This is a genomic window from Streptomyces sp. NPDC006552, from assembly GCF_040611655.1.
GTDB lineage: Bacteria > Actinomycetota > Actinomycetes > Streptomycetales > Streptomycetaceae > Streptomyces.
In genome coordinates this window covers 1-43,769 of sequence record NZ_JBEXOS010000070.1, presented here as the reverse complement: position 1 = coordinate 43,769, position 43,769 = coordinate 1, and the positions used below count along the sequence as shown (strand labels likewise).

Below are 43,769 nucleotides of genomic sequence, written 5' to 3'. Positions count from 1 at the left end.
CGACCCGTACACGGCGGCCGTGGCGGGCCACTGGCCCTCGGGCAGCAGCTCGACGAACGGCTCGTCGGCGAACGCCTTCTCGTAGTGGCACGGCGGCGGTCAGAAACCGCGGCGGTGACCGCCGTCGACGGGGAGCATGACGCCGGTCAGGTACGAGGCGGCGGGCGACAGGAAGAACGCCGCGGTCCGGCCGAACTCGGCCGGCGCCCCGTACCGCCGCAGGGCGATCCGCGACTCGTTGGCCGCCCGGGTCGCCTGCGGGTCGGCCGACAGCGCATCCAGCTCGCGGACCCGGTCCGTGTCGATGCGCGCGGGCAGCAGGCCGATGACGCGGATGCCGCGCGGCCCCAGCTCGTCGGCGAGGGACTTGGCGAACCCGGCGAGGCCCGGCCGCAGCCCGTTCGAGATGGTCAGGCCGGGGATCGGCTCGTGCACCGAACCGGAGAGCACGAACCCGATGACGCCGCCCTCGCCCAGCTCGGCCGCCGCGGCCCGCGCGAGCCGCACCGCGCCGAGGAACACCGACTCGAACGCGGCCTGCCACTGCTCGTCCGTGTTGTCCGCGACGAAGCCGGGCGTGGGCCCGCCCACGCTGATGAGCACGCCGTCGAATCGGCCGAAGTGCTCCCGCGCCGACGCGATCACCCGCTCCGCGACCTGCGGATCCGCGTTGTCGACGGCGACCCCCACCGCGTTCGGGCCCAGCTCGGCCGCCGCGTCCGTGGCGCGCTGCTCGTCGCGGCCGGTGATCACCACCTTCGCGCCGTCGGCGACCAGCTCACGCGCGGCGGCGTTGCCGAGGCCGCGGGTCGCGCCGGTGACTACGTAGACACGGTCCTTCAGTCCAAGATCCATGGCCCTATCCTGCCTCTCCCGCGTCGCCGGTGCCGAACAGGGTCAGCGCCGTGGTCACGAGGCCGATGTGGCTGAAGGCCTGCGGGAAGTTGCCGAGCAGGTGGCCGGCGTTCGGGTCGTACTCCTCCGCGAGCAGCCCGACATCGTTGCGGAGCGCCACGAGCCGCTCGAACAGTTCCCGGGCCTCCTTCGTGCGGCCCGTCATGTGCAGGGCGTCCGCCAGCCAGAACGAGCAGACGAGGAAGGCCCCCTCGTCGCCCGGAAGTCCGTCCACGGTGAGGTCCGTGCTGTAGCGGCGGACGAAACCGTCCTGGGCCAGCTCCGCGCGGACCGCGTCGACGGTGCCGACCACCCGCGGATCGTCCGGCGGCAGGAAGCCCACGCGCGGGATGAGCAGCGTCGCCGCGTCGAGTTCCGTGGAGCCGTAGTGCTGCGTGAAGGTGCCCCGCTCGGAGTCGAAGCCCCGCTCGCAGACGTCCTGGTGGATGGTGTCGCGCAGCTTGCGCAGCCGGTCGAGGTCGCCGGGCAGGGTCGGGTCCGCCTCCATCGCGCGCACCGTGCGGTCGGCGGCGACCCAGGTCATCACCTTGGAGTGGACGAAGTGGCGGCGCGGGCCGCGCACCTCCCACAACCCCTCGTCGGGCTCGCGCCACGCGTCGTGGAGGAAGTCGAGGAGGGCCAGCTGCAACTGCCAGACGTGCGGCTTGTCGTGCAGCCCCGCCCGCCGGGCCAGCGCCAGCGAGTCGACGACCTCGCCGTACACATCGAGCTGCAACTGCTGCACGGCGTCGTTCCCGCTGCGTGCGGGCGCCGAGTCGCGGAAACCGCGCAACCAGTCCAGCTCCTGCTCGGGCAGCCGCCGCTCGCCGGAGAGGCCGTACATGATCTGCAGCTTGGCGGGGTCCCCGGCCGCCGCGCGCACCAGCCAGTCGCGCCAGGCCTCGGCCTCGTCCAGATATCCGGCCGAGACCAGCGCGTTCAGGGTGAGGGTGGAGTCACGCAGCCAGCAGTAGCGGTAGTCCCAGTTCCGTACGCCGCCGATCTCCTCCGGCAGCGAGGTGGTGGGGGCCGCGACCATGCCGCCGGTCGGCGCGAACGTGAGCGCCTTCAAGGTCAGCAGGGAGCGCAGGACGGCCTCCCGGTGCGGGCCCTCGTAACGGCACCGGTCCGCCCAGGCCTGCCAGTCCGCGAGGCTGTGCCGCAGCGCCTCGTGCGGGTCGATGAGCGCGGGGCGCGGCTCGTGCGAGGGGTGCCAGGTCAGCACGAAGGCGACCGTCTCGCCCTCCTCGACGGTGAACTCGGAGTGGGTGCCGAAGGACTCGCCCCAGGTGTGCACCTCGGGCACGCTGCGCAGCCAGGCCGCGTCCGGACCCGCGACGGCGACCCGGTGCCCGTCGCTGCGCCGCACCCACGGCACGACGTTGCCGTAGTCGAAGCGCAGCCGCAGGGTGCCGCGCACGGTGACGCGGCCGCTGATCCCCTCGACGATACGGATGAGATCGGGTGCCTGGTCGCGCTGCGGCATGAAGTCGGTGACCCGCACGTGTCCCTCGTCGGTCTCCCACTCGGTGTCCAGGACCAGGGAGCCGGGGCGGTAGGCGCGGCGCGTACAGGCACCGGCGCCCTTGGGGGCCAGGCGCCAGTGGCCGTTCTCCTCGGAGCCGAGCAGCGCGGCGAAACAGGCGGGTGAGTCGAAGCGGGGCAGACAGAGCCAGTCGACGGAACCGTCCTTGGCGACCAGGGCCGCGGTCTGTTCGTCGCCGATGAGGGCGTAGTCCTCGATGTATGGGTGCACGCGGTGCGAGTTCCCGGCGCCCCGCCACGGCAATCCAGGACGGGACCGGCCGAGTGAGACCTGCTAGACCGCGGCCGGGGCAGTGTTCTCGACGCTCTGCTCGGACTCGCCCTTCCTGCGGCGGTCGCGCAGCTCGCGGCGGACCAGGATCACCCACCCGACCGGCACCGCCGCGGCGAACAGCCACCACTGGTACGCGTACGCGAAGTTCAGCGCGGAGTCCTCCTTGCCCGGCTTGCCGAGCAGTTCGGGGACGTCGCCCTTCGGCTCGGGGTCGGTCTGCGCCACGTAGCCGCCGAGCACCTGGGCGCCGAGCCGCTTCGCCTGCTGCGCGCTGTTGACCAGCATCACCTGCCGGTCGGGGAGTCCCTTGAGGTTCTTGATACCGCTCGCCGCGGTCGTCTCGTCCGGCATCAGGCGGCCGGTGACGGTGACCTCGCCGCGCGGCGGCGCGGGGACCTTCGGGAAGGCGGACTGGCTCGGCCCGTCGGCGGGGATCCAGCCGCGGTTGACGAGCAGCACCTTGCCGTCGGCCAGGACGAGCGGGGTCAGGACGTGGTAGCCCACCTCGTCGTCGGCGTTGGTGCGGCGGCGCACGACGACCTCGCGGCCGGTGTCGAAGCGGCCGGTCGCCCGCACGGAGTGGTACCGCTCACGGCTGGTGACGGTGTGCCCCGGCGTGGTCAGCTCCTCCACCGGTACAGGCTTCGCCGACAGCGCGTCCGTGACCAGCTGGTTCCGGGCGGCGCGCTCGTCGTAGCGGTGCATCTGCCAGATGCCGAGCCGGATCATCGTGGGGATGAGGACGAGGGCGACCAGGGTGAGGATCACCCACTGCCGGGTCAACAGGAAGCGGTACACCCCATGACCGTACCGCTCGGCCATGGGGTGTTTTCAGCGGGGTGCGCCCGATTGGGGCGGGCGGCCCGGGGGAGCGGTCAGACGTTGTCGACGATGCCCACCATCCCCTCCGCGCGGGAGCAGTGCGCCCCGCAGAACCAGTGCCCTTCGACCTCGACGCCCTGGCCGATGATGCGGCACCGGCAGTGCTCGCAGATCGGGGCCATGCGGTGGATCGCGCAGGAGAAGCAGTCGAAGACGTGCACCGCCCCCTGGGCGTGCACCTCGAAGGACATGCCGTAGTCGTTTCCGCAGACTTCACAACGTGCCATGCGCCACAGGGTGGGCGCCGGGGCGGCGCCGGGCGAGCGGGCGCCGGGCGAGTCGCCCCGCAATCACCCGTCTGTCGCGTCCGCCACGTCCTGCAACAGCTGTCCGAACGCCGCCTCGTCCATGACCGGCGTACCGAACTGCTTCGCCTTCACGACCTTCGAGGTGTACGAGTCCGGGTCATTGGTCACCAGGAGGCTGGTCAGCCGGGACAGGCTCGTCGCCACATGCAGGCCCGCCTCCACCGCCCGGTCCTCCAGCAGCTCCCGCTCGACCGAGGTGTCCCCGGAGAACGCGACCCGCATGCCTTGCTTGAGCGGTTTGCCCGGTTCGTACCGGCCCGGGTTGGGGTACGGGCACGCCGGGCGCTTGCGCGAGGGGCGCCAACTGCCCGCGCCCCCGCCCCGGTAGGCGGCGCCCGGCTGGCGCGGCACCGACGGCTCCGAGAACTCGGTGAGCGGGCGGCACTCCAGGAGCGGCAGCCGCACGTTCTTCGCGGCGGCCGCCCGCAGGCTCGGCAGGAACGCCTCCGCGAGCACGCGCGCGTCGTCGAGCGCGTGGTGCGCGCGCTCCTGGACCACCCCGAAGTGCGCGGCGAGCGACTCCAGCTTGTGGTTGGGCAACGGCAGGCCCAGCTCCTTGGAGAGCGCGATGGTGCACAGCCGCTGGCGGACCGGCGCGGTCAGCCGGGCGCGCGCGTACTCGCGGGCGATCATCGACCAGTCGAAGACCGCGTTGTGCGCGACCAGTACGCGGTCGTCGAGGCGCGCCGCGAACTCCGCGGCGATCTCCGGGAAGAGCGGCGCGCCCGCCAGCACGTCCGTCGTCAGACCGTGGATCCACACCGGGCCCGGATCGCGCTCGGGGTTGACCAGCGTGTACCAGTGGTCCTCGACCACGCCCTGCGCGTCGAGCCGGTAGACGGCGGCCGAGATTATCCGGTCGTCCCGGGAGAGACCGGTGGTCTCCACGTCGACGACCGCGTATCCCTTGGGGTACGCGGTCGGCCAGGGGGCTACGGACGACACGGTCGGGCGGTCTTCGAGCATGGTCCCTGAGGATACGGGCCGTCACTGACACTTCTGCCGCCGCCCGCCCCGCTGGCCGGAGCGGGCGTCAAGTCGCGGGGCCGGGCAGGGAGTTCACCAGCGCCCGTACGGAGGTGGTGACCAGCCGCTCCGGAGTCGCCCTCGGCGGCCTGCTCCCGCTCGCCCCACAGCTCCTCCTCGCCGGGGTGCCGCGCCGGGGCCCGCTCCCGGTTCGTCCTGCCCGCGCAACAGGCCCTGGTGCACGAGGTGCACGCGGCATGACCGGCGCGCGGGCCCGCGACCGCCGCTCGCCGGGTCCGTGGCCAGCACCCCGAACGGCACTGCGGCGCCGCCCTGCTGACATCCCGGTGGCCGATAGCCACCGCATGCCGGGCCCGGCCGCCGGCGAGACGCGAACCGGTCTCGTACCCGCGGTAATACTTGTCGGTAACAACCCCTAGCCGACGCCCGCCACCTGCCCTTACGGTGCACGCATGTCGACGCCGAACCTGCCCGATGTCGTGCTCTGGTCGATACCCGCCTTCGTGCTGCTCACGATCGTGGAGATCGTGAGCGTGCGCATCCACCCCGATGAGGACGCCGCCGGGTACGAGACCAAGGACGCGGCGACCAGCATCACCATGGGGCTGGGAAGCCTCGTCTTCGACTTCCTGTGGAAGATCCCCATCGTCGCCCTGTACACGGCGGTCTACGAACTGACCCCGCTGCGCGTGCCCGTCCTGTGGTGGACGGTCCCGCTGATGCTGCTCGGGCAGGACTTCTGCTACTACTGGTCGCACCGCGGGCACCACGTCATCCGCATCCTGTGGGCCTGCCACGTGGTGCACCACTCCAGCCGCAAGTTCAACCTCTCGACCGCGCTGCGCCAGCCCTGGACCAGCCTCACCGTGTGGCCGTTCTACCTGCCGCTCATCGCGTGCGGGGTGCACCCGGCCGCGCTCGCGTTCTGCTCGTCGGCCAACCTCGTCTACCAGTTCTGGATCCACACCGAACGCATCGACAAGATGTGGCGCCCCTTCGAGTACGTCTTCAACACCCCCTCCCACCACCGCGTCCACCACGCCTCCCAAGGCGGCTACCTGGACCGGAACTTCGGCGGCATCCTCATCGTCTGGGACCGCCTCTTCGGCTCGTGGGTCGCCGAGGGCGACCGCCCGGTCTTCGGGCTCACCAAGAACATCAGCACGTACAACCCGCTGCGCGTCGCCACCCACGAGTACGCGGCGATCGCCCGGGACCTGAAAGCGGCGGACAGCTGGCGCGAACGGGCCGGACGGGTCTTCTGCGGCCCTGGCTGGCAGCCCCGCCCCGCCGCCGCGACCCCCGCCGCCCCGCGGAAGGTCCCCGAGGGCGCCGCGTGACCCTGTCCCGGGCGCTGCGCACCGGCTTCCTCGCCCTGTGCGCCGTCGACCTGGTCGCGCTCCTCGCCGGATCGGACGCGACGCACACCGTCGCCAAACCGCTCCTCATGCCCCTGCTCGCGGCCTACGCCGCCGCGAGCGGCGGACCCCGGCTGCTCTGCGCCGCCCTGCTGTTCGGGTGGGGCGGCGACGTCCTGCTCCTCGTCGACCAGGACGCCGCGTTCCTCGCCGGCATGGGCTGCTTCGCCGCCGGACACGGCTGCTACCTGGTCCTCTTCCGGCGGCACGGGACGCCCCGCGCGCGGGGCGTCCTGCTGGGCGCCGCCTACGGCGCCGCCCTCGTCGCGACGGTCGCCGTCCTGTGGCCGGGACTGCCGGGAGAGATGCGCGGGCCCGTCGCCGGCTACAGCGTGCTGCTCACCGCCATGGCGTACGGCGCCTGCCGGCTCGGGCCCGTGGCCGGGACCGGCGGCGCGCTCTTCCTGCTCTCCGACACGCTCATCGCCACCGGCATCGCCGACCGGCCGCAGCCGCCGCGCCCCGACTTCTGGATCATGGCCACCTACGCGGCGGCGCAGTACCTGCTGGCCCGCGGGGTCCTCGACGCGCGTGCCGCACCGGGTGCGGCGTACCGTGAACAGAGCGCCGCGATCCGGCGCACACCTCTTTGACCTGCACAAAGGAACCACCTCATGCGCGCCACCACCATCCACGCCCCGTACGACATGCGGGTGGAGGACGTCCCCGACCCCGTCGTCGTCCTGCCCACCGACGCCGTCGTCCGCGTCCTGCGGGCCTGCATCTGCGGCAGCGACCTGTGGGCCTACCGGGGCGAGGCGGCGCGCGAGCCGGGCCAGCGCATCGGACACGAGTTCCTCGGCATCGTCGAGGAGACCGGCTCCGAGGTGTCCGGCGTGCGCCGCGGCGACCTCGTGGTCGCGCCCTTCATGTGGTCGGACGGCGTCTGCGCCTACTGCCGCGAAGGGCTGACCACCTCGTGCGAACACGGCGGCTTCTGGGGCGCGGTCGGCTACGACGGCGGCCAGGGCGAGGCCGTACGCGTCCCGTACGCCGACGGCACCCTGGTCACGCTGCCCGCCGACGCCGCCTCCGACGACCACCTCCTCGCCGCCCTGCTCACGCTCTCCGACGTGATGGGCACCGGCCACCACGCCGCCCTCGGCGCGGGCGTGCGCGAGGGCGCCACGGTCGCCGTCGTCGGGGACGGCGCGGTCGGCCTGTGCGGGGTCCTCGCGGCGAAGCGGCTCGGCGCCGGGCGGATCATCGCGCTCGGGCGGCACGAGGCGCGTACCGACATCGCGCGCCGCTTCGGCGCCACCGACGTCGTCGCCGAACGCGGTGACGCGGCCGTCGCGGCGATCCGCGAACTGACCGGCGGCCAGGGCGCGCACTGCGTCATCGAGGCCGTCGGCACCGAGCAGTCCATGCGGACGGCCGTGAACATCACCCGCGACGGCGGCGCCGTCGGCTACGTCGGCGTCCCGCACGGCAGCGGCACCGGCCTCGACCTCGGCGTCATGTTCAACCGGAACATCGCGCTGCGCGGCGGCGTCGCCCCCGTGCGCGCCTACATCCCCGAGCTGCTGCCCGACGTCCTGAACGGCACGATCGACCCGTCGCCCGTCTTCGACCTGACGGTCGGCGTCGAGGCCGTGCCCGACGGCTACAAGGCGATGGACGAGCGCACCGCCCTGAAGGTCATGGTCACGAACTAGGACGGACGCGGAAGCGGGGCGGTGCACGGACCACGCCCCGCCCCGCCTCTCAGCCGCGCGGCAGCCACACCGGCGCGTCCGCGCCCCACCGGCCCGGCGGCCGCGCCCAGTCCGCGGGCCCGCCGGCGAAGGACACCGGAGACAGCGCGTGGCGGAGCCGGCCCAGCGCGCTGTCCGTCTCCGCCAGCCAGTCAGCGGGCTCCAGCGGAGCGCCGGACGGCTGCGGCGCGGGGCGGGCGAGGCCGTTCACCAGCCACCCCGCCGTCTGCGCGAGCGCGTACCGCAGGACGTACGAACCGCCGTACGCGGCCTGGTCGGTGAGGGCCCGCAGCACACCGGCCGCGATCAGGTACCCGGTGCCGTGGTCGAGCGCCTGCGCGGGCAGGGCGCCCGGCTCGGCCGCCGCACCCTCGATCGCGGCGATGCCGGTCGCCACCTGGACGAGGCTGTCGAAGCCGCGCCGTCCGGCCCACGGCCCGTACGCGCCCCACGCCGACAAGGACGCCACGACGAGCCCGGGACGCCGCTCGGTGAGCGCCTGCGGGGCGAGCCCGAACCGGTCGAGCGCGCCGGGCCGGTACCCCGTGACCACCACGTCGGCCTCGGCCAGCAGCGCGTCGAAGGTCCGCCGGTCCGCGCCGTCGCGCAGGTCGAGGCGGGCCGAGCGCTTCCCGAAGCCGGTGTCGGCGTGCGTGTCCGCGTCCTCCGGCAGCTGCGGCGCGTCCACCCGCAGCACGTCCGCGCCGAGCAGCGCGAGGGTCCGGGTGGCGACCGGGCCCGCGAGGACCCGGGTGAGGTCCAGGACGCGCGGCCCGCCGCCCCGGGCGGCGCGCGGCGCGGCGCCGTCCACCCGCTCCCGCGTCAGCACCGGGCGGGCGGCCACCGCGGCGCCCTGCGGATGTGCCGCCCACTCCCCGGGCGTCCGCAGCGCGACGGCCAGGCCCCCGGCCGCGTACACCGTCTCCTCGACCTCGTGGGCGGGCCGTGCGGCGAGCAGCTCCGCCACCTCCTCCACCGTCGCGTCCGCGCCGACGCCCAGCGCGGCGCAGAGCCGCTCCCGGTGGTGCGGGTAGTTGGCGTGGGTGCGGAGCAGGCCGTCGGCGGTCCGCCAAAAACGCGACAAGGGGGCGAAGTTGACGGGCGCGCGGCCGTCGATGCGCAGGTGCCGTTCGCTGTGGAAGGCGGTCGCCACCGCCCCGTCGTCGACCTGAACGCCGCCGACGGGCCGCCCCGCGCGCGTGGCGGCGTGTTCGGCGGCCGCCAGCGCGCACGCGCCCACGCAGGCACGGGCCAGCTCGATCACGGGCAGCCGCGCGGGGAGCGCGCCCGCGCGCGGGCGGTACGAGATGCGGGACAGCAGCGCGGGGTCTCCGCCGAGTGCGTCCCAGACAGCGGCGGCGTCCGGTGCATGTGTCATGCAAGAACTATGCCGGACGGTCCGCATGAAGCGGTGGGGAGGGGCCGACGCCCCTCCCCACCGCTTCCCGGTGTCCGCCCGCTACTTGGTCACGGCGTCCAGCGCGTCCGCCGCACCCGCTCCGTAGAAGCTGTTCTTGCCCTTGCTTCCCACGCACACCGCGTCGACGGTGCCGTCACCGTCGATGTCGTACGGGGCGGTGCACGGCGTCGCGTCGGCCTCCTTGTAGAGGAGCGCCTTCACCTGGGCCGCCGAGGCGTGCGGATGCGTCGACTTGATGAGCGCGGCGACGCCCGCGACGTGCGGCGACGCCATCGACGTACCCGCCTTGTAGCCGTACTTGCCGCCCGGCAGCGTCGAGAGGATCAGGCCGCTGGTCGCCGGGGGAGCGGGCGGCTGGTAGGCGGTGGTGTCGCCGCCCGGCGCCGCGATGTCGATGACGTCCCTGCCCCAGTTCGAGTACGACGCCTTGATGCCCTTGGCGCCGGTCGCCGAGACGGTGACCACCCCGGGCAGCTGCGACGGGATGTCCAAGCAGTCCTTCGTCCGCACCGTCCGCGGCACCGGCGTCGTGTCGTCCGGCGAGGAGTCGTCGGCGATCTCGTCCTGCGCGAGGTCGGTCGAGGCGTTGCCGGCCGCGGCGACGTTCACCGCGCCCTTGCGCTCCGCGTACCGGGTGGCCCGGCCGACCGCCGTGACGAGCGCCTTCTGGTCGGCGTCCGTCGTGCAGTTGAAGAGCCACGGGTCCGTGTAGTAGCTGGAGTTGGTGACGTCGACACCGTGATCGGCCGCCCACACGAAGCCGCAGACGACGGCCTCCGTGTAGTACATGCCGGTCGCCGGCTCGGCCACCTTCAGGCTCGCCACCTTCACGCCCGGCGCGACCCCGGTGACGCCGACGCCGTTCTTCGCGGCGGCGATCGTGCCCGCCACGTGCATGCCGTGGTCGGACTCACCGGCCACCGGACGCCACGCGTCGTCCTTCTGCACGGGCACGCCGCCCAGGCAACTGGCCGACGCCTTCCGGTCGAAGTTCGGCGCGATGTCCGGGTGGGTGTCGTCCACGCCGGAGTCGAGCACCCCGACCGTCACCCGGGGGCTGCCCAGCGATTTCTCATGGGCCCGGTCCGCCTTCATGGCCGGCAGGTCCCACTGGAGCGGCTCCAGCGGATCCTGCGCCGACGTCGCCCGCGCGGCCGCCTTCCCGGCCTCCGCCGCGGTCAGCACCCGCTCCGTGGCGATGTCGTCGCTGGACTGCGCGGCCAGCGGCGCGGTGCGCGTGGCACCGGCCGACTGCACGCCCTTGACGGCGCGGATCGTCCGCGCGAACGCCGGGTTCTTCGAGTGCGCGACGAGGACGCCGATCCTGTCGTAGGCGATGACGACGCTGCCGCCCGCCCTGCCGACGGCCCGCTCGGCGCGGGCCGCGTTCCCGTGGCCCGGCCGGACGTTGACGACGTAGCTCAGTTCGGGGCCGTCCGCCGTCACGGACGGCTGCGTCGCGCCGGCGTCCGGCACGACCGCGAACGCGGACGCCATGGCCAGACCCGCGGGGAGCGCGAGGGTGCGCAGGAGACGCCTGCCCATGCGCGGCGCCGTCACTTCTTCACCGCCTTGAGCGCGTCGACGATGCCGTAGCCGTAGAAGCCGTTGCGCTGCTTGCCGCCCTCGCAGGTCGCGTCGGTGACGCCGTCGCCGTCACCGTCGTAGGAGGCCGGGCAGACCTCTTCGTCGGCCTGGGCCTTCATCAGCGCCTGGAGCTGCGCCGGGGACGCCTTCGGGTGCGTCGACTTCAGGAGCGCGGCGACCCCGGCCGCGTGCGGTGACGCCATCGACGTGCCCTGGAGCCAGCCGTACTCGCCGCCGGGCAGCGTGGAGAGGATGCGGCCGTCCTTCGAGGGCGTGTCCGCGGGCTTGCGGTACTTGTCGCCGCCGGGCGCCGCGATGTCGATGACGCCGTTGCCGTAACTGGAGTAGTACGCCTTGGCCTTGGTCACACCCGTCGAACTGACCGTGACGACACCGGGCAGCTGCGTCGGGATGTCGAGGCAGGTGTGCGGGTCGATCGTGCGGTCCACCGGCGTCGAGTCGTCCGGGCTTGAGTCGTCCAGGATCGCGTCCGCGTCGAGGTCGTGGTTGGAGTTGCCCGCGGACGCCAGGTTCAGGGTGCCCTTCTTCTGGGCGTACAGCTGGGCCCGGTTCACCGCGTCGACGATGCCCCGCTGGTCGGGGTCGTCCAGGCAGTTGTAGAGCCACGGGTCCACGTAGTAACTGTTGTTGGTGACCTCGATGCCGTGGTCGGCGGCGAACACGAAGGCGCAGACGACGCTCTCGGGGTAGAACAGCTCGCTGACCGGGTCGGCCACCTTGATGCCCGCGACCTTCACGCCGGGCGCGACGCCCGCGACGCCGATCCCGTTGCGTGCGGCGGCGATCTCACCGGCGACGTGGGTGCCGTGGTAGTGGTCCGGGTTCGCGGGCCGCCAGGCGCCCGGCGAGGTGTCCGCCTTGCCGCCGACACAACTCGCCGACTGGGAGGCGGAGAAGTTCGCCGTCAGGTCGGGGTGGGTGTCGTCGACGCCGGTGTCGATGACACCGACGGTGACCTTCCGGCTGCCCGGGTTGATCTTCGCGGCCTTGTCCGCGCCCATCGCCCGCAGGTCCCACTGGTCGGCCTCCAGGGGCTCCTGCGCGGTGCCGGCCGCGGCGGCCGCGGCCCTGGCGGCGGCCGGGGAGAGCTTCTGTACGGCGCCCTCGTCGGTGGTGCCGGCGAGGCTGAGCGGGGCCGTGCGGGTCGCGCCCGCGGAGGCCACACCCCGCGCCGCGCGTATCCGCTCGCCGAAGCGGGCGTCCGAGGAGTGGACGACGAAGACGCCGATCTTCTGGTACGTCTCGACTATGGAGCCGCCGGCCGCGGATATCGCATGCCGCACGGAGGCGAGCGTGCGGCCGTCGGTGCCGCGCGTGTTCACCACGTACGCGAGCGCAGCCGCCTCGTCCACCGGACCGGCCGTCGCGGCCGGGGAGTCGGCGGGCACGGCGGACGCGGACGGCAAGAAACCGAAGGACGCCGTCAGGGCGATGCCGATCGGCAGGGCGAGGGCGAGGCGGCGGCGTCGGGCGGGCAGATGAGCCATGGGGTCTCCACATCATCCGGGGCGGGTGCGCTGCACAAGGAAAAGCCCGAACACATGTGGTGATCGGGCAGGTACATGACGCGTGGTGCGGTGCGAACGTATCCCGGTCGACGCAGGTCAGCAACGAATTCCGAAAGAAAGCAGCGGAGTTGAACCGCCGCGCCCGCGCCCGCGTGCCGTGGGGCAGGAAGCCCTGGCCGAAACCGGCCCCCTGTTGGATCACGCCGGGGAGCCCTACCATCGCGACCCGGCTGACGTGACCCGCGTCACGTGAGAAGCATCCGTCCCCGACAGCACCCGCACCGCAAGGAGACCCCGTGGCCACCGACGCACCACCACCCCAGAAGGGCAGCCCCGACCCCGCCGACGTGGCCCTGCCCTCCCCCGAGGAGTTCGTCGCGGCGCAGCAGAGCGCGGACTTCGGCGAACTGCGCAAGGCCCACCGCTCGTTCGCCTTCCCGCTGACCATCGCCTTCATCGCCTGGTACCTGGTCTACGTCCTGCTCTCCAACTACGCGGGCGACTTCATGGGCACCAAGCTCTTCGGCAACATCAACGTCGCCCTGGTGCTCGGTCTCGCCCAGTTCCTCACCACGTTCCTCATCGCCTGGTGGTACGCGCGGTACTCCGCCGCGAAGCTCGACCCGAAGGCCGAAGCCATCAAGTCCCGTCTGGAGGGCGGCGCATGAGCCCCGCACCGTACGTACTGGCCGCCGCCGAGGCCAGTCAGCACCGGCCGCTGATCATCACCCTCTTCGCGGTCTTCGTCGCCGCGACCCTCGTCATCACCGTCTGGGCGGGCCGCCAGACCAAGAGCGCCGCCGACTTCTACGCGGGCGGACGGCAGTTCACCGCCTTCCAGAACGGCCTCGCCGTCTCCGGCGACTACATGTCCGCCGCGTCCTTCCTCGGCATCGCCGGCGCCATCGCCCTCTTCGGCTACGACGGCTTCCTCTACTCCATCGGCTTCCTGGTCGCCTGGCTGGTGGCGCTCCTCCTGGTCGCCGAACCGCTGCGCAACTCCGGCCGCTACACGATGGGCGACGTCCTCGCCTACCGGATGCGCCAGCGCCCGGTCCGCACCGCCGCGGGCACCTCCACGATCGTCGTCTCGATCTTCTACCTGCTCGCGCAGATGGCGGGCGCCGGCGTCCTCGTCTCCCTGCTGCTCGGCATCACCTCCGACGCCGGCAAGATCGGCATCGTCGCCCTCGTCGGCATCCTGATGATCGTGTACGTGACCATCGGCGGCATGAAGGGCACCACCTGGGTGCAGATGGTCAAGGCCGTACTGCTGATCGCGGGCACGATCCTGCTCACCTTCCTGGTGCTGCTGAAGTTCGACTTCAACATCTCCGACCTGCTGGGCACCGCCGCCGAGAACAGCGGCAAGGGCTCCCCGTTCCTGGAGCCGGGCCTCAAGTACGGCGCCACGGCCACCTCGAAGATCGACTTCCTCTCGCTCGGCATCGCCCTTGTGCTCGGCACCGCGGGCCTGCCGCACATCCTGATCCGCTTCTACACGGTGCCGACCGCCAAGGCCGCCCGGAAGTCGGTCAACTGGGCCATCGGCATCATCGGCGCCTTCTACCTGATGACGATCGCGCTCGGCTTCGGCGCCGCCGCCCTCATCAAGCCCGCCGAGATCATCGCCTCGAACCCGGCCGGCAACACGGCGGCCCCGCTGCTCGCCCTCCATCTGGGCGGCGTGGACTCCAGCTGGGGCGCGATCCTGCTGGCCTCCATCTCCGCCGTCGCCTTCGCCACGATCCTCGCGGTCGTCGCGGGCCTCACCCTCGCCTCGTCCTCCTCCTTCGCGCACGACATCTACGCGAACGTCATCAAGAAGGGGAAGGCGGGCGAGAAGGAGGAGATGCGGGCCGCCCGCTGGGCCACCGTCTTCATCGGCATCGTCTCCATCGCCCTGGGCGCGCTCGCCCGCGACCTCAACGTCGCGGGCCTGGTCGCCCTCGCGTTCGCCGTCGCCGCGTCCGCGAACCTGCCGACGATCCTCTACAGCCTCTTCTGGAAGCGGTTCAACACCAACGGCGCGCTCTGGTCGATCTACGGCGGCCTGTTCACCGCCGTCTTCCTCGTCCTGTTCTCGCCCGTCGTCTCCGGCAACCCGAAGACGTCCATGTTCAAGGGCGTCGACTTCCACTGGTTCCCGCTGGAGAACCCGGGCATCATCTCGATCCCGGTCGGCTTCCTGCTCGGCGTCCTCGGCACCTACCTGGCCAAGGAGAAGGCCGACAAGGGCAAGTACGCCGAACTGGAGGTCCGCTCCCTCACCGGCACCGGCGCCCACTGAACCGCGTCCGCGCAGGCCACGCCCCCGTCGTAGCTCCCTACGACGGGGGCACGGCAGGCTCGTGGGATCACAGGCCTGCCTCTGTCGGACCCGTCACGTAGGCTCGGAGGGTACAAGGCAGAACACGTCACCGGGAGGGGGCCCACGTGCTCATCGACACCTATGGCCGAGTCGCCACCGACCTGCGGGTCTCACTGACCGACCGGTGCAATCTGCGGTGCACGTACTGCATGCCCGAGGAGGGCCTGCAATGGCTGGCCAAGCCGGACCTGCTCACGGACGACGAGATCGTCCGCCTCGTCCGCATCGCCGTCACGCACCTGGGCATCACCGAGGTCCGCTTCACCGGCGGCGAGCCCCTGCTCCGCCCGGGTCTCGTCGGCATCGTCGAGCGGGTCGCCGCCCTGGAGCCCCGCCCCCAGATGTCCCTCACGACGAACGGGATCGGCCTCAAGCGCACCGCGGCGGCGCTCAAGCAGGCGGGCCTGGACCGGGTGAACGTGTCGCTGGACACGCTGCGCCCCGACGTCTTCAAGACCCTGACCCGCCGCGACCGCCACAAGGACGTCATCGAGGGGCTGGCCGCCGCCCACGACGCGGGCCTCACCCCGGTGAAGATCAACTCGGTCCTGATGCCGGGGCTGAACGAGGACGAGGCCCCCGAGCTGCTGGCCTGGGCGGTGGAGCACAGCTACGAGCTGCGTTTCATCGAGCAGATGCCGCTCGACGCCCAGCACGGCTGGAAGCGGGACGGCATGATCACCGCGGGCGACATTCTCGCCTCGCTCCGTACGCGCTTCGAGCTGACCGCCGAGGGCTCCGGCGAGCGGGGCTCCGCGCCGGCCGAGCGCTGGGTCGTGGACGGCGGACCGCACCGCGTCGGCGTCATCGCCTCGGTGACCCGGCCGTTCTGCTCGGCCTGCGACCGCACCCGGCTCACCGCCGACGGCCAGGTGCGCACCTGCCTGTTCGCCACGGAGGAGACGGATCTGCGCGCGGCCCTGCGCGCGGACGGCCCGCAGAGCAGCGACGAGAACATCGCGCGGATCTGGAAGCTCGCGATGTGGGGCAAGAAGGCGGGCTCGGGCCTGGACGACCCCACGTTCCTCCAGCCCGACCGCCCCATGTCGGCGATCGGCGGCTGAGCCCCCGGCGCCGGTGCGCGGGGCCCGGCGGCGCCGGTTCACTCCACCCCGGCGTCCCACTCCGCGAGGGCCACGACGTCCTTGAGGAAACCGCGGACGCCGAGGAACTGGGCGAGGTGCTCCCGGTGCTCCTCGCACGCGAGCCAGGTCTTGCGCCGGTCCGGTGTGTGCAGTTTCGGGTTGTTCCACGCGAGCACCCACACGGCGTCGCCGCGGCAGCCCTTGGCCGAGCACTGCGGGGTCGTGGGGTCCGGGGAGGAGGGTCCGGAGAGGTTCGCGAGGTTCACGCGTTCACCTTAGGACGGCCCGGAAACGGTGGCGTGGGCGCCCCGGAAATGGCGACGCCGAGCAGCCACGGGGGGAGCTGCCCGGCGTCGGTCCGTCGCTCCGACGGGGGATGCGGAGCGCGTACGCAGTATGTCACGCGGGACCCGCTGCCCGGCACCGGAACTCCATGATTGATCTGAGCTTTTCCTGAGCTTCGCGGCCGGGCCGCGCGGGCCCCGCGCGCCGCGCTCAGCCGCGGTCCTGCGGACCGGGTTCCGTCACGCCACCGGCCGCGGTGGGCGCGATCATGGGCCGCGTCGGCGCCGGCACGAAGGTCGACGGCAGCGCCGGCGCGCTCTCCCGGCCCCCGTTGGCGAAGACCACGGCGACGTAGGGGAGCAGCGCTCCGAGCACCAGCGTCACGATGGCGACCGGTCGCTGCACGTCCCACAGGACGGCCGTGAGGATCACCGCGAGCGTGCGGACCGACATCGAGATGACGTACTTGCGCTGCCGGCCGCGGACATCGGCCGCGAGCCCCTGCCGGGCCCCGGTGATCCGGAAGACCTGTGCTCCGTCGTTGCTGCCGCGCTTGCGCTTCACATTCCACCACCCGAGCATCGCGCCGGACACTCCCCGGACCGGACCCCCACCACCGTACGCCCGGGGTGCGTCGGCTACGAGAGGGGGGCGGTCCCGCCCCGCTCGAACGGACTCCGCCGTAGCGCGTACGGCGCCGCCCGACATGCGCCGTACGGGCCGCGGACAGAGACTGATCGCACGGTGCGCGTCCGCGCACTCTCACGCCGCATGAGGAGGCGACGGCATGAGCTGGTTGTGGGCAATCATCGTGGGTCTCGTGCTCGGTCTGATCGCGAAGGCGATCCTGCCGGGCAAGCAGCAGATCCCGCTGTGGCTGACTGCGGTCTTCGGAATCCTCGGCAGCGTCCTGGGCAACTGGGCCGCCACGGGCCTCGGCGTCAACGACACCAAGGGCATCGACTGGATCCGGCACCTGTTGCAGCTGATCGGGGCCGTGGTGGTGGTCGGCGTCGGTGACATGGCCTGGGCGGCGTTGCGCGGCAACAAGCGCAGGGCGTAGCCGACGCGCGAGGGGCCGGTTCCTCCAGCGACGCCCACCCGGCGCCGCCGGAGGAACCGGCCCCTCGGTGCGTCAGGCCGTGACCTCGACCGCGGCCAGGTTCTTCTTGCCGCGGCGCAGCACCAGCCAGCGGCCGTGCAGCAGCTGGTCGGCGCCCGGGACGAAGTCCTCGGCGGCGACCTTCACGTTGTTCACGTACGCGCCGCCCTCCTTCACGGTCCGGCGCGCCGCCGACCTGCTCGCGACCAGGCCGACCTCGGCGAACAGGTCGACGACCGGTCCGACCTCGGTGACCTGGACCCTCGGCAGCTCCGAGAGCGCGGCGGCCAGCGTCGCCGCGTCCAGGTCCGCCAGATTCCCGTCGCCCTGACCGAACAGGGCCCGGGAGGCGGAGATCACGGCCGCGGTCTGGCCGGCGCCGTGCACCAGCGTCGTCAGCTCCTCGGCGAGCGCCCGCTGCGCGGCCCGCGCCTGCGGCCGCTCCTGCGTCTGGCGCTCCAGCTCCGCCAGCTCCTCCCGCGAGCGGAACGACAGGATGCGCAGGTACGTCGAGACGTCCCGGTCGTCCACGTTCAGCCAGAACTGGTAGAACGCGTACGGCGTCGTCATCTGCGGGTCCAGCCAGATGGCGCCGCCCTCGGTCTTGCCGAACTTGGTGCCGTCCGCCTTCACCATCAGCGGCGTCGCGATGCAGTGCGCCGACGCCTGCGGCTCCAGGCGGTGGATCAGGTCCAGGCCCGCCGTGAGGTTGCCCCACTGGTCGGAGCCGCCGAGCTGGAGCGTGCAGCCGTGGCGCCGGTACAGCTCCAGGAAGTCCATGCCCTGGAGCAGCTGGTAGCTGAACTCGGTGTAGCTGATGCCCTCCTGCGACTCCAGGCGCCGGGCGACGGAGTCCTTGGTGAGCATCTTGTTGACGCGGAAGTGCTTGCCGATGTCGCGCAGGAACTCGATGGCCGACAGACCGGCCGTCCAGTCCAGGTTGTTCACCATCAGCGCCGCGTTCTCGCCCTCGAAGGAGAGGAACGGCTCGATCTGCGAACGCAGCCGCGACACCCAGTCCGCGACCGTCTGCGGATCGTTGAGCGTGCGCTCGGCCGTCGGGCGCGGGTCGCCGATCTGGCCCGTGGCGCCGCCGACCAGGGCCAGCGGGCGCAGCCCCGCCTGCTGGAGGCGGCGCATGGTCAGGACCTGCACCAGGTGCCCGACGTGCAGCGAGGCCGCGGTCGGGTCGAACCCGATATAGAACGTGACGGGACCGTCCGCGAGAGCCTTGCGCAATGCGTCCTCGTCAGTGGACTGGGCGAACAGCCCGCGCCACTGCAGCTCGTCGACGATGTCCGTCACGGTTCTGTGTCTCCTTGAACGGTTCTGCTGGGTCCCGCCCAGTCTATGGGCCAATTCCCGGGGGTCAGACGCCCTGGCTGACGGAGCTCATGTTGAAGTCCGGTACGCGCAGCGCGGGCATCGCGGCACGGGTGAACCAGTCGCCCCACTCCCTGGGCAGCGTCTTCTCCGTGCGCCCGGCCTCGGTGGCGCGGCCCAGCAGGTCGACCGGGGACTCGTTGAACCGGAAGTTGTTCACCTCGCCGACCACCTCGCCGTCCTCCACCAGGTACACGCCGTCCCGGGTCAGCCCGGTCAGCAGCAGCGTGGCCGGATCGACCTCACGGATGTACCAGAGGCAGGTCAGCAGCAGTCCGCGCTCGGTGGCGGCGACCATCTCCTCCAGCGACTTCCCCGAGCCGCCGTCCAGGACGAGGTTGTCGATGGCCGGCGCCACCGGGAGCCCGGTCAGTCCGGCGCTGTGCCGCGTCGTCGACAGCCGCTTCAGCTCGCCCCGGGAGATCCACTCGGTGGCGGCCAGCGGCAGCCCGTTGTCGAAGACGGACGCGTCGTCCCCCGAGGAGTGCGCCAGCACGAACGGGGCGGATTCCAGCCCCGGCTCGTGCGGATCGCTGCGCAGGGTCAGGGGCAGCCGGCTGAGCCGCTCGCCCACCCGCGTGCCGCCTCCCGGGTTCGAGAACACGGTCCTGCCCTCGGCCGCGTCCCGCGCCCCCGCCGACCAGAACAGATAGATCAGCAGGTCCGCGACGGCCGTCGGCGGCAGCAGCGTCTCGTAGCGGCCCGCGGGCAGGTCGACGCGGCGCTCCGCCCAGCCGAGCCGGACCGCGAGCTCCGCGTCGAGCGCCGCCGGGTCGACGTCCCGGAAGTCCCGCGTGGCGCGGCCGGCCCACGCCGAACGCCCGCGGTCCGGCGATTTGGCGTTCAGCTCCAGCGTCCCGTTGGGCTGGTCGTGGCGGAGCCGCACCCCCGTCGACGTACCGAGGTAGCTGGAGGTCAGCTCGTGGTGGGCGAAGCCGTACAGCTCACGGCCGCCGGAGCGGGCCCGGGCGAAGGCCTCGCCGAGCGCGGGCGCGAACTCCGCGAAGACCGCCGAGGAGGTCTCGGCGGGCGGCTGGGTGAAACCGGCGTCGTGCGGTACGCCCCCGACGAGCGGCTGGGCGTCCTCGGCGGGCCCGGCCTTGGCGGCCGCCTCCTCGGCGGCCCGGACCAGCGGTTCGAGGTCGGCGGCGGTGACGGCGGACCGGGAGACGACGCCCGAGGCGGTGCCCTCCTTGCCGTCGACGGTCGCGACGACGGTCAGGGTGCGCCCCCGTGTGACCCCGTTCGTGGTCAGCGCGTTGCCCGCCCAGCGCAGATTGGCGCTGGACGTCTCGTCGGCGATGACGACGCAGCCGTCGGCCCGGGACAGCTCCAGGGCGCGCTCGACGATCTCGTACGGCTTGCTGCTGCGGCCGCTCATCGACCCGCCTCCTGCGTCGTGTTCAGGATGGTGACGCCCTTGAAGAGGGCGGAGGGACAGCCGTGCGAGACGGCCGCGACCTGGCCCGGCTGGGCCTTGCCGCAGTTGAAGGCGCCGCCCAGGACGTACGTCTGCGGTCCGCCGACCGCCGCCATGGAGCCCCAGAAGTCGGTCGTCGTCGCCTGGTAGGCGAAGTCCCGCACCTGCCCGGCGAGCCGTCCACCGCGGATCTCGTAGGCGCGCTGGGCGGTGAACTGGAAGTTGTACCGCTGCATGTCGATCGACCACGACCGGTCGCCGACGAGGTACAGACCTCGGTCGACCCCCGCGATCAGGTCGTCGGTCGACAGGCCGCCCGGGTCGGGCCGCAGCGAGACGTTGGCCATCCGCTGCACCGGGACGTGCCCGGGGGAGTCGGCGTACGCGCATCCGTTGGACCGCTCGAACCCGGTCAGCTTCGCGATGCGCCGGTCGAGCTGGTAGCCGACGAGCGTCCCGTCCTTCACCAGGTCCCAGGACTGTCCGGCCACCCCCTCGTCGTCGTACCCCACGGTGGCGAGCCCGTGTTCGGCGGTGCGGTCACCCGTCACGTTCATGATCTCGGAGCCGTACTTGAGCGTCCCGAGCCGGTCGAACGTGGCGAAGGACGTGCCCGCGTACGCCGCCTCGTAGCCGAGCGCGCGGTCCAGCTCGGTGGCGTGGCCGATCGACTCGTGGATGGTCAGCCAGAGGTTGGACGGGTCGACGACCAGGTCGTACGTGCCCGCGCGCACGCTCGGCGCCCGCATCTTCTCGGCGAGCAGCTCCGGCAGCCCGGCCAGCTCCGTCTCCCAGTCCCAGCCGGTGCCCGTCAGGTACTCCCAGCCGCGCCCGGCCGGCGGCGCGAGCGTGCGCATCGAGTCGAACTCGCCGCTCGCGTCGTCCACGGCGACCGCGGTGAGCTGCGGGTGGAGGCGGACGCGCTGCTGGGTCGTCACGGTCCCGGACGTGTCCGCGTAGAACTTGTTCTCGTGCACGCAGAGCAGAGAAGCGTCCACGTGGGAGACCCCGTCGGCGGCCAGCAGCCGCGCGCTCCAGTCGGCGAGCAGCCCGGCCCGCTCCTCCTCCGGCACCGTGAAGGGATCGATCTCGTACGCGGAGACCCAGGTCCTGTCCGCGTGCACCGGCTCGGCCGCGAGTTCGACCCGTTCGTCCGACCCGGCCGCCTTGATCACCTGCGCGCTCAGCTTGGCCATCGCGACGGCCTGCGACGCGACCTTCGCCGCCGCGTCCATCGTCAGATCGACGCCGGACGCGAAGCCCCAGGTCCCGCCGTGCACCACCCGCACCGCGTACCCGAGGTCCGTGGTGTCGGACGCACCGGCGGGCCGGGCGTCCCGCAGCCGCACCGCGCCGTTGCGCACGCGCTCCAGGCGGAAGTCGGCGTGCTCGGAGCCGAGGGCGCGGGCGCGGGCCAGAGCCGCGTCGGCCAGGGCCCGCAGCGGCAGCGCCGTGAAGGCCTCATCGATCGTATGAGCCACGAATGTCTCCCTGTCGTCACGGTGTCGCCCGATCATGTCGCGCGGCGGGGCGCCCGGCCAGACCTTTCTGTAGGGACTCGACAGCGAGTCGTGTTCGTCACTGTCGGTGGCCGATTCTCCGTACCTGGGGTCCTACCGATAGGTTTTTCGATGAACCACCACCGCAAATCGAAAGGGTGATCCGTTGAGCCGCTCGGTTCTCGTCACCGGAGGAAACCGGGGCATCGGCCTCGCCATCGCCCGCGCGTTCGCTCAGGCCGGCGACCAGGTCGCGATCACGTACCGCTCGGGAGACCCGGCGGAGCTCGAGAAGCAGGGCTTCCTGGCCGTCAAGTGCGACATCACCGACACGGAGCAGGTGGAGCAGGCATACAAGGAGATCGAGGAGAAGCACGGCCCCGTCGAGGTCCTGGTCGCCAACGCCGGCGTCACCAAGGACCAGCTCCTCATGCGCATGTCCGAGGAGGACTTCACGTCCGTCCTCGACACCAACCTCACCGGCACCTTCCGGGTCGTCAAGCGGGCCAACCGCGGCATGCTGCGCGCCAAGAAGGGCCGCGTCGTGCTGATCTCCTCGGTCGTCGGCCTGCTCGGCTCGGCGGGGCAGGCGAACTACGCCGCCTCGAAGGCGGGGCTCGTCGGTTTCGCCCGCTCCCTCGCCCGTGAGCTGGGCTCGCGCAACATCACTTTCAACGTCGTCGCCCCCGGTTTTGTCGACACCGACATGACCCAGGCGCTCACCGACGAGCAGCGCACCGCCATCGTGTCGCAGGTGCCGCTCGGCCGGTACGCGCGGGTCGAGGAGATCGCCTCCGCGGTCAGCTTCCTCGCGTCCGACGACGCTTCGTACATCACTGGTGCCGTCATTCCCGTTGACGGCGGACTGGGAATGGGTCACTGAGCACGATGACGAACACGACTGGCATCCTCGAGGGCAAGAAGATCCTCATCACCGGTGTGCTGATGGAGTCCTCCATCGCCTTCCACGCCGCGAAGCTGGCCCAGGAGCAGGGCGCCGAGATCATCCTCACCGCGTGGCCGCGGCCGACGCTCACCGAGCGCATCGCCAAGAAGCTGCCCCGGCCCGAGAAGGTCAAGGTCCTCGAACTCGACGTCTCGAACGAGGAGCACCTCGCCCGCCTGGAGGGCCAGGTCCGTGAGCACCTGGGCGACCGGCTCGACGGCATCGTGCACTCCATCGGCTTCGCGCCGCAGGACGCGCTCGGCGGCAACTTCCTGAACACGCCGTTCGAGTCCGTCGCCACCGCGATGAACGTCTCCGCCTTCTCCCTGAAGTCGCTGACGATGGCGCTGCTGCCGCTGATGAGCGAGGGCGGGTCCGTCGTCGGCCTCACCTTCGACGCGCAGTTCGCCTGGCCGCAGTACGACTGGATGGGCCCGACCAAGGCGGCCCTGGAGGCCACCAGCCGCTACATGGCGCGCGACCTCGGCAAGCAGAACATCCGCTGCAACCTCGTCTCGGCCGGCCCGCTCGGATCCATGGCCGCCAAGTCGATCCCCGGCTTCAGCGAGCTGGCCGCGGTGTGGGACAGCCGTTCCCCGCTGGAGTGGAAGCTGGAGGACCCGGAGCCCGCGGGCCGCGGCATCGTCGCGCTCCTGTCGGACTGGTTCCCGAAGACCACCGGCGAGATCGTCCACGTGGACGGCGGCCTGCACGCGATCGGCGCCTGAATCACGCGTCCCCCGTTCGGCCCACCGGCCGGGCGGGGCGAAGGGGCCTTCCCGCACCCTGGGTGCGAGGAGGTCCCTTCCGTGCTCCTGTCCCACCGCCGGACCGCGCCCGCTCTCGCCGCCCTGGCCCTGCTGCTCGCCCTGCCGTGCGACGCGGCCTCCGACACCGCCAGGAACCGCGGCTACCCGCACGCGAGCGAGAACAGGCGCGAACTCTTCGGCTCCGGCTGCCGCGTCCTCGTCCACGGCACGCGCGCGAGCGCCACCTGCACCAACCCCTACCCCGCGGTGGACCGGATCGCGCTGCACGTCGAGTGCGACCCCTGGTGGGACATCGACACCGACACCGCGCCGGCCGAGGTCGGCCCCGCCGAGACCGTCCGCCTGGACGGCCGGTGCTGGAAGACCGTACGGACCGCCTGGGTCAGCCACCGGAAGGCGGAGTGAGCCGCCCGGGCCGGCACAGGAACGGATAGGACGCCGCCTCGGCCGCGGCCGCCTCCGCGTCGCCCTCGCGGATCGCGTCGACGAGGCGCGTGTGGTCCATGTGGTTCTCGGCGGTCAGCCGCTCGCCCACGTCCTCCCGCAGCCAGTCCCGCAGCACCTCGCCGAGGTCCGCGTACATCGCCGTCATCACGTCGTTGTGCGACGCGGCCACCACCGCCAGGTGGAACGTCGCGTCCGCCGTCACGAACGCCTCCGTGTCCCCCGCCTCCCACGCCTCCTCCCGCCGTACGTGCACGGCGTCGAGCTGCTTGAGGTCGCGCTCGGTGCGCCGCTCGGCGGCGAGCCGGGCCGCGCTCGACTCCAGCGTGGCGCGCAGCTCGGCGATGTGCCGCGGATCGGCGTCGGCGAACCGCCGCTGCATCACCCCGGCCAGCTCGCTGGTGGCCACGACGTACGTGCCCGAGCCCTGCCGGATGGCGAGCAGGCCGTTGTGCGCGAGGGCGCGCACCGCCTCACGCACCGTGTTGCGGGCGACGCCGAGCTGCTCGACCAGCTCCGGCTCGGTGGGGATGCGGGAGCCCACCGGCCACTCGCCCGAGGAGATCTGGGCGCGCAGCGCGGAGATGACCTGCTCGGACAGGGCCGAGCGCCCGGGAGGGGTCAGTGGCATCGGCGTTCCTTCGTCCTGGCTCGTACGTGACGCGAATCAATTGGACAGCCAATCATCCCATGATTCTAAGATGGGTCTCATGGCTAGTGAGGAAACACCGACCCCGACGATGGCACCACCGACCGCCGAGACCCCGATACCCGCCGAGCACACCGGGCCGGGCGCCGCCCCGCGCGCGTGGGCCGTGCGCCTGGTGACCGTCGGCATCGTCCTCGCCGCCCTGAACCTGCGCCCCGCCATCACCAGCCTCGGCGCCCTCCTCGAAGAGGTCCGCGACGGCCTCGGCATGAGCGGCACCGTCGCCGGGCTGCTCACCTCCGTGCCGCCGCTGTGCTTCGCGGTCTTCGGCGTCATGGCGCCGCGCCTCGCCCGGCGCTTCGGCGCGAGCGCCGTCGTCTGCGCCGGCATGGTGGCGATCGCCGCCGGGCTGATCATCCGCCCGTACACCGGCAGCACCGTCGGCTTCCTCGTCGCCAGCGCCCTCGCCCTCATGGGCATCGCCGTGAGCAACGTCCTGATGCCCGTCATCGTCAAGCGCTGGTTCCCCGACCGCGTCGGCTCCATGACCGGTCTCTACTCGATGGCCCTCGCGCTGGGCACCTCGCTCGCCGCCGCCACGACCGTGCCCCTGACCGACGCGCTCGGCGGCAACTGGCGGACCGGGCTCGTCGCGTGGGCCGTGCTCGGCGTCGCCGCCGTCCTTCCCTGGCTGCCGCTCGTCCGCCACCGGGGCGCGGGCCCCGCCGAACCGGCCCGCCCGGCCGCCGGGACCGGCGGTGGCGACGGACTGCGCATCACCCGCAGCCGCACCGCCTGGGCCCTCGCCGTCTTCTTCGGCCTCCAGGCCACGGCCGCGTACATCACGATGGGGTGGATGGCGCAGATCTTCCGCGACTCCGGCGTCTCCGCCTCGACCGCCGGCGTGCTGCTCGCCGTCGTCATGGCGATGGGCGTCCCGCTCGCCTTCGTCATCCCCCGCGTCGCCGCCCGCCTCACCCACCAGGGGCCGATCGTCATCACCCTCGGCCTGTGCGGCCTGGCCGGGTACGCGGGCCTGTACTTCGCGCCCTCCTCCGGCGCCTGGGCCTGGGCGGTCCTGCTCGGCATCTCCAACTGCGCCTTCCCGCTGGCCCTGACGATGGTCGGCATGCGCGCCCGCACCGGCGCCGGCGTCGCGAAGCTCTCCGCGTTCGCCCAGTCCACCGGCTACCTGATCTCGATCCCCGGACCGCTGCTCGTCGGCGTCCTGTACCAGCACAGCGGCGGCTGGGGCGCCCCGATCGCGCTGATGGCCGCGCTGATGGTGCCGCAGATCGTGGTGGGCGTCCTCGCCGGCCGCAACCGCACCATCGAGGACGAGGCCGCCACCTCCGCCCCGGCGTCCTGATCCGCGCGGACAGGTGCGACACTTGCCGCATGTCGCCTGTGCTCGAGCCGAACCCCCAGAACGGCCAGAAGAAGCTCCTGCTCGTGCTCGGCGCGATGCTGGCCGTCACCGTGATCGTGGCCGTCATCGCGACGCTCGCCTCGCCCTGACCCGGGCGCCCGCGCGGGGGTGGGGTTAACTCCACCATCCCCTAGGGGGCCAGTGTCAGGGTGAAGTGGGTGGATCACCGGATGGGCCGGGGCCCGCCGGATCCGTACCTTCGAAGTGGAGCCGAGAGCGTCGGCCACCGGACGAGGACGACGGACCACGGAGGATGCCATGTCGGCCCCCACGCACCCCCGGACCCACCCGTCGGCCGCGGGCCGCGCCGAGACCCGGCTTCCCTGGTGGGCGCTGCTGCTGCCCGCCGTCGCCTTCGCGGCGCTCCTGCTGCTGATCCTCAACCCGGCCGACGCCCAGGCCCCGGCGGGCGATCCGACCCTCGCGCACCTCGCGGAGCGGCTGAAGGAACTGGTCCTCGGCTAGACCCGTACTGCGGCCCGGCCCGTCCGGCCCCGTCGGGTGAGCCCGCCAACTCCCTGCGCCCCGCCGCCGCTTTCATGGGAAGCTGGGACGCATGAGCGTCGCAGAACCCCGCAGGATCGTCCTTTTCCGGCATGCGAAGGCGGACTGGCCTCAGGTCTCCGATCACGAGCGTCCGCTCGCGGAGCGCGGACGCAAGGACGCCCCGGTCGCCGGCCGCAAGCTCGCCGACTCCGGCATCCCCCTCGACCTGGCCCTCTGCTCGACCGCCGCGCGGACCCGGGAGACGTGGAAGCTGGCCGTCTCCGAACTTCCCGAGCGCCCCAGGACCGTCTACGAGGACCGGATCTACGAGGCGTCCCCCGGCGAGCTGATCGCGGTGCTGAACGAGACACCGGACGACGTCCGCTCCGCAGTCCTGGTCGGCCACAACCCGGGCGTCCAGGGCCTCGCCGACGTGCTCGGCGGCGAGGCCGAGCCGGACGCGGCCCGGCGGATGAGCCGGGCCGGCTTCCCGACCGCCGCGTTCGCCGTGCTGACCTTCACCGGCCCCTGGAAGTCCCTGGAGCCGGGCACCGCCCGGCTCGCCGACTTCTGGTCGCCGAACGGCTGAGGACGGCTCAGCCCTCCTGGGCGTCGGCCGCCTCGACCTCCTCGCGCGTGATGCCGAGCAGGTAGAGGACCGTGTCCAGGAACGGTACGTTCACCGCGGTGTGCGCGGCCTCGCGGACCACCGGCTTGGCGTTGAAGGCGACGCCGAGCCCGGCCGCGTTCAGCATGTCCAGGTCGTTGGCGCCGTCGCCGATCGCCACGGTCTGCGCCAGCGGGACCCCCGCCTCCGCGGCGAACCGGCGCAGCAGCCGCGCCTTGCCCGCCCGGTCCACGATCTCCCCGGTGACCTTGCCGGTGAGTTTGCCGTCGACGATCTCCAGGGTGTTGGCCTGCGCGAAGTCGAGCCCGAGCCGCTCCCGCAGATCGTCGGTGACCTGCGTGAACCCGCCCGAGACGACGCCCACCTGGTAGCCGAGGCGCTTGAGCGTACGGATCAGGGTGCGGGCGCCCGGCGTGAGCCGTACCTCGCTCCTGACCTTGTCCACGACCGACGCGTCGAGCCCGGCGAGCAGCGCCACGCGCGCGTGCAGCGACTGCTCGAAGTCCAGCTCGCCGCGCATCGCCGCGGCGGTCACCTCGGCGACCTGGTCCTCGCAGCCCGCGTGCGCCGCGAACAGCTCGATCACCTCGTCCTGGATGAGCGTCGAGTCGACGTCCATCACGACGAGCCGCTGGGCGCGCCGGTGCAGCCCCGCCGGGACGACGGCCATGTCCACGCCCAGCTCGGCGGCCGCGGTGGCGAGCGTGGTGCGCAGCTCCTCCGGATCGGTCCCGGAGACCGCGAACTCGACGGCGGTGACGGGGTACTTGGCGAGCCGGAAGATCCGGTCGATGTTGCCGCCGGTCCCGGTGATCGCGGCGGCGATCGCCGCGGTCGACTCGGCGGTGAGCGGATGGCCGAGCACGGTCGCCAGGGAACGGCCCACACCGCGGGGCCGGTTGTCACCGATCCCCGAGATGATCTCGGCCTGCATCCGCAGGGACTCCGCCCAGCTGTGGACGGTGGCCCGCAGCTCGCCCTCCAGACCGGCCGGGGGCTCGGTCACCAGGGCGCACAGGACGATACGGCCGCGGGTGACGACCTGCTCGATGTCGACGACGTCGACGGAGTAGGCGGCGAGGGTGTCGAAGAGCCCGGCGGTGATGCCGGGACTGTCCTTGCCGAAGATCTTGACCAGCAGGGTCGGGACGTCGGCCGGCACGGGCAGGTGTCCGTCGACGTTCGGGGCATCAGCGGGAGGCTGGGGCTGCGGAGCGCTCATGATGCCCTTACGTTATCGGGCCTGTGTACGGACGCGCGGTGGTGGTCCGCGTACCGGACAGAGCGGCCCCGCCCGGCTCCGCTCAGCGCTCGTCCCACTCCTCGCGGCGTCGCCGCCCGCCACCTTTCGGGCCCGGCGGGGGTGGCGGAGGCGGCGGTGGCGGGGGAGCGGGCGGGGTGGGCCACCCCCCGCTGCCCCCGGGCCGCCGCGGCGCGGCCACGGTGGGGTCACCGGCGCGCCCGGGACGCGGGGCGGCCCGGGGCGGCGCCTCCTGACGCCGGGTCTCCTGCTCGTGCGCCGGCCGGCCCCGCTCGGCCCGGCCGTCCGGCCCGGGAGGGCTGGGCCAGGTGACACGGGGCGGGGACGACCCCGGCCCGGACCCCGCCGGACGCGCCCCGGACCCACCACGCCCGGCCTGACGGGCCCCGGACCCGGATGCCCCGGTCCCGTACGACCGCAGATAGGGATTCGTGTCCGCGTTCGACGGCCGGTACGGGGGGCTCGGGTGGTACGGGCCCGTCGGGGCGGCGGGGCCCGGAGGTCCGCTGCTCCGGGTCCCCTCCGCCGCGGCGGCCAGAGGTGCCGCCCGCCGCCCCGCCGCCCCGCTCGCGCACGCCAGGAGCGCCCCGCCAGCCCCGGCCCCCGCGCCCCACGCGACACCCAGCAGCAACGCCATCCCCAGCTCTCCGTGCAACTCGACCCCCGCGTCGAACGCGTCGAGGCCGAGCACCGACAGGGACGCGTCCGCCGAGACGTCCGTCAGCCACCCCAGGAGCGGCAGCCCGAGCGCCGTCACCACGCCGAGCCGCACGGCGCACCGCCCGGCGAACCCCGCCGCGCCCCGCCCCGGCGCCCGCGGCGTCCGCACCGCCGTCAGCACCCCGGCGAACACCATCATCAGCGCCGCCGCGAGCGCCAACAGCCAGACCCGGCCGTCGAGTCCGGCCAGCCGCCCGAGCGTCACCGGCTGGTCGGACGAGACGCGCAGGAGGTCGTCGAGCGGGTCGGGGAGCAGCTTCACGAGCGCGCCCGCCGCCCGCCCGTCCCAGGGCACGAAGAGACCGAGCGGCACCCCGAGCCACACCCCGTTGGGCGCGCCGAGCAGCGCGGCGCCCGCGATCCGCTCGGGACGGTCGTCACCGGCCATCGCGTACGCGGCGGCGGCCAGACCGGCGAGGACCGCCACCAGCACCACGGTCACCAGCGCCGACGCGGCGGGCCGCACCAGCCGGTGGACCGGCGCGAGGGCGCGCGGCAGGGGAGTGCGGCGGGAGGCGAGCAGCGCGATCAGCAGCACCCCGGCCGCGAACGCCGCACCGCCCAGCAGCGTGGCACCCGTCTGCACGGTGAAACCGACGGAGGCCTTCGCGTCCGCGAGATCGCCGAGCCGGTCGGGGAGCAGCCCCCCGATGCCGCCGGGCAGCCGGTCCTCGACGCCGTCCGGCAGACCTCCCGCGCCCGGAGCGGCGTCAAGGCCCAGCTTCGCGCCGTCAATCGTGATGAGGTCGTGACCCGCCCAGGCGAGGCCGCCCAGCATCGCCACGAACAGCACCACCACGGTGCCCGCGCGCGCCACCAGCTCCCCGGCCGGGACCTCAACTCCCCGCGCCCGCAGGGAACGTAGGAAGAACCAGCTCATCAGGAGCGCGCCCACCAGGCTCACGCCCAGCGGCGTGACAGCGATCGCGGTGTGCGCCTGCGCGCCGTCCAGGCCGAAGGCCGACACGTCGCCGGACGGCGTCACGCGGCCGCCGGCGCCGACGGCCACCACCGCGGCGGTCATCGGCCCGAGCGACCCGGCCGAATCCGCCCGCAGCAGATGCAGCCCGAGCGCCGCGACGCCCGCCATCCCGACAAAGGCCCAGCTCACCGCGGCGATGGCCGAAAGCAGCACATCGGCCACGGGTACATCCCCGCGCCGGTTCGTGTCGTGGCCGGTCTCCATCAGGACCCCCCGATCCGTACCGCGTCGCCCCGGATACCCCCTTTGCGCATGATCCGTAGGGAGTTGTGGGCGCTTACCACTCTCCGGGGCCGTTTCTGCCACGTCAACGGCGCGGGCGCCGAGGCTGCCCGGGAGTCTTCACAACCTCCGCCGCAAGGCCCGACTTTCGGTCACAGGGGCGTTCCTGAAATAGTTCCTCACGATGTTCGACATCCCTAGACTCCCCATGACGGGGCACAACTCGGGGGACAACTCAGTGGGGCTGGAGTGCCTGAACTCGTACTGGAACTGAATGGCAGAACCTGGACGCTCGACCCGTCCAGGTCGTACACCCTCGGACGCGATCCGCAGGGCGACATCGCGCTCGACGACGCGCGAGTCTCGTGGCGGCACGCCACGATCAGCTGGAGCGGCCGCGGCTGGGTCATCGAGGACCACGGCTCGACCAACGGCACCTACGTGCAGGGCCGGCGGATCCATCAGCTGGAGATCGGCCCCGGCACGGCGGTGCACCTGGGCAACGCGACCGACGGCCCGCGCGTGGACGTGCGGGGCAGCGCCCAGGCCGCCGCCGTGGCCCCGCCGCAGCAGGCACAGCAGCAGGCCGCGGGGCTCGCGCAGCAGCCACCGCCGCAGCAGCAGCCGGCGGCCGGTGCGCCCGGCTGGCAACAACAGCCGCAGATGCCGCAGCAGCACCAGCAGCAGGCGTGGCAGCAGCCGCCGGTGCAGAAGGTGCCGAACCAGCAGGGCCCCGGCGGCGTCGCGGGGGCTCCGCCGGTCTACGGCGACCGCAGCCCGACCACGTTCCACCAGTTCTCGCTCGGCCGCGTCATGCGCATCGGCCGCGCGCTCGAGAACGAGCTGGTCGTCTCGGACCTCCAGGTCTCGCGGCTGCACGCCGAGTTCCACGCGACCCCCGACGGCCGCTGCGAGATCCGCGACCTCGGCTCGCACAACGGCACGTACGTCAACGGCCAGCCGATGGCCAAGGGTGGCTCCGCGCTGCTCGGCCCGAACGACATCGTCAGCGTCGGCCACTCGACGTTCCGGCTCGTCGGCGACCGCCTCGAAGAGTTCGTCGACACCGGCGAGGTCTCCTTCTCCGCCCGGCACCTGACGGTCACCGTCGACGGCGGCAAGCAGATCCTCAAGGACGTCTCCTTCGGCGTCCCCGAGAAGTCGCTGATCGCCGTGATCGGCCCCTCGGGCTCGGGGAAGTCGACGCTCCTGAAGGCGCTCACGGGCTACCGCCCGGCCAACGAGGGCGACGTCCTCTACGACAACCGCAACCTCTACAAGCAGTTCGCCGAGCTGCGCCAGCGCATCGGTCTGGTCCCGCAGGACGACATCCTGCACAAGGAGCTGACCGTCAAGAAGGCGCTCAAGTACGCCGCCAAGCTCCGCTTCCCCGCGGACACCAGCGTGCAGGAGCGCCAGCAGCGCATCGACGAGGTGCTGCGCGAGCTGAAGCTGGACATCCACAAGGAGAAGAAGGTCACCTCCCTCTCCGGTGGCCAGCGCAAGCGCGTCTCCGTCGCCCTGGAGCTGCTGACGAAGCCGTCGCTGATCTTCCTGGACGAGCCGACCTCCGGCCTCGACCCGGGCATGGACCGCGACGTCATGCAGTTGCTGCGCGGCCTCGCCGACGACGGCCGCACGGTCCTCGTCGTCACCCACTCCGTGGCCGAGCTGGCGATCTGCGACAAGCTGCTCGTGATGGCACCGGGCGGCTCGGTGGCGTACTTCGGCCCGCCGGAGGAAGCGCTCAACTTCTTCGGCTACGAGACCTGGGCCGACGTCTTCTCGGCGTTCGAGAACTACCGCGACTACGACTGGGCGGGCCGCTGGAAGGGCTCGCAGCACTACCAGATGTACGCCGCCGACATCGACGCGGTAGCCGCCCAGCCGGTGCAGATGCCGCCGCCCGCCGCGATGAAACCGCCCAAGCCGCAGCCCTGGGGCGCCCAGCTCGTCACGCTGATCCGCCGCTATGTGTCGGTGATCGCCTCCGACCGGGGCTTCCTGGGGCTGATGGTGATCCTGCCCGCGGTCCTCGGCATCGTCTCCGTGGTGATCCCGGCCGACTTCGGTCTGGCGCCGCCCAAACCGCCCTCGAAGTTCAACGGCGACGCGGGCACGATCATGCTGATCATCGCGGTCGGCATGTGCTTCTCGGCCGCGGCCAACTCGGTCCGCGAGCTGATCAAGGAGCGGGTCATCTACGAGCGGGAGCGCGCCACCGGCCTGTCCCGCTCCGCGTACCTGATGTCCAAGGTCATCGTCCTCGGCGTCATCACCGCCATCCAGGGCGTCATCATCTGCGCCATCGGCTTCTTCCCGCGGGACCTTCCGAAGGAAGGGCTGCTGATGCCGCCGGCGCTGGAGCTGTGCATCTCGATCATCGCGCTCGGCTTCACGTCGATGATGTTCGGCCTGGTCATCTCCTCGCTGGTGAAGACCGCGGAGAAGACGATGCCGCTGCTGGTCATGTTCGCCATCGTGCAGGTCGTCTTCACCGGCGTCCTCTTCCAGATCTACGGATCGATCGGCCTGGAGCAGTTCGCCTGGCTGATGCCCTCGCGCTGGGCGATCGGCGCCGCCGGGGCCACGCTCGACCTCGCGCACCTGATGCCGCCGTGGGACCCGAAGAACCCGGGCGACCTCGACCCGCTGTGGGAGCACTCGGTCGCGCAGTGGGGCATCAACCTCACGGTGCTGGTCGCGCTCGGCGTGCTCTGCGGCTTCGCGGTCGCGCGCCTGCTGCGCCGCCACGAGCCCGAGGTCATGCGCAAGTAACGGCACCTGTCCCACCCGTACGCCAGTGAAGGGCGGCACCCTCGTCGGGGTGCCGCCCTTCACTGGCATGGGGGTCTTCAGCGGGTTCCGGACCCAGAGGTCCCTGCAATGAGTCTCAGGACGCGCCGGTCACCGGGGCTCAGTACGCGCTGTCCACGTTGTCGATGGAGCCGTACGTGGCGGCCGCGTAGTTCGCGGCGGCCGTGATGTTGGCGACCGGGTCGTAGATGTTCGTCGAGGTGCCCTCGACGTGGTACGTGTCGAACGTCGGCTGGATGACCTGCAGCAGGCCGATCGAGGGCGTGCCGTTCTGGGCGTTGATGTCCCAGCCGTTCATCGCGTTCGGGTTGCCCGTGGACTCGCGCATGATGTTGCGGTAGAGCCCGTCGTACGAACCCGGGATGCCCTTGGCCTTCATGATGTCCAGGGACTGCTTGATCCAGCCGTCCAGGTTGTTGGCGTAGACCGGCGTGCGCGCGGCGGCACGGGAGGCGGCTTCCTTGGCCTCGCGCTCCTTCTGCGCCCTGGCGTCCGCGTCGGCCTTGGCCTTGGCGTCGGCCTTGGCCTTCGCGTCCGCGTCGGCCTTCGCCCTGGCCTCGGCGTCCGCCTTCTTCTTCGCCTCGGCCTCCTGCTGGGCCTTGAGCTTGGCCTCGGCCTGCTTGGCCTTCTCCGACGCGGTGGCCTGCTGGTCGGTCACGCTCGCCCGCACGTCCTTGATCTGCTGCGCGCCGGCGTTCGTCGTGTAGGCGACCGGGGCGGAGGAGACCGTCTCGGCCTGCGCCTGCGCGCCCTGGCCCGGGACCAGCGTCACCGCGAGGGCGGCGGCACCGAGAGCGGCGACACCGGCCATGGAGACCTTGTGGACGCGGGTCAGCTGACTATGGCCGGGGAAGCTGTGCTTGGACATGGGAGATGGGGACCTCTCGAAGAACGGGGCCGCTCGCCGGCAACCGGACGGGCCGTGTTTGGGACACGAGCGCCGTGGGTAGACCCGGACGGCGCTGAGCGACGGAGGCCATTCTTAGCGGCCGCAAAATTCCGTGGCAAAGGTGTGACGTACGAAGCGGGGTAGTGGGTTCGCGGCGCGGAAACGGCCGCCGGAGGCCGGTGCGAGACCCCCGGACCCCGCCCGGCCTCAGGACTCAGGACCCGGAGTCGTCCACTAGCGGCCTTCGTACGTGACGTGCGCCCTATGCGCGGCGTCACAGCGGGGCACCGCCGTTCTCACGTGCAGTTGCCATCGCAACGCACACGGTGAGGTGTCTCCTCCGTAGGGAGGAGACGAGCCCTCCCGGCCTCGTACCTCAGACAGAGCGGACCCGGTCCGCGGCACGGCGGGGGACCCGGCCGGACCCTTCGCCCTACGCCCACAGCCCTAGGCGCCTGCCGTCCGAGGTCGGATCCGCTCCGCAGCGCCCCGCCGGTACCGTGACGCCATGATGAGTCACGGCCCCCGCACAGGTCTGGCCGCGGTGAGCGCCGCGCTGCTGGCCATGAGCAGACATCTGGAGGTACGCGACGTCCTCAAGACGATCGTCGCCTCGGCACGCGAGCTGCTCGACGCCGAGTACGCGGCCCTCGGGGTCCCCGACGACCACGGCGGCTTCGCCCAGTTCGTCGTCGACGGCGTCAGCGAGGAACAGTGGAAGGCCATCGGCCCCCTGCCCCGCCAGCACGGCATCCTCGCCGCGATGCTCCACGACGCGCGCACGGAGCGCCTCGCCGACGTCCGCGAGGACCCCCGCTTCGAGGGCTGGCCCGCCGCCCACCCGGACATGTCCGACTTCCTCGGCCTGCCCATCAAGGACGACGACGAGACGATCGGCGCGCTCTTCCTCGCCAACAAGCGGTGCCCCCGGCCCCAGGGCGGCTGCGGCTTCACCCAGGAGGACGTGGAGCTGCTCCAGATCCTGGCCCAGCACGCCGCGATCGCCCTGACCAACGCCCGGCTCTACGAGCGCAGCCGCGAGCTCACCATCGCCGAGGAGCGCTCCCGGCTCGCCCACGAACTGCACGACGCCGTCAGCCAGAAACTGTTCTCGCTGCGGCTCACCGCCCAGGCCGCCGCCACGCTCGTGGACCGCGACCCGGCCCGCGCCAAGGACGAGCTGCGCCACGTCGTCGCACTCGCCGCCGAGGCCACCGAGGAGCTGCGCGCGGCCGTCGTGGAGCTGCGCCCCGCCGCCCTCGACGAGGACGGCCTGCTCGCCACCCTGCGGACGCACGTCCAGGTCCTCGACCGCGCCCACACCGCCCGCGTCACCTTCGCCGCCGCCGGCATCCGCGCCCTGCCCGCCGCCCAGGAGGAGGCGATGCTGCGCGTCGCCCAGGAGGCGCTGCACAACGCGCTGCGCCACTCCGGCGCGGAGCACGTCCAGGTGAGCGTGGACAGACGGGGCACCGGCGCCGCGCTCCGCGTCACCGACGACGGCGCGGGCTTCGACCCGAAGACGGTGCGCCGCGCGGGACGCCACCTGGGCCTGGTCTCCATGCGCGACCGGACCAGCGGCGTCGGCGGCCGGCTCACCGTGGAATCCGAGCCCGGCAAGGGCACCACCATCGACATGGAGGTCCCCGGTGGCTGAACCGATCAAAGTGCTTCTCGTCGACGACCACCAGGTCGTCCGCCGGGGCCTGCGCACGTTCCTGGAGGTGCAGGACGACATCGAGGTCGTCGGCGAGGCGGCGGACGGCGCCGAAGGGGTCGAGCGGGCCGGGGAGCTGCGCCCCGACGTCGTCCTCATGGACGTCAAGATGCCCGGCATGGACGGCATCGCCGCGCTGCGCAGACTCCGCGAACTGGGCAACCCCGCGCGCGTGCTGATCGTGACCAGCTTCACCGAGAAGCGCACGGTGGTCCCGGTCCTGCGCGCCGGAGCCGCCGGCTACGTGTACAAGGACGTCGACCCCGACGCCCTGGCCGGCGCCATCCGCTCCGTCCACGCGGGCCACATCCTGCTCCAGCCCGAGGTGGCCGACGCCCTGCTCTCCCAGGAGGAGACCGGCGGCGGCCAGGGCAGGGCCGGCTCCCTCACCGAGCGGGAGCGCGAGGTGCTCGGCCTGATCGCCGACGGCCGCTCCAACCGGGAGATCGCCCGCGCCCTCGTCCTCTCCGAGAAGACGGTGAAGACGCACGTGTCGAACATCCTGATGAAGCTCGACCTGGCGGACCGCACCCAGGCGGCCCTGTGGGCCGTACGGCACGGCGCCGCCGGCTGACGTACCCGCTCCGCGCACTACTGCGCCCCGGCAGGGGCGGTTCCCGGCCGGTGAGAGATTCATACTGTCGTGTATTCGTACCCCGTTCGGCGTATCCCGCCGGACGGGGGCGCGTTCTCCATGGCGTGCCGCGGCGGCTGGCCGCGGCGATCGCAAGGAGGATCCCGAAGTGAAGAACCTGAAGAAGGCCGCGGCTGTCACCCTCGTCGCCGGTGGTCTGGTCGCCGCCGGTGCCGGTCTCGCCTCCGCCACTGACGGTGCGCACGCGAACGGCAAGGCCGTCCACTCGCCGGGCGTCGGCTCGGGCAACCTGATCCAGGCCCCGATCCACATCCCGGTCAACGCCGTGGGCGACAGCGTGAGCGTCATCGGCGTGCTGAACCCCGCCTTCGGCAACGCCGGCTTCAACGGCTGACACAGGCCTCAGGGTCCCCAGGACCACCGGCCCCCGGGTGCTACGCCCCGGGGGCCGGAGCGCTGTCGGCCCGTCGCGGGTCCGTTGATCCGTTCGGGCGTATGCCGCTACCGCCCCGTTTCCCTCCGTCCGGCCCCGGCGTTGCTCACCGTGCGGCTCGCCTTTGGGGCCGAAACGCACCATCTGGAGGAACACTTCATATGCACATCGCCAAGAAGGCCGCTCTGGCCGTAGCCGTCGCCGGTATCGCCGCGGGCGCCTCGGCCGGTGCCGCCGTCGCCGACGCGGGCGCCGAGGGCGCGGCCACGACGTCCCCGGGCGTCATCTCCGGCAACCAGGCCCAGGTGCCGGTCCACATCCCGGTCAACGTCGTCGGCGACTCGGTCAACGTCATCGGTCTGCTGAACCCGACCTTCGGCAACACCGCGGCGAACGACTGACGTCCCGCAAGGCAGGCACACCGGAGCCCCGCGGCCATCAGGCCGCGGGGCTCCGGTCGGTCCGGCCCCGGCGCGGGCCCGTCCCTCACCCCCGCAGCTGCTCCTCCACATACGCGTTGTACGCCGCGACCTGCGCCCGCCGCGCCGTCCGCTCCACCGGCCGCAGCGCCACCGCCCGCGCCCCCATCTCCGAGGCGCTCACCGCCCCGCCGTGCCCGCTCTCGTACGCCAGCTCCACCAGCAGCCCCACCCGCTGCGCCAGCTCCAGCACGCGTACGGCCCGGGGCGGATAACCCGGGGCCAGCGCCTCACGGCCGCGCTCGGCCCGGGCCCGGTACGCGTCGACGGCCGCCTCCGCCAGCGGCCCGGAGCCCGCCACGTCCAGCCGGGTCAGCACCTGCGTGGCCTCCCGCAGGGCCTCCGCCAGCTCCCGCTCGGCCTCGCCCAGCGACGGGACGTCCGCGGGCGGCGCCTGGCGCACCGGCAGGCAGTGCCAGACCACCTCGACGTGGACGTCACCCTCCGGCCCGGCCTCGTACACCTCGGGGATCAGCCCGAGCGCCGCGCCCGTGCAGATGACCGCCTCCTCGGCGTCGACGGCCCGCGCGTTGAACTCCGGCGGCCCGCTCAGCCCCAGCGGGTGCCCGGGGGCGGGCAGCGCGATCCGCAGGCCGCCGACCCCGAGGGCGCGCAGCCGGCCGAGCGCCAGCGTCAGCCCGACAGGACCCGCCTCCCCGGGGATCCCCTCGACGCGGTGCACCGCGTCCTCCCCGACGATCGCGAGGGCCGCGTCGTCGGGCGCGACAAGACCGGCAAGAAGGGCGTTCCCCCATGCCGCGAGACGTCCAGAGCGTGGTTCCGAGAGCATGAGCCCCACCATAGAAGCTCCGTGGAACGCCAAAACCCCGGCCGATGGAATGGACCACCGGACCAGTGGCGTAGGTTTTCCCCAGGGGGCTGCGTCCAGCGCCGAACAGGCCGGACCTCAGGGACGCACGCGAGACGGCCGAGACTGCAATGGGAGACAACGCGCTCATGAGCGATGTGCTGGAGCTGGAGGACGTATCCGTGGTCCGCGAGGGCCGGGCTCTGGTGGACCAGGTCTCCTGGTCGGTGAAGGAGGGGGAGCGCTGGGTCATCCTCGGACCGAACGGCGCGGGCAAGACCACCCTCCTGAACATCGCCTCGAGCTACCTCTTCCCGAGCAGCGGTTCCGCCACCATCCTCGGCGAGACCCTCGGCCGGCCCGGCACGGACGTGTTCGACCTGCGCCCGCGCATCGGCATCGCCGGCATGGGCCTCGCCGAGAAGCTGCCCAAGCGCCAGACGGTCCTGCAGACCGTGCTCACCGCCGCCTACGGCATGACCGCCGGCTGGCAGGAGAAGTACGAGGACATCGACGAGCAGCGCGCCCGCGCCTTCCTCGACCGCCTCGGCATGAGCGAGTACCTGGACCGCAAGTTCGGCACGCTCTCCGAGGGCGAGCGCAAGCGCACCCTCATCGCCCGCGCGCTCATGACCGACCCCGAGCTGCTCCTCCTCGACGAGCCCGCCGCCGGTCTCGACCTCGGCGGCCGCGAAGACCTCGTCCGCCGCCTCGGCCGCCTCGCCCGCGACCCGATCGCCCCCTCGATGATCATGGTCACGCACCACGTCGAGGAGATCGCCCCGGGCTTCACCCACGTCCTGATGATCCGTCAGGGCCAGGTCCTCGCCGCCGGCCCGCTGGAGCTGGAGCTGACTTCCCGCAACCTCTCGCGCTGCTTCGGCCTCCCCCTCGTCGTCGAGCAGCGGGCCGACCGCTGGAGCGCCACCGGCCTCCCCCTCGGCTGACCCGCGCACCCGGCCGGCCCGGGGGCCCGATCGTCCCCTGTCGGCACGGTGGTCCGCCGATCTACCATGGCCATGTGGCAGACATAGACGCTTGGGTGTGGTGGCTGATCGGGGCGGTCGCGCTCGGAATCCCGCTCGTCATCACCGCCATGCCCGAACTGGGCATGCTCTCCGCGGGCGCCGTCGCCGGAGCCGTGACGGCCGGGCTCGGCGGGGGAGCCGTCCTCCAGGTCGTGGTCTTCGCCGTCGTCTCCTGCGCGCTGATCGCCGTCGTACGCCCCATCGCGGTACGTCAGCGCCGCCAGAATCCGACCCTGGCCACCGGCATCGACGCCCTCAGGGGCAGACAGGCCACCGTCGTCGAGCGCGTCGACGCGAGCGGCGGACGGATCAAGCTCGGCGGCGAGATCTGGTCCGCCCGCACCCTCGACGGCGACGCGGCGTACGAACCGGGCCGGCAGGTCGACGTGGTCGACATCGAGGGAGCGACAGCGATCGTCATCTGAGTCCGCGGGTGACCTGAACTCGCCCCGCCGGATGGGTGGTTCTGACAGACTCGACCAGCACGATCTCATGATCTTCCGACGCGACGGCGCCGGAGGGACAACCGCACGAAGGGCACGGGAGACGCGATGTCAGCGATCATCATCGTCCTGATCATTCTGGTGGTGTTGGTCTTCATCGCCCTGATCAAGACCATCCAAGTCATCCCGCAGGCGAGCGCGGCCATCGTGGAGCGGTTCGGCCGGTACACCCGCACACTGAACGCGGGCCTGAACATCGTCGTCCCCTTCATCGACTCCATCCGCAACCGCATCGACCTGCGCGAACAGGTGGTGCCGTTCCCGCCGCAGCCGGTGATCACCCAGGACAACCTCGTCGTCAACATCGACACCGTCATCTACTACCAGGTGACCGACGCGCGGGCGGCCACCTACGAGGTCGCCAGCTACATCCAGGCCATCGAGCAGCTCACGGTGACGACCCTGCGCAACATCATCGGCGGCATGGACCTGGAACGGACCCTGACCTCCCGCGAGGAGATCAACGCGGCGCTGCGCGGCGTCCTCGACGAGGCCACCGGCAAGTGGGGCATCCGCGTCAACCGCGTCGAGCTCAAGGCGATCGAGCCGCCCACCTCCATCCAGGACTCGATGGAGAAGCAGATGCGCGCCGACCGTGACAAGCGCGCCGCGATCCTCACCGCGGAGGGCATCCGCCAGTCCCAGATCCTCACCGCCGAGGGCGAGAAGCAGTCCGCGATCCTGCGGGCCGAGGGTGAGGCCAAGGCGGCGGCCCTGCGCGCCGAGGGCGAGGCGCAGGCCATCCGTACGGTCTTCGAGTCCATCCACGCCGGGGACGCGGACCAGAAGCTCCTCGCCTACCAGTACCTCCAGATGCTGCCGAAGATCGCCGAGGGCGACGCCAACAAGCTCTGGATCGTCCCCAGCGAGATCGGCGACGCGCTCAAGGGGCTGAGCGGCGCCATGGGCAACTTCGGGCCGATGGCCGGCGGCCCCGCCCCGGCCGCCGCGAAGGAGCGCCGGGAGACACCCCCCATCGACTGAACGCGCCGGACAGAGCGGAGCGGGCCGCCGACCATGAGGTCGGCGGCCCGTCTGCGTACGGTCCGCTCCGGCTACGCCGCGGCCTTCTGCTGCCGGCCCAGCCACCCGGGCAGCGCCGCCTGCTCGTCCGCCCCCAGGGAGAACAGCATCGCGTCCGCCGGGGTCGGCTCGAACGGCTGCCTGAGCAGCGGCATTCCCGCCTGCTCCGGCGTCCGGTCCGCTTTGCGGTGATTGTCCTCGGCGCAGGACGCCACCGTGTTCAGCCAGGCGTCCGCGCCCCCCTGCGACCGCGGCACCACGTGGTCCACGGTCGTCGCCCGCCGCCCGCAGTACGCGCACCGGTGACGGTCCCGGATGAGCACCCCGCGCCTGGACCACGGCGCGCGTCTTCGGAACGGCACCCGCACGTATCTGCAGAGTCTGATCACCCGCGGCACCGGAAGATCGAGCGCCGCTCCGCGCATGCGTAGCTCGGGGTGGGCCTGCTCGACGACCGCCTTGTCCTGCAGCACCAGCACGACGGCTCGGTTCAGCGTCACCGTCGAGAGCGGCTCGAAGCTCGCGTTCAGCACCAATGTGTCCCGCACCCTGCCCACCTCCCGTACGCAACGGATCACCCCTCGGCGTCCGTGCGTCAACTCTGGCCGCGCCCGCCGAGATGGACAACGCAATAAAAAATGCCCGCCCCTGATCAATTCCAAGACCAGGAGCGGGCAAACGTCCGGTGAACGTCAACTCTCCGCGGGAGCCGCGTACTCGGCGACGACCTGCGCCCGCGCCAGCGTGTGGAACCGCAGGTTGAAGCCGACGACCGCCGGAGAGGCGTCGGAGTCGATCCCGAGCTTCTCCTGGTCCACCGCGTACACCGTGAAGACATAACGGTGCGCCGGGTCCCCGGCCGGCGGCGCGGCGCCCCCGAACTCCTTCGCCCCGTAGTCGTTGCGCACCTGGACGGCACCCTCGGGCAGGCCCTTGAACGCGCCGCTGCCCGCCCCGGCCGGCAGCTCCGTCACCGAGGCCGGGATGTCGAACAGGGACCAGTGCCAGAACCCGCTGCCGGTCGGCGCGTCCGGGTCGAAGCACGAGACGGCGAAGCTCTTGGTCTCCGCCGGGAAGCCCTCCCACCGCAACTGCGGCGACGTGTTCCCGCCCGCCTGGACCTGGGCGTCGTCGAGCACGCCACCCGGCTCGAAGTCCTCGCTCACCACGGTGAAGGACGGCACCTGCGGATGAAAGTCATGCGGCAACGGCGCCCGCTCGGGCTGCTCGGTCACGACGACACCTCCTGAATCACGGGTCTGTACTGCATCAAGGGTTCAGTCCCGGGTTCTACCGGAACCGACGTCCCAAACCCTAGAACCAGTTCTTCCGGCTGCCGACCTCCGACAGCCACTGGTGCAGATAAGCCGACCAGTCGGTGCCCTGGAAGTCGTGGTGCCCGACGACGAACGAGCGGAACGTGTCGCTGCCCTCACTGAACAGGCCGGGCTTCTTGTCCATCTCCAGGACGACGTCCATCTGCCGGTCGTCGGCCACGAAGCTCAGCTCCACCTGGTTGAGCCCCCGGTACTGCTGCGGCGGGAAGAACTCGATCTCCTGGTAGAACGGCAGCTGCTGGCGCGTGCCCCGGATGTGCCCACGCTCCATGTCCGCGCTCTTGAAGCGGAAGCCGAGCCCGATGAAGGCGTCCAGGATCGCCTGCTGCGACGGCAGCGGGTGCACGCTGATGGGGTCCAGGTCACCCGAGTCCACGGCCCGGGCGATCTCCAGCTCGGTGGTCACCCCGATGTTCATCCCGCGCAGCTGCTGGCCGTCGATGGTGGTGACCGGCGTCTCCCAGGGGATCTCCAGGCCGAAGGGGACCACATGCACCGCGTCCGCCTTCAGCTGGAACGCACCACCGAGCCGCACCTTGGTGAACTCGACGTCCTGCTTGTACTCCTGCTCCCCGCCCTCGACCTCGACCCGGGCCTGCAAGCCGACGGAGAGCCCCTCGATCTCCTGGTCCACGGACCCGCCCTGGATCCGGACCTCGCCCTGGACGACGCCTCCGGGCACGACATTGGCCTCGGTGAGCACCGTCTCGACGGATGCGCCGCCCGCACCCAGACTTGCCAACAGCCGCTTGAAGCCCATGACTCGATCTCCTCCGTAGGTGAACCGTGATCTCGCGACCACCGGACCAGCTGGTCCTGCTGACACAAACGCGGTTCACCGGCCACCGGTTCCGCACGTGCCCGCACCGGCCGTTCGGTTACCCTCGGACGGCATGATCGCGGCCCCTGACCGTACGCCCCTGACCCGCAAGTTCTTCGACCGCCCAGTGCTGGACGTCGCCCCCGACCTCCTGGGCCGCACGCTGGTGCACCACACCACGGCCGGCCCGATCGAGCTCCGTCTTACGGAGGTGGAGGCCTACGACGGCGCGAACGACCCCGGCTCCCACGCGTACAGAGGACAGACAGCGCGCAACAGCGTGATGTTCGGACCACCCGGACACGTGTACGTCTACTTCACCTACGGCATGTGGCACTGCATGAACCTCGTCTGCGGCCCCGCGGGCACGGCGAGCGGGGTTCTGTTGCGCGCCGGCCAGATCACCGAGGGCGCCGAACTCGCCCGCACCCGTCGGCTCTCGGCCCGCAAGGACAAGGAACTGGCCAAAGGCCCGGCCCGCCTCGCCACGGCCCTGGGCGTGGACCGCGCTCTCGACGGCACGGACGCCTGCGCCTCCGAGACCTCCCCGGTGAGGGTCCTGGAGGGCACTCCGGTCCCGGCTGACCAGGTACGCAGCGGCCCGCGCACCGGCGTCGGCGGCGAAGGCGGCGTCCACCCCTGGCGCTTCTGGATCGCGGACGACCCGACGGTGAGCCCGTACCGGGCCCATACGCCGCGGCGCCGACGAACTTGACGCGGTCTTGCGCGATCCGTAATGTGGTCCGAGCCGCTTGACCGGGTATGGCGTTCAGCCAGCAACCGGAAGCGGCCAAACCACTACTTACTCACGATCTCCCTTAGCGGGGTCCTTTTCGGCGTGCCTGCATGTCGAAATTCGAACTCGCGAAACTCAATTATGAGTCACCGGGGAAATCGGCTAACGTAGTGAACTCGCCGAAAGGCAAGGCCTCTCCAGCGGCCACCAGAAATGAATTCCGAACCGGAAGCGGAACGGAAAACGGATCTGGTAAGGTTGGAAACACCGAAGGGAAGCGCCCGGAGGAAAGCCACGAGAGAGTCTCTCGGGTGAGTACAAAGGAAGCGTCCGTTCCTTGAGAACTCAACAGCGTGCCAAA

The 43,769-nt window shown here is 72.1% G+C and carries 44 protein-coding genes; 23 read left to right on the top strand and 21 right to left on the bottom strand.

The genetic code is table 11. The features are described from left to right. Positions 1-99 precede the first annotated feature (99 nt). The 5 genes from ABZY33_RS30150 to ABZY33_RS30130 all read right to left on the bottom strand — a co-directional run bounded on the left by ABZY33_RS30150 (position 100) and on the right by ABZY33_RS30130 (position 4,869). Positions 100-855: an SDR family oxidoreductase gene (locus ABZY33_RS30150; RefSeq protein WP_356494864.1), complete on the bottom strand. Its 756-nt coding sequence runs from the start codon at positions 853-855 to the stop codon at positions 100-102. Between the two features lie 4 nt (positions 856-859). Further along, the gene (locus tag ABZY33_RS30145; RefSeq protein WP_356494863.1) at positions 860-2,650 is read right to left on the bottom strand and encodes a glycoside hydrolase family 15 protein; all 1,791 of its coding nucleotides are present in this window, start codon (positions 2,648-2,650) and stop codon (positions 860-862) included. Between the two features lie 63 nt (positions 2,651-2,713). After that, the gene (locus tag ABZY33_RS30140) at positions 2,714-3,511 is read right to left on the bottom strand and encodes an SURF1 family protein (RefSeq protein WP_356494867.1); all 798 of its coding nucleotides are present in this window, start codon (positions 3,509-3,511) and stop codon (positions 2,714-2,716) included. A 77-nt stretch (positions 3,512-3,588) separates the two neighbouring features. Next, positions 3,589-3,822, bottom strand: coding sequence for a hypothetical protein (locus ABZY33_RS30135; protein WP_324772345.1), 234 nt, complete (start codon positions 3,820-3,822; stop codon positions 3,589-3,591). A 63-nt stretch (positions 3,823-3,885) separates the two neighbouring features. Further along, complete coding sequence (locus tag ABZY33_RS30130; protein ID WP_356494862.1) at positions 3,886-4,869, bottom strand: DEDDh family exonuclease; 984 nt, start codon at positions 4,867-4,869, stop codon at positions 3,886-3,888. Positions 4,870-5,342: 473 nt separating this feature from the next. On the opposite strand from ABZY33_RS30130, the gene ABZY33_RS30125 reads away from it, so the two are divergent. The 3 genes from ABZY33_RS30125 to ABZY33_RS30115 are packed head-to-tail and all read left to right on the top strand — an operon-like array spanning position 5,343 to position 7,966. After that, positions 5,343-6,230: a sterol desaturase family protein gene (locus tag ABZY33_RS30125; RefSeq protein WP_356494861.1), complete on the top strand. Its 888-nt coding sequence runs from the start codon at positions 5,343-5,345 to the stop codon at positions 6,228-6,230. Then, positions 6,227-6,901 carry a lysoplasmalogenase gene (locus ABZY33_RS30120; RefSeq protein ID WP_356494860.1) on the top strand — a complete coding sequence of 225 codons (675 nt, stop codon included), beginning with the start codon at positions 6,227-6,229 and terminating at the stop codon, positions 6,899-6,901. The genes ABZY33_RS30125 and ABZY33_RS30120 overlap by 4 nt, the downstream gene beginning before the upstream one ends. Before the next feature lie 21 nt (positions 6,902-6,922). Continuing rightward, a complete protein-coding gene (locus tag ABZY33_RS30115) occupies positions 6,923-7,966 on the top strand; it encodes a zinc-dependent alcohol dehydrogenase family protein (protein WP_356494859.1) in 1,044 nt (347 codons plus the stop codon). A 49-nt stretch (positions 7,967-8,015) separates the two neighbouring features. On the opposite strand, the gene ABZY33_RS30110 is transcribed toward ABZY33_RS30115, so the two are convergent. The 3 genes from ABZY33_RS30110 to ABZY33_RS30100 form a co-directional block, all read right to left on the bottom strand. After that, the gene (locus ABZY33_RS30110; protein ID WP_356494858.1) at positions 8,016-9,383 is read right to left on the bottom strand and encodes a CoA transferase; all 1,368 of its coding nucleotides are present in this window, start codon (positions 9,381-9,383) and stop codon (positions 8,016-8,018) included. Positions 9,384-9,464: 81 nt separating this feature from the next. Beyond that, positions 9,465-10,970 (bottom strand): S8 family serine peptidase, encoded by a 1,506-nt coding sequence (locus ABZY33_RS30105; protein ID WP_356494857.1) that lies wholly within the window; start codon positions 10,968-10,970, stop codon positions 9,465-9,467. A gap of 11 nt (positions 10,971-10,981) precedes the next feature. Next, positions 10,982-12,520, bottom strand: coding sequence for a S8 family serine peptidase (locus ABZY33_RS30100; RefSeq protein WP_356494856.1), 1,539 nt, complete (start codon positions 12,518-12,520; stop codon positions 10,982-10,984). A gap of 317 nt (positions 12,521-12,837) precedes the next feature. Between ABZY33_RS30100 and ABZY33_RS30095 the strand changes: the two genes are divergently transcribed. The 3 genes from ABZY33_RS30095 (at position 12,838) to moaA (ending at position 15,976) form a co-directional block, all read left to right on the top strand. Next, positions 12,838-13,209, top strand: a complete 372-nt coding sequence (locus ABZY33_RS30095) for a DUF485 domain-containing protein (RefSeq protein WP_356494855.1) — start codon at positions 12,838-12,840, stop codon at positions 13,207-13,209. Continuing rightward, on the top strand, positions 13,206-14,831 hold the full coding sequence (locus ABZY33_RS30090) for a cation acetate symporter (protein ID WP_356494854.1): 1,626 nt from the start codon (positions 13,206-13,208) through the stop codon (positions 14,829-14,831). Before ABZY33_RS30095 ends, ABZY33_RS30090 begins: the two co-directional genes overlap by 4 nt. Positions 14,832-14,977: 146 nt before the next feature. Beyond that, entirely contained in the window at positions 14,978-15,976 is a 999-nt protein-coding gene (gene moaA / locus ABZY33_RS30085) for a GTP 3',8-cyclase MoaA (RefSeq protein WP_356494853.1), read from the top strand. A 38-nt stretch (positions 15,977-16,014) separates the two neighbouring features. Here moaA and ABZY33_RS30080 read toward each other — a convergent pair whose 3' ends face one another. Together ABZY33_RS30080 and ABZY33_RS30075 are read right to left on the bottom strand one after the other, a co-directional pair. After that, positions 16,015-16,263 carry a hypothetical protein gene (locus ABZY33_RS30080; protein ID WP_356494852.1) on the bottom strand — a complete coding sequence of 83 codons (249 nt, stop codon included), beginning with the start codon at positions 16,261-16,263 and terminating at the stop codon, positions 16,015-16,017. Between the two features lie 229 nt (positions 16,264-16,492). Further along, positions 16,493-16,846 (bottom strand): DUF3099 domain-containing protein, encoded by a 354-nt coding sequence (locus ABZY33_RS30075; RefSeq protein WP_356494851.1) that lies wholly within the window; start codon positions 16,844-16,846, stop codon positions 16,493-16,495. A gap of 223 nt (positions 16,847-17,069) precedes the next feature. Here ABZY33_RS30075 and ABZY33_RS30070 point away from each other — a divergent pair, with 223 nt between their 5' ends. Further along, positions 17,070-17,345 carry a GlsB/YeaQ/YmgE family stress response membrane protein gene (locus tag ABZY33_RS30070; RefSeq protein WP_324772364.1) on the top strand — a complete coding sequence of 92 codons (276 nt, stop codon included), beginning with the start codon at positions 17,070-17,072 and terminating at the stop codon, positions 17,343-17,345. A 72-nt stretch (positions 17,346-17,417) separates the two neighbouring features. On the opposite strand, the gene tyrS is transcribed toward ABZY33_RS30070, so the two are convergent. The 3 genes from tyrS to ABZY33_RS30055 all read right to left on the bottom strand — a co-directional run bounded on the left by tyrS (position 17,418) and on the right by ABZY33_RS30055 (position 21,668). Then, positions 17,418-18,689 carry a tyrosine--tRNA ligase gene (tyrS, locus tag ABZY33_RS30065; RefSeq protein WP_356494850.1) on the bottom strand — a complete coding sequence of 424 codons (1,272 nt, stop codon included), beginning with the start codon at positions 18,687-18,689 and terminating at the stop codon, positions 17,418-17,420. A 64-nt stretch (positions 18,690-18,753) separates the two neighbouring features. Then, positions 18,754-20,148 carry a metallopeptidase TldD-related protein gene (locus tag ABZY33_RS30060; RefSeq protein WP_356494849.1) on the bottom strand — a complete coding sequence of 465 codons (1,395 nt, stop codon included), beginning with the start codon at positions 20,146-20,148 and terminating at the stop codon, positions 18,754-18,756. After that, positions 20,145-21,668, bottom strand: a complete 1,524-nt coding sequence (locus ABZY33_RS30055; protein WP_356494848.1) for a TldD/PmbA family protein — start codon at positions 21,666-21,668, stop codon at positions 20,145-20,147. Before ABZY33_RS30055 ends, ABZY33_RS30060 begins: the two co-directional genes overlap by 4 nt. A 184-nt stretch (positions 21,669-21,852) precedes the next feature. On the opposite strand from ABZY33_RS30055, the gene fabG reads away from it, so the two are divergent. The 3 genes from fabG (at position 21,853) to ABZY33_RS30040 (ending at position 23,807) form a co-directional block, all read left to right on the top strand. Beyond that, on the top strand, positions 21,853-22,569 hold the full coding sequence (gene fabG / locus ABZY33_RS30050) for a 3-oxoacyl-[acyl-carrier-protein] reductase (RefSeq protein ID WP_356494847.1): 717 nt from the start codon (positions 21,853-21,855) through the stop codon (positions 22,567-22,569). A gap of 5 nt (positions 22,570-22,574) precedes the next feature. Next, complete coding sequence (gene fabI / locus ABZY33_RS30045) at positions 22,575-23,360, top strand: enoyl-ACP reductase FabI (protein ID WP_356494846.1); 786 nt, start codon at positions 22,575-22,577, stop codon at positions 23,358-23,360. A gap of 81 nt (positions 23,361-23,441) precedes the next feature. Next, a complete protein-coding gene (locus tag ABZY33_RS30040; RefSeq protein WP_356494845.1) occupies positions 23,442-23,807 on the top strand; it encodes a hypothetical protein in 366 nt (121 codons plus the stop codon). Here the strand turns inward: ABZY33_RS30040 and ABZY33_RS30035 are convergent. Next, the gene (locus ABZY33_RS30035) at positions 23,785-24,477 is read right to left on the bottom strand and encodes a FadR/GntR family transcriptional regulator (RefSeq protein ID WP_356494844.1); all 693 of its coding nucleotides are present in this window, start codon (positions 24,475-24,477) and stop codon (positions 23,785-23,787) included. The two genes, ABZY33_RS30040 and ABZY33_RS30035, sit on opposite strands and share 23 nt — an antisense overlap. 109 nt (positions 24,478-24,586) lie before the next feature. Between ABZY33_RS30035 and ABZY33_RS30030 the strand changes: the two genes are divergently transcribed. The 4 genes from ABZY33_RS30030 to ABZY33_RS30015 all read left to right on the top strand — a co-directional run bounded on the left by ABZY33_RS30030 (position 24,587) and on the right by ABZY33_RS30015 (position 26,999). Continuing rightward, entirely contained in the window at positions 24,587-25,864 is a 1,278-nt protein-coding gene (locus tag ABZY33_RS30030; protein WP_356494866.1) for an MFS transporter, read from the top strand. Between the two features lie 29 nt (positions 25,865-25,893). After that, positions 25,894-26,013, top strand: coding sequence for an SGM_5486 family transporter-associated protein (locus ABZY33_RS30025; RefSeq protein ID WP_356494843.1), 120 nt, complete (start codon positions 25,894-25,896; stop codon positions 26,011-26,013). Positions 26,014-26,182: 169 nt separating this feature from the next. Further along, on the top strand, positions 26,183-26,389 hold the full coding sequence (locus tag ABZY33_RS30020; RefSeq protein ID WP_356494842.1) for a hypothetical protein: 207 nt from the start codon (positions 26,183-26,185) through the stop codon (positions 26,387-26,389). Between the two features lie 91 nt (positions 26,390-26,480). Then, positions 26,481-26,999 carry a histidine phosphatase family protein gene (locus ABZY33_RS30015; protein ID WP_356494841.1) on the top strand — a complete coding sequence of 173 codons (519 nt, stop codon included), beginning with the start codon at positions 26,481-26,483 and terminating at the stop codon, positions 26,997-26,999. A gap of 7 nt (positions 27,000-27,006) precedes the next feature. Here ABZY33_RS30015 and serB read toward each other — a convergent pair whose 3' ends face one another. Both serB and ABZY33_RS30005 read right to left on the bottom strand, forming a co-directional pair. After that, the gene (gene serB / locus ABZY33_RS30010) at positions 27,007-28,260 is read right to left on the bottom strand and encodes a phosphoserine phosphatase SerB (RefSeq protein ID WP_356494840.1); all 1,254 of its coding nucleotides are present in this window, start codon (positions 28,258-28,260) and stop codon (positions 27,007-27,009) included. Positions 28,261-28,342: 82 nt separating this feature from the next. Next, positions 28,343-30,205: a streptophobe family protein gene (locus ABZY33_RS30005; RefSeq protein ID WP_356494839.1), complete on the bottom strand. Its 1,863-nt coding sequence runs from the start codon at positions 30,203-30,205 to the stop codon at positions 28,343-28,345. A 267-nt stretch (positions 30,206-30,472) separates the two neighbouring features. Here ABZY33_RS30005 and ABZY33_RS30000 point away from each other — a divergent pair, with 267 nt between their 5' ends. Then, complete coding sequence (locus ABZY33_RS30000) at positions 30,473-33,001, top strand: FHA domain-containing protein (protein ID WP_356494838.1); 2,529 nt, start codon at positions 30,473-30,475, stop codon at positions 32,999-33,001. A gap of 139 nt (positions 33,002-33,140) precedes the next feature. Here ABZY33_RS30000 and ABZY33_RS29995 read toward each other — a convergent pair whose 3' ends face one another. Further along, positions 33,141-33,908: a transglycosylase SLT domain-containing protein gene (locus ABZY33_RS29995; protein WP_356494837.1), complete on the bottom strand. Its 768-nt coding sequence runs from the start codon at positions 33,906-33,908 to the stop codon at positions 33,141-33,143. 532 nt (positions 33,909-34,440) lie between these two features. Here ABZY33_RS29995 and ABZY33_RS29990 point away from each other — a divergent pair. The 4 genes from ABZY33_RS29990 to ABZY33_RS29975 all read left to right on the top strand — a co-directional run bounded on the left by ABZY33_RS29990 (position 34,441) and on the right by ABZY33_RS29975 (position 37,075). Next, positions 34,441-35,586 carry a GAF domain-containing sensor histidine kinase gene (locus ABZY33_RS29990; protein WP_356494865.1) on the top strand — a complete coding sequence of 382 codons (1,146 nt, stop codon included), beginning with the start codon at positions 34,441-34,443 and terminating at the stop codon, positions 35,584-35,586. After that, positions 35,579-36,220, top strand: a complete 642-nt coding sequence (locus tag ABZY33_RS29985; RefSeq protein ID WP_356494836.1) for a response regulator transcription factor — start codon at positions 35,579-35,581, stop codon at positions 36,218-36,220. Before ABZY33_RS29990 ends, ABZY33_RS29985 begins: the two co-directional genes overlap by 8 nt. Before the next feature lie 169 nt (positions 36,221-36,389). Continuing rightward, a complete protein-coding gene (gene chpE / locus ABZY33_RS29980; protein ID WP_356494835.1) occupies positions 36,390-36,635 on the top strand; it encodes a chaplin ChpE in 246 nt (81 codons plus the stop codon). Between the two features lie 200 nt (positions 36,636-36,835). Next, the gene (locus ABZY33_RS29975) at positions 36,836-37,075 is read left to right on the top strand and encodes a chaplin (protein WP_356494834.1); all 240 of its coding nucleotides are present in this window, start codon (positions 36,836-36,838) and stop codon (positions 37,073-37,075) included. Between the two features lie 85 nt (positions 37,076-37,160). Here the strand turns inward: ABZY33_RS29975 and ABZY33_RS29970 are convergent, their stop codons facing one another. Next, the gene (locus ABZY33_RS29970; RefSeq protein WP_356494833.1) at positions 37,161-37,943 is read right to left on the bottom strand and encodes a hypothetical protein; all 783 of its coding nucleotides are present in this window, start codon (positions 37,941-37,943) and stop codon (positions 37,161-37,163) included. A gap of 167 nt (positions 37,944-38,110) precedes the next feature. Between ABZY33_RS29970 and ABZY33_RS29965 the strand changes: the two genes are divergently transcribed. The 3 genes from ABZY33_RS29965 (at position 38,111) to ABZY33_RS29955 (ending at position 40,476) form a co-directional block, all read left to right on the top strand. Next, positions 38,111-38,908 (top strand): ABC transporter ATP-binding protein, encoded by a 798-nt coding sequence (locus ABZY33_RS29965; protein WP_356494832.1) that lies wholly within the window; start codon positions 38,111-38,113, stop codon positions 38,906-38,908. Positions 38,909-38,982: 74 nt separating this feature from the next. Then, positions 38,983-39,414, top strand: a complete 432-nt coding sequence (locus tag ABZY33_RS29960; protein WP_356494831.1) for an NfeD family protein — start codon at positions 38,983-38,985, stop codon at positions 39,412-39,414. Between the two features lie 126 nt (positions 39,415-39,540). Then, positions 39,541-40,476, top strand: coding sequence for an SPFH domain-containing protein (locus ABZY33_RS29955; RefSeq protein WP_356494830.1), 936 nt, complete (start codon positions 39,541-39,543; stop codon positions 40,474-40,476). 71 nt (positions 40,477-40,547) lie between these two features. On the opposite strand, the gene ABZY33_RS29950 is transcribed toward ABZY33_RS29955, so the two are convergent. From ABZY33_RS29950 to ABZY33_RS29940, 3 genes are all read right to left on the bottom strand, one after another. Further along, positions 40,548-41,063, bottom strand: coding sequence for an HNH endonuclease (locus ABZY33_RS29950; RefSeq protein ID WP_356494829.1), 516 nt, complete (start codon positions 41,061-41,063; stop codon positions 40,548-40,550). Between the two features lie 144 nt (positions 41,064-41,207). Further along, complete coding sequence (locus ABZY33_RS29945; protein ID WP_356494828.1) at positions 41,208-41,750, bottom strand: YbhB/YbcL family Raf kinase inhibitor-like protein; 543 nt, start codon at positions 41,748-41,750, stop codon at positions 41,208-41,210. 79 nt (positions 41,751-41,829) lie between these two features. Further along, a complete protein-coding gene (locus ABZY33_RS29940; protein WP_356494827.1) occupies positions 41,830-42,612 on the bottom strand; it encodes a sporulation protein in 783 nt (260 codons plus the stop codon). Between the two features lie 133 nt (positions 42,613-42,745). Between ABZY33_RS29940 and ABZY33_RS29935 the strand changes: the two genes are divergently transcribed. After that, a complete protein-coding gene (locus ABZY33_RS29935; protein ID WP_356494826.1) occupies positions 42,746-43,387 on the top strand; it encodes a DNA-3-methyladenine glycosylase in 642 nt (213 codons plus the stop codon). The last annotated feature ends 382 nt before the right edge of the window (positions 43,388-43,769 follow it).

Excerpts from the sequence above, each read along its gene's own strand:
- ABZY33_RS30015 (WP_356494841.1), top strand. The coding sequence starts at position 26,481 with ATGAGCGTCGCAGAACCCCGCAGGATCGTCCTTTTCCGGCATGCGAAG.
- ABZY33_RS30100 (WP_356494856.1), bottom strand. The coding sequence starts at position 12,520 with ATGGCTCATCTGCCCGCCCGACGCCGCCGCCTCGCCCTCGCCCTGCCG.
- ABZY33_RS30125 (WP_356494861.1), top strand. The coding sequence starts at position 5,343 with ATGTCGACGCCGAACCTGCCCGATGTCGTGCTCTGGTCGATACCCGCC.
- ABZY33_RS29970 (WP_356494833.1), bottom strand. The coding sequence starts at position 37,943 with ATGCTCTCGGAACCACGCTCTGGACGTCTCGCGGCATGGGGGAACGCC.
- ABZY33_RS29990 (WP_356494865.1), top strand. The coding sequence starts at position 34,441 with ATGAGTCACGGCCCCCGCACAGGTCTGGCCGCGGTGAGCGCCGCGCTG.
- ABZY33_RS30150 (WP_356494864.1), bottom strand. The coding sequence starts at position 855 with ATGGATCTTGGACTGAAGGACCGTGTCTACGTAGTCACCGGCGCGACC.
- ABZY33_RS30005 (WP_356494839.1), bottom strand. The coding sequence starts at position 30,205 with ATGGAGACCGGCCACGACACGAACCGGCGCGGGGATGTACCCGTGGCC.
- ABZY33_RS29940 (WP_356494827.1), bottom strand. The coding sequence starts at position 42,612 with ATGGGCTTCAAGCGGCTGTTGGCAAGTCTGGGTGCGGGCGGCGCATCC.
- ABZY33_RS30090 (WP_356494854.1), top strand. The coding sequence starts at position 13,206 with ATGAGCCCCGCACCGTACGTACTGGCCGCCGCCGAGGCCAGTCAGCAC.
- ABZY33_RS29955 (WP_356494830.1), top strand. The coding sequence starts at position 39,541 with ATGTCAGCGATCATCATCGTCCTGATCATTCTGGTGGTGTTGGTCTTC.
- ABZY33_RS29965 (WP_356494832.1), top strand. The coding sequence starts at position 38,111 with ATGAGCGATGTGCTGGAGCTGGAGGACGTATCCGTGGTCCGCGAGGGC.
- ABZY33_RS30070 (WP_324772364.1), top strand. The coding sequence starts at position 17,070 with ATGAGCTGGTTGTGGGCAATCATCGTGGGTCTCGTGCTCGGTCTGATC.
- ABZY33_RS30025 (WP_356494843.1), top strand. The coding sequence starts at position 25,894 with ATGTCGCCTGTGCTCGAGCCGAACCCCCAGAACGGCCAGAAGAAGCTC.
- ABZY33_RS30135 (WP_324772345.1), bottom strand. The coding sequence starts at position 3,822 with ATGGCACGTTGTGAAGTCTGCGGAAACGACTACGGCATGTCCTTCGAG.
- fabI (WP_356494846.1), top strand. The coding sequence starts at position 22,575 with ATGACGAACACGACTGGCATCCTCGAGGGCAAGAAGATCCTCATCACC.
- ABZY33_RS30115 (WP_356494859.1), top strand. The coding sequence starts at position 6,923 with ATGCGCGCCACCACCATCCACGCCCCGTACGACATGCGGGTGGAGGAC.
- ABZY33_RS29935 (WP_356494826.1), top strand. The coding sequence starts at position 42,746 with ATGATCGCGGCCCCTGACCGTACGCCCCTGACCCGCAAGTTCTTCGAC.
- ABZY33_RS30030 (WP_356494866.1), top strand. The coding sequence starts at position 24,587 with ATGGCACCACCGACCGCCGAGACCCCGATACCCGCCGAGCACACCGGG.
- ABZY33_RS30020 (WP_356494842.1), top strand. The coding sequence starts at position 26,183 with ATGTCGGCCCCCACGCACCCCCGGACCCACCCGTCGGCCGCGGGCCGC.
- ABZY33_RS30060 (WP_356494849.1), bottom strand. The coding sequence starts at position 20,148 with ATGAGCGGCCGCAGCAGCAAGCCGTACGAGATCGTCGAGCGCGCCCTG.
- serB (WP_356494840.1), bottom strand. The coding sequence starts at position 28,260 with ATGAGCGCTCCGCAGCCCCAGCCTCCCGCTGATGCCCCGAACGTCGAC.
- ABZY33_RS30110 (WP_356494858.1), bottom strand. The coding sequence starts at position 9,383 with ATGACACATGCACCGGACGCCGCCGCTGTCTGGGACGCACTCGGCGGA.
- ABZY33_RS29995 (WP_356494837.1), bottom strand. The coding sequence starts at position 33,908 with ATGTCCAAGCACAGCTTCCCCGGCCATAGTCAGCTGACCCGCGTCCAC.
- ABZY33_RS30035 (WP_356494844.1), bottom strand. The coding sequence starts at position 24,477 with ATGCCACTGACCCCTCCCGGGCGCTCGGCCCTGTCCGAGCAGGTCATC.
- ABZY33_RS30105 (WP_356494857.1), bottom strand. The coding sequence starts at position 10,970 with ATGGGCAGGCGTCTCCTGCGCACCCTCGCGCTCCCCGCGGGTCTGGCC.
- ABZY33_RS29975 (WP_356494834.1), top strand. The coding sequence starts at position 36,836 with ATGCACATCGCCAAGAAGGCCGCTCTGGCCGTAGCCGTCGCCGGTATC.
- ABZY33_RS30130 (WP_356494862.1), bottom strand. The coding sequence starts at position 4,869 with ATGCTCGAAGACCGCCCGACCGTGTCGTCCGTAGCCCCCTGGCCGACC.